We start from the raw sequence: 57,671 nt of genomic DNA on the forward strand, positions 1-57,671 counted from the left end.
ACGGAGCAAAAAGAAAGCCAATGTATGCAGCGTTTCCCTTGTTTTTTTGTTAATCAGATCAGCCGGTAGCCGAAGCAGTATGCTGATCTGGATATACGCTTTATTCCAGTCTACCGCGGGTTGTGCCGAATGACACCATATTCGATAGCCAGCGTAATGGCTGAGCTCAAGTTTGCAGTCTTAAATTTCTCGATCAGATTTTTGCGGTGACTTTCGACGGTGTGGGGGCTGATAAACAGTTTATCGGCGATTTGTGCTGTGGTGAGTCCGCTAGCCGCCTCGGCAAGTATTTCCTTTTCGCGCCTAGTTGACCGCGGTACCGTGTTCAAGCCATCGCGGTCTTTCTGTTCGACAACTTTGCGTAACTGTGCACAAAGGAATGGTTTGCCGGTTAAAACCACATCTATCGCTGCCAAGATTTCGTCAGCAGATGCGTTTTTCTGTATATAACCATTTGCGCCTTCCTGCATGACACCGTTTATTACCGCGTATTCGTTATGAACGCTCAGGATGATGATATGCATGTTTGGGAATGATAACCGTATACTGGGCAACAGCGCTAAGCTATTCGCATCCGGTAGGTTGATATCAAGCAGCAGCATATCGGCCGGCCGCGTTGCCAGTCCTTCCAACATGCTCGACGCCGTAGCATATCCGCCCACCACGTCAATATGTGGCGCTGTAGCGAGCACGTTCTTCAATCCTTCTAACAAAAGAGGATGATCATCCGTAATTGCAATTTTTACCATAGTGTTGTAAGCAGGCGGCAAAGAAACGTCATCCGCAGTGCGCTGTTCGTTTTCCGACTGTGATGTAAAGGTACGGATCAAATCAACAATCGTATATCCCCGAAATCCGCCATTTTTTAGCTTATGGCGATCGCTATCTTCGTAGCATAAAAAAATCCCGGAGTTGAGCGCTCCAGGATTTACCAAACCAATTATTAACCTAAATTATGAAATTATGAAATTTTCTTTTTGCTTTCTATTATAAACGGCGGTCCAAGAGATATCGTATATGCAATTAAGTTTTTAACATTTTTTAACACTTTTTGCGCTAATCTGTTTCGCGCAGATTTTGTCCCAGAAAGATTTCATTTTTCTGATCGGATGATAGCGCAATAAAGCGTTCGTAATGCTTCAGCACATCACTAATCATTTCGTTTTTAGTGAAATATTGAATATCATATCCTGCACGATTATCGCCGAAGTAGGTATGCGGTACGTAGGTCTGTTCATCGGTAATATCGGGAGCATTGCCTTCATTCCGAAGGTAGTCAGAAACCGTTTTGGCTTCATTCCTTACACCATAGATGAAATCTGCCATGTTTTCGTGTTGGATTTTGATTTCCACAAAATGGGGTGATGTGCTGAGCGCACTTTCTACTTTCGCTATGATCCCATTGCTTTCAAATTCCTGTTTTAGCTCTTCGAAAGCAGGTTTCACCGTTTTTACCAAGTATTGGTTTACATCCTTTTTCTCGTGATAGGCCACGATACGTTCTAGCCTTTCTTTCCAAAATGCGCCCGACCAGCTACTTGTTGCATGGGAGAGGGGACGGTCGTAATACTCCGAATCGATCAATAAACCTTTGATCAAGCTGTAGCAAAATAACAGCATAATGATGGCAAACGGTAATGCGGTGATTAGCGTCATGGTTTGCAAGGCTTGGAGTCCGCCCGCATTTAACAATACCAAAGAGACGATGGCTAACATAGCGCCCCAAAATGTCAGTTGCCATTTGGGCGATTGCTCAGCGTTGTTGGATGAGATGTTGTTCATCACATAGATGCCCGAATCCGCCGATGTCACAAAGAATATAAAAATGATGAATAGCGAATATATACTGACGACATGCGACATGGGGAAATATTCAAAAAATTTGAACAGTAAGAGGTCGGCTTGATCAATCATGGCCGAGAGCGATCCTTGGGCTTGGTGCTGATCAAGCCATATGGCGCTATTGCCGAAGAATGACATCCAAAGGAAATTAAACAAGGTTGGTATCAGCAGCACGGCTCCTATAAACTCGCGAATCGTTCTTCCTTTCGAAATCTTTGCAATAAAAAGCCCCACATAGGGCGACCAAGAGATCCACCACGCCCAATACAGAATAGTCCAGTTAAAAAACCATTCTTGGCGCTCTGGTTCATAGGCGTGGGTATTGAAAGTCAGGTTGAAAAAGGCGTTGATGTAGTAGCCAATACCTTCTGACAGACTGCCAAATAAGAAGGTCGTTGGTCCGAAGATAAGGACAAATAGTAAGAGAATTACAGCCGCAACGATATTGAGCTGACTTAAGAATTTTACACCTTTGGCGACGCCCGAGGTGGCAGAAGCTATGGATATGGTCATGATTACGAGCACAATAATCACCTGATAGGTAAAACTCACATGGGGCAATATGCCAATATGAACCAGGCCGGCACTCAACTGCATGACGCCGAATCCCAGTGTCGTGGTAATCCCGAAGAACGTGCTACATAGGGCAAACATATCAACCACATCACCAGCGCGTCCGTTTATCTTGTCCTTTAGCAGTGGGTAAAAGCAGCTCCGAAGCGATAGTGGTAAACGATAGCGGTAGGTAAAGTACGCTAGACTCAGGCCAACAACGCCGTATATCGCCCAGGCATGTATACCCCAATGGAAGAAGGTATACAATTGTGCGTCCTTCGAACGCTCCTCCATCGATAGCCCTTGCAAGGAGCTGTCGGCATAGTGCGATAAGGGTTCGGCAACGCTGAAATACATAAGGCCAATGCCCATTCCAGCTGCGAAGAGCATCGAAATCCATGAGAAAAAGGAAAACTCGGGTTTTGCATCATTCGCACCCAACTTGATATTTCCGTATTTGCTCAAAAACAAAAAAAGAAGAAAGAAAACGAAGAGGGTTACGACCAATACATACAACCAATTCAAGTTCGTGAATAGCGCATTCTTTACGATGGATAAATAATAGTCGGTGGCCGTAGGAAAGAATACCGACAATAAGGATGTGCAAACAATAAAGAGTAAACTCGGAATAATGATCCCGGGTACAAAACTGCTCTTATTGTTTTTTATGAAGTTGTTTAAACGCATGTATGACATTTTTTAAAGAGGTTACCCGCCTTTGCTTATAGCACTACGGTTCATTTCGAAACAGGAAAATGCTAAACACTATACGCAAAAACTAGACCGATTGCTTGCCAGATCATTGTTTTGGAACGGCAGCTCGGGCTTTTGCTAAACGGGTGAATTTTATTCTGTTATTTACGTGTTATTCCTTCGAAATGTTTGCGAATCTACATAAAATTAGTCTAATTGACAATTCGATGCCTTGTGTGGGCTCTTGACAAAAGATCCAGCAGCAACAAAAAGGCCAACGTATCGTGATCGATAGTCGGCCTTTTTTTTCCATGGTTTGTAGGTGGCTACAGGATCTCTGCAATAAAATTCCCTGTTTGATGGATAAGGTGTCGCTTCGCAATAATCTCCTGTAAATTAATTTTTCCAATAACATACTTGAAGTCCTCGCCGTAGAAACGTTCACTAATGGAGTCGAACTGTATCTGCCCCAAGACACTGTCATCAGCATATCGGAAATAGACAGACAATTGGTAGTCGGTATTGTATTCCACCTGACCCGCATCAATATGTTTTTTATATTCGTAGCGGTAACCGTAGCGCAGTGCCGCAATATCGGATAAGACGGCCGATCCCGTAGGATGTCCGCCCGCACCTTTACCATAGAAAAATTGCTCGTCAGCAAATGCAGCTTTTACCAGCACGCCATTGTTTTCATTTTCGACATTGTAGATGATATTATCCGGGCGTACAAACTTAGGCAGAACATAGAGCACCACTTGCTTGCTGTTGATTTCTTTTGCCAACGGCAGCAATTTGATTTTAAATCCTTTCTCCTTCGCGAATCGAATATCTTGATCGCCAAGTTTATCAATGCCGAGATTAAGAATTTTTTCCGGGTCTACGTAAATGCCATAGGCGTGCGACGCTACAATGGCCAGTTTATATTTCGGATCGTAACCACCAACGTCTAAGGTGGGGTCCGTTTCAGCAAAACCCAGCGCCTGCGCTTCCTTTAGCGCTTCGTCGTAGCTCTGCCCCTCATTGAAGACTTTAGATAAAATGTAATTGGAAGAGCCATTGAAAATGCCACTTACAGAGTGCAGCAGTTCATTATCATAATATTCTTCCAGATTTCTAATGATGGGAATGCTACCACAAACAGCGCCTTCATAAAGCAGGGAGGTGCCATGTAACTGTTGCAATTCGGCCAATTCTTCCAAATGTGAGGCAATCATCTTTTTATTGGCAGAGACTACATTTTTCCCTTCGCTAAGCGCACGTTTGACGAAGCTGAATGCAGCATCCGCATCGTCGATAAGCTCTACTACCGTATTAATTGCTGTATCGGCCAAGATGGCTTCGGGATCTGTGCTAAATAATTCGGATGGCAACGATCTCTTTTTACCAGCATTTTTTATGACAAATTTTTTGATTTCTAAATTAAGCTTCTTCGTTCTTATAATATCATATAGACCTTGTCCTACAACGCCAAAGCCAAACATGCCTATTATCAATTTCTCTCTCATTTTTTGTATGTATTGTTTAAAGTTAAAATCTCGTCGCTACGCTGTCGTGCTATTTTTTGACGCAGTTGCCGGCGCCGCCCACTGGCTAATTTCTCTCATGCCTATGGCTATTGCGATGGCAACGCTACGTGGACTACATCATTCCGGTAAATCGCATGGTTCTAGCGTACTTTGTCAAAAGCCGTCTGCAGATCGTCCTTAATATCGTCTACATGCTCGATACCTACGGATAAGCGTAGCTGCCCCGGGAATACGCCGGCGCTACGTTGCTCCTCGTCAGACAGCTGTTGATGCGTGGTTGCCGCCGGATGAATAATCAAGGTTTTTGCATCGCCAACGTTTGCCAGGTGGCTTATGAGCTCCAAGGCATCTATAAATTCATTGGCCTTTTCGGGGCCTCCCTTGATGGTGAATGACAGCACAGATCCATATCCATTCTTGAGATACTTCTGGGCGCTTTCGTGGTAAGGGTGGTTTTTAAGACCGGGATAGCTTACCTTCTCAACGGATGGATGGGCTTCCAACCATTGCGCGATTTCATAAGCGTTATCGACGTGGCGTTGCACGCGCAAAGAAAGTGTTTCCAGGCCTTGAACCAGCAGAAATGAATTAAAGGGAGACAGGGCCGGGCCGAAGTCGCGTAGGCCTTCCACCCGGGCGCGGATAATGAACTGGATATTTCCAAATGGGCCGTTTGGCCCGAAAACATCGGCGAAAACTAAGCCGTGATAGCCTTCCGATGGCTCGGAGAATTGCTTAAATTTACCATTTCCCCAATTGTAGTTACCCCCGTCAATGATCACACCACCGATGCTTGTACCATGCCCACCGATCCATTTTGTGGCCGATTCAACAACGATATGTGCCCCATGTTCTAAGGGCTTGAAGAGGTAGCCGCCGGCGCCGAAGGTGTTGTCCACAATCAAGGGGAGGTCGTACTTCTTCGCCAAGGTCGAAATCTTGTCGAAATCCGGGATAATATAACTCGGGTTACCTATTGTCTCTACATAAATAGCTTTTGTCTTGTCGTCGATAAGCTTTTCAATATTGTCTGCATCCGAGTCTGCGGCAAAGCGGGCTTCTATACCCAGACGTTTAAAAGAAACCTTGAATTGGTTATAGGTGCCACCATACAGATTGGCTCCAGCCACAAAGTTCTCACCGCTTTCCAGAATATTGGTCAATGCAATAAACTGCGCCGCTTGGCCCGATGCTACTGCTAGGGCCGCTACACCACCTTCGAGTGCGGCGATACGTTTTTCGAACGCATCGGTAGTGGGGTTCATGATGCGCGTATAAATGTTTCCGAACTCTTTTAAAGCAAAAAGGTTGGCGCCATGCTCGGCATCGTTAAAAACGTAGGAGCTTGTTTGGTAAATAGGCAGTGCGCGTGCTCCGGTTGTGGGGTCTACTTCTTGGCCGGCGTGCACTTGTAGTGTTTCAAATTTATGGTTTTTACTGACTGACATCGTTTCTGGATTTTTTTAATTATAGAACATGTTGGTTGCACACTCGCTGCGATTGGGGGGGATGTGGCCGTTCGTTATGCTGATGCATGAAGATAGGGGAGTGCGTGCCTATCCGTCATCAAGAACGACTAGCGCATTCGCGTAGTGGCCAATATCAAGCAACAAGCGTATGTTGCGGGATATGCTACGGAATGGAATAGATGTAAATGCTGTTTTGCTGTCATTGTCTTATTTCATTTATATGCTCCAAGATGATATTACCTTGGACAGGAATTGGCACCTTTTCAACAGTTGCTGAAGGTTGCCAGTGGGTCATCGAGCCAGTCTCTCGCCACTTCTTTATAAATCAAGACCTAGTAAGGAAGGTGTTGATTAGTGCACCACGATTGAGGTACGCAGGCAAATATAGCTGTTTTTACAGATAATGCAAATTATATTTTAAAACGCAGGGCTGTTTTATCGCCGCTAAGAAACGAAAAAAGCCTCATCTGCAGATGAGGCTTTGGTGGTGCCAGCTGGATTCGAACCAGCGACACAAGGATTTTCAGTCCTTTGCTCTACCAACTGAGCTATGGCACCTTGAAGAGATGATGTCTATTGTTTAAACACACGCTACGTTTTTGATTATCCTCTGTTACGTTCAGAGTTTGCGGTGGTGCCAGCTGGATTCGAACCAGCGACACAAGGATTTTCAGTCCTTTGCTCTACCAACTGAGCTATGGCACCTTGAAGAGATGATGTGTATTATTTAATACACGCTCTACGTTTTTGATTATCCTCTGTTACGTTCAGAGCTTGTGGTGGTGCCAGCTGGATTCGAACCAGCGACACAAGGATTTTCAGTCCTTTGCTCTACCAACTGAGCTATGGCACCTTTCGCAAGAATTTTCCTTCATTGCGTTGCAAATCTAGGTTCTTTTTTCGAATTCTAAAACTTTTGCCGTAAATATTTTTGCTGCCAGAATCAACTGATTGATTCTGATTGAGATAAAATTACATCAAATAAACACGCTGAGAAGACCAAATACGTTATCTTTGCACTTCACAAAATGAATATGAGTAAAAGAGGAAGAGTTTTGGTCGCAATGAGTGGTGGAGTAGATAGTTCTGTGGCGGCCGTGATGTTGCATGAACAGGGCTATGACGTCATTGGTATTACGATGAAAACTTGGGATTATGCGTCCGCAGGTGGCTCATCGAAGGAGACCGGTTGCTGCAGCTTGGATAGCATCAACGATGCGCGTGCACTGGCCGTTGGTTACGGATTCCCCCACTATATTTTAGATATTCGAGACGAGTTTGGTGATTACGTGATCGATAATTTTGTTGACGAATATATCGCGGGACGCACACCCAACCCATGCGTCTTGTGTAATACACATATCAAATGGTCAGCACTGATGAAGCGTGCCGATAAACTTGATTGTGAGTTTATCGCGACGGGGCATTATGCAAACATCCGTATGCATGATAACGGACGCTACGTGATATCGAAAGGGCGTGATGAGAACAAAGACCAGTCCTATGTGCTCTGGGGAGTATCTCAGGAGAATCTGGCGCGTACACAGTTCCCGCTGGGAAGTTTCACAAAAAAAGAAATCAGGCAAATGGCCTTGGAAATGGGACAGGCGGAGTTAGCGCAGAAATCAGAGAGTTATGAGATTTGTTTTGTGCCGGATAACGACTATCGTGCATTTTTACGCCATAAAAGGCCAACGTTAGATACCGAAATCGGTCCAGGAAATTTCATTTTGGCAGATGGGACCGTAGTCGGTCAACACATCGGGTACCCTTATTTTACCATCGGGCAGCGCAAAGGATTGGGTATTGCCTTGGGTAAACCGATGTTTGTCATCGAGATTTTGCCGGAGAGCAATTCCGTCGTATTGGGCGAAGAGCACGAGCTTGAGAAATCGCAGGCCTTTGTTCGTGATATCAATTTGGTCAAATACGCTTCACTGGAGCAACCTTTGGAAGCGGTTACAAAAATTAGGTATAAAGATGCCGGAGCACAATCCATCTTAACACAGCAAGGTAACATCATGCAAGTAGATTTTGCGCATCAGGTGAAAGGTATTGCGCCTGGACAATCCGCCGTATTTTACGAAGGAAACGACCTTTTAGGTGGTGGATTTCTGATGAAGTAATTTTTAATTATTCAAAATAGATCATAAAAAAGGGGAGGCAATCAAGAATGCCTCCCCTTTTTTATGGATTATCGTTGACGATTAGAGTTTAGCAACTTCTTGCGCCAAGTCGATAATTTTGTTGGAGTATCCCCACTCGTTGTCATACCAAGCAACGACTTTTACAAAGTTATCGTTCAAGGAAATACCTGCTTTTGCATCAAAGATAGATGTGCGCTCATCTCCTAAAAAGTCAGTCGAAACAACCTCGTCTTCTGTGTAACCAAGAATTCCTTTCAAGTCGCCTTCAGCAGCTTCTTTCATAACTTTCTTGATATCGTCATACGATGCGCCTTTTTCCAAACGCACGGTTAAGTCAACAACAGAAACGTCTGCTGTAGGAACGCGAAGTGACATACCGGTTAATTTGCCTTTCAACTCAGGAAGAACCAATCCTACCGCTTTAGCAGCACCTGTAGAAGAGGGGATGATGTTTTGGTAAGCACCACGGCCACCTCTCCAATCTTTAGCCGATGGGCCATCAACCGTTTTTTGTGTCGCTGTAACCGCATGTACGGTTGTCATTAATCCTTCCAAAATACCAAAGTTATCGTTCAATACTTTAGCGATAGGCGCTAGACAGTTTGTTGTACACGATGCGTTAGAAACGATGTTATACTCCGCTTTCAACGATTTGTGGTTTACACCCATTACAAACGTAGGCGTATCATCTTTCGCTGGAGCAGACATAACGACTTTTTTCGCACCTGCATCAATATGTTTTTGCGCGAGTTCTTGCGTTAAGAAGAAGCCTGTAGACTCAATAATAACTTCCGCACCAACTTCGTCCCATTTCAGGTTTGAAGGATCTTTTTCCGCTGTGATACGGATTGTCTGTCCATTTACAATTAGGTTACCATCTTTTACCTCTACCGTGCCATCAAATTTGCCATGTGTAGAATCATATTTAAGCATATAAGCTAAGTAGTCAGGCTCTACCAAATCGTTAATACCTACGATTTCGATATCGCTGCGCTTGATTGCTGCTCTGAATGCTAAGCGGCCGATACGGCCGAATCCGTTAATTCCAATTTTCATTTTATTAATTTTTATTAATGTAATACTTCACTAAGTTTTGAACCGGTTCTTTTATAATGTGACCGATGTTCAGCCCATACTCATTCCCTAATTCCCGCAATATTTCTGCATAGTTGCTGGCCACAGATCCCGTAAAGTTGAATTGGTTATCCGGGTACAGCTCTGAAAGTGGAAGGAGATAGGTCTTGATATAAATCTCCAAGCCTTTCTTTATCTGCTGCGCAAAATAGCTTTCTTCTCTATTTTCGTAAATGAAATCTGCGAAGCTGGTCAGGAAAAGGTTGGGGTTTGGGTTGTAATATATTTTGTCCAATATTAAGCGGCGATCTAGGCTATGTTTGTGCAAGAGTTTTTCCTGGATGCCGGTTGGCATACTGTCGGTCAGGAAATCTTTCAAAAGCTGCCTGCCAAGCCAATTTGTGGAGCCTTCATCAGCCAAAATATAGCCTAGGCCATAATTATTGGGCACCAATTTTTTTCCGTTGTAATAGGCTGCATTAGATCCGCTCCCAATAATACCGATAATACCTTTCTCGTCGCCGAAGGTCGATATCGCAGAGGCCAACACATCATGACTGGCCTTTACTTTGGCATGCTTAAAAAATTGCATAAACACGCGCTCTATTTTTTCCTGACGTTCAGGCGAAGAAGCGCCAGCCCCGAAAAAATAAATCTTTCGTATTTTTTCGGCGTTGTTAATAAGGTGTGTGTTTTTGTTGAGTAGTTGCACAATGTAGCGGTCATCTTGAATGTAGGAATTGATGCCGGATGTCCGAAAACCGTGCAGCACACGATTTTTGTCGGCTATTCGCCAGTCTGCATATCTTGAACCGCTAAAAACAACTACAATCATATCGTTTATTAAATCGCCATAATTTTTGCAATCTCGACAAGGTCTTGGTTTAGCTTCAGCTCTTTCTTGCTCAATGCCTCTTCCAAGGGCGTAGTCACAATCTCCGAACCTCGGATACCTACCGTGGCTCTGGAGTTACCTTTCAGTAATTCATTGACTGCGTGGTAGCCCATGCGGGTCGCTAAAACTCGATCTGCGCTACTTGGAGACCCCCCTCGTTGCAAATGCCCTAAGATACTAACTTTTGTGTCAAAATAATCAAATTTTTCTTTGACACGCTTGGCTACATCCGTGGCGCCACCGTTTTTATCGCCCTCGGCCACGATCACGATCATGGACGATTTATTGCTATCCGCGCCTTGGGATAGCATATCAATCAGCTCTTCAATAGCGGTATCTTTCTCTGGTAGCAAAATGGCTTCAGCGCCACCAGCAACACCGGCGTTTAAGGCGATACAACCAGAGTCACGACCCATTACTTCCACAAAGAATAAACGGTTATGCGATGCCGCCGTATCACGGATCTTGTCGATGGCCTCGATAACGGTGTTGTTTGCCGTGTCATAGCCAATAGTGAGGTCTGTGCCATTTAAATCATTGTCGATCGTTCCTGGAATGCACATCACCGGTATGTCGTATTCGCGGGAAAAAATTTCAGCGCCCGTAAATGTACCATCGCCACCGATTGCGACCAATGCATCAATACCCGCCGCTTTTACGTTTTCGTATGCTTTCGCACGACCTTCCTTCGTCTTAAACTCCATGCAGCGGGCTGTCTTCAACACGGTGCCCCCCATTTGGATAATAGCGCTTACCGAAGGGCTGTCCATCTCAAACATATTGTTATCGATCATGCCCTGGTAACCATGGTAAATGCCTGTTACTTTCTTTCCGTTATATATGGCGGTTCTTACTGCGGCGCGAATTGCTGCATTCATGCCAGGAGAATCTCCTCCCGAAGTAAAAACACCTATTCTTGTTATTTCTTCCACTCGATTAATCATTTTAGGTATTACGAATATAGTGTGTATTTTTTACACTATTAAATTTTTTTTGCTTTTTTTAGATTATTATGATATAATTGGGGAGGATTGTTCATGTCTTTGAATGGCCCCATTGTGAAAAAACGTACTTAAATTTGAGATTATTTTGCAGACTCATTTTACGATTGACTGTGTTATCTACAGTTTTAACGAAGGAAAGTTACAGGTATTGTTGACGGAGCGAAACGAGTATCCTTATAAAGACTGGTGGGCTTTGCCTGGATTTTTCGTCGATAAGAACGAAGAAATGGAAGGCGCTGTCAAACGCATCTTATACGAGCACACGGGTCTGAAGGATATTTTTATGGAACAGCTTGGGGCTTTTGCGGGTGTAAAACGTCATCCCCAAGGCCGGATACTGACAGTAGCCTTCTCCACGATCGTAAAATACGATGATGTTAAATCGAAAATAAAGCCCATGACATCCTATATGCGGCAAGCGAGTTGGTTTCCGGTGACAGCCTTGCCCGAACTGGCGTTTGACCACCACCAGATTATCCAGCAAAGCCTACAAAAACTAAAAAACAACATCCATTATTCCACTGCGGTATATGAATTCCTTCCCGAAAAATTTACATTGACACAGCTGCAGCAGGTGTATGAGGCGATATTGGGCAAAGAATTGGATAAACGCAATTTTCGCAAAAAGATCGCTAACGACGGTTTCTTGAAAGAACTGCAAGAGGTGCAGAAAGGGGTTTCTTATCGCGCCGCAAGACTTTATAAATTCGACAAACGTAAATTCCAAAAACACGTTGGTGTAGAGTAACTTCTACTAAAAAGTCATCGATTTGTTAATTTACTATTAAATTTCAATTCTTCCTACATTGATCCTTTGACCGTATTTGACTTTTTTATATTTTTGAACGTTTTTAGAAAAAAGTCAGAAAGTATAAAGGTAAAAATGGATAACAAAAAGGAACAAATCGTACAGGCAGCTTTAAAGCGCTTCGCTCATTACGGCTTTAACAAGACTACAATGAGCGAGATTGCCGTGGATTTGAGTATCACGAAAGCCAATCTATACTACTACTATCCGGATAAGAACGCGCTAATTAAAGATGTTCTCATTTATATTTCCGAGGATATTTTGCGTAATCAGTACAGCATCATAGACGGGTATCAAATGAACTTGTTAGATGTACTCAATGCGCTACTCGAGACTCGCGCCAGCTTTTTGCGTGACTATTACGTATTACACATTAGCGAAAATCTGGAATGGATAAAGGGACAGGGGGTAGGAACGGTATTGGAAGCGTTGCATGGCAAGGACATAGAAATGATGACCGTGTTATTTAAAAAAGCCATGGATCAAGGCGAAGTGGCACTCGACGATGTGCAACAAGATGCAGCTTGCTATATCGAAGTGATAAAAGGCTTAAGCTTGATTCGGAGTGTATCAGACGTATTGTCTGGCATGCCCAACGCCTATAATGTAGATGAGATCTTGGAAAGTCAAAAACGTGCTACGGCATTCATCTTTGAAAATAAATTAATCAGCAAAAACTAATATATAGATAATTCTTCTTAAAAATGAGATTTAAATTTTTGAGTGTTATAACCGCGAGCCTGCTCTTTTCATGGAGCCAAACCTCAGCGCAGGAAATTTTGACGCTCCAGCAAGCGGTAAAATTTGCTTTGGATAATAAAAAAGAAGCCAAAAATTCAAAGCTTGATCTGGAAAACGCGCAATATCAAATTGACGAGGTACGCTCAGGCGCATTGCCGCAGATAACAGGTGTAGGTAGTGTAACCTACAACCCCTTGATTCAACAAAACGTGATTGTCATGGAGGATCCTGCAACAGGACAGTCCGTTTCTACCGTTATACAGTTTGGACAACCGTGGCAAGCAAACTCCAATTTACAGGTTAGCCAGCAAATCTTTAACCAGGCCTTGTTTACAGGCTTAAAGGCTGCTAGAACGACACGAGAGTTTTATCAAGTGAACAAGGAATTAACCGATGAGCAGCTGATCGAAAAGGTCGCTAATGCCTACTACCAAGTTTTCCAATCGCAACTGCAAGTGGAAACCGTGGAGAGCAATTTAGGCAATACTGAGAAGAACCAGCGCGTCATTCAAGGTTTGGTGGATGCAGGCTTAGCCAAGAAAATCGATTTGGATCGGACCACGGTTCAGGTCAATAACCTGAATGCGCAATTACAACAGGCAAAAAACGCCTTGGAAATCCAAGAGAATGCGTTGAAGTTTGCTATGGGCATGGACATTACAGCCCAAATTGATTTACCCGATGAGACCTTTGCGATTGATGCGCAGGCACTAGAAAATCTGCCCATCGATCTGGATAACCGCACGGAAATTCGCGTATTGGAAAAGCAAACGGAATTACTAGAACTGGATAAAAAGGCGAAAATAGCGGATTACTATCCCACACTATCGTTCTCTGGTAATTTAGGCTACATGTCTTTCGCGCAGCGTTTCCCTATTTTTAATGGCAATGCTACGAAGACGGCTTACTCCGCGTTGGGGTTAAATCTATCCATTCCGATATTTAATGGCGGGAAGACAAAATCACAAATCAGTCAAAAGAATATTGAGATTTTGCGCGCAAAAGTAGAACTCGAAGATACGAAGCTGGCGTTAACCATGGCGAGTGAAAATGCAAGAACGCAAGTTAAGAATAGCTTACTGACGATAAACTCCAATGAAGGAAACGTGAAGCTAGCGAAAGAGGTGTTGGACAATACGGAAAATAACTATAAAAACGGGTTAGCTACGTTGACAGAATTGTTAGATGCTGAAAACGCGTATGCAGATGCGCAGAACAACCTGAATAATTCATTATTGGATTATAAAGTGGCAGAAGTACAACTGATCAAATCAAAAGGGAATTTAAAAACACTAGTAAACGAATAACTAACGTGTATAAGAGCTATCTTGTATTGTGAAATATCGATAAAGCAAGCCGGATAGTATATACAGCCATTAAAAGACAAATAAGATATATATGAAACGTACAATAATTACGATAATCGTCGTAGCTGCAGCTTTAGCAGGGATCATGGTTTTATTGAATAAGAATAAAGCGAAGAACGAGGCCCAGACAGCTGTCGTAGCGCAAAAAAATGCTGCGGTGGCAGTTCGGGCAGATGTGGCAGATATTCGCGAGGTAAACACACAATACATTACGAATGGTTCTTTTTCGCCCAAGCAAGAAGTTATGCTTTCGGCAGAAGCGGCCGGTCGGGTGATACGCGTTTTGGTGGAAGAGGGGGATGCTGTACGTCCTGGTCAGACCCTGGCTATAGTTGACGGTGATAAGCAGAACGTAGATTTAGCGAATATGCAGGCAAATTATGAGAATGCCAAAGCAGATCTTGCTCGTTATGAAAATGCATTCAAGACGGGGGGCGTTACGCAACAACAAGTTGACCAAGCCACGCTAAAGGTAGAAAACGCAAAGAATAGCTTGAAGTCTTCACAGTTGTCTGCTTCTGATGCCAACATCTCCGCGTCGTTTGCCGGTGTTGTGAATGCGCGCAATATCGAGCCAGGAACCTACGTTTCTCCGGGCACGCAAATGTTTGAAATTGTCAACGTGTCCACCTTGAAGTTGTTAGTGAATGTCGACGAGAAGAATATAGGCCAAGTGAAAGTCGGGCAATCAGTCAACGTGCAATCTACTGTATTGCCAGATCAAACTTTTAATGGTGTAGTGAAATTCATTGCCCCTAAAGCGGATGCAAGTTTGAACTTCCCGGTTGAGCTCGAAATAAGAAACAATGCGTCTAACGACTTAAAAGCCGGTATGTATGGTACGGCCTATTTTGGCAGTGAAGCCAAGTCTATGGTACTCACGATTCCACGCAGCGCCTTTGTTGGTAGCGTAAGTTCAAATCAAGTGTTTGTAGTGAAAGACGGCAAAGCGACCTTAACAAAGGTAGTGTCTGGTAGAAGTTTTGGCGATTATATCGAGGTTGTTTCTGGTATCGAGAAGGGTGCACAGGTGGTGACCTCCGGCCAAATTAACCTTCTAGACGGAGCCGCCATTGAAATTATTAAGTAATAAGCGAAATCTATTCAATGAAAATATCAGAAATATCAATAAAAAGGCCAAGTATAATTATAGTACTCTTTATTATACTTACGCTTGGTGGTATCTTCTCTTATTCCCAGATGGGGTACGAGCTGGTGCCAAAGTTTGAGGTAAACGTAATTAACGTACAAACCGTCTATCCAGGGGCTTCACCATCCGAGGTGGAAACATCGGTAACGAAAGTTATTGAGGATGCGGTGGCAAGTTTGGAAAACGTAAAGAAGATAGAGGCCAAATCGATGGAATCTGTATCGATGGTGATGATCCAGCTGAACACGGGAGCCGATGTGAACTTCTTGCTCACGGATGCGCAGCGGAAGATTAATGCGGTAATCAATGAGCTTCCGGATGATGCGGAAACGCCTGCCTTGTCTAAATTCTCGTTGGATGACGTGCCGATTATGAATTTATCGGTCACCTCGAAGTTGACAGAGAAAGAGCTTTACGATGTGTTAGACCAAAAAATACAGCCTGTATTTGCCCGTATTAATGGTGTGGCAAAAGTTGACATGGTGGGTGGTGAAGAGCGCGAAATACAAGTAAGCGTTAACCCCAGCAAATTGGAAGGTTATGGCCTGTCCATTATGCAGGTACAACAAGCGATAGCATCTGCCAACCTTGACTTTCCTACAGGAAATGTTAAAACTCGCGATAACCAAACGACATTGCGTTTATCCGGTAAGTTTACCACACTCGACGAGTTGCGCGAATTGCCCATCACAACACCGCGTGGTGTGATGATTCGCTTAAGCGATGTTGCTGATGTGCAAGACGGCATTAAGGATATCGAGAAGATTGCCCGTATCGATCGTCAGAACACCATTATGCTGCAAGTGTTCAAACAGTCTGATGCCAATGCGGTAGCTGTTTCGGAGCTGGTGCAGGGCATGATCGGAACGGTAGAAAAAGATTTTTCCGATCAAGGCGTGAAAATAGGATTAGCCAACGATACCACGGAATATACCTTAACCGCTGCGGACAACGTGGTGCACGATTTGATGATCGCCATTGCGCTCGTTGCTTTTATCATGTTGTTTTTCTTGCATAGCTTGCGCGATGCGTTTATTGCTGTGGTCGCCATTCCATTGTCGTTGATCGCTACATTCATCTTCTTGAATGCATTGGGCTATACGTTGAACTTAATGTCGCTTCTGGGCTTATCGCTGGTGGTAGGTATCCTGGTGGATGATGCCATCGTGGTTATCGAGAATATACACAGGCACATGCAAATGGGTAAAAATAAAGTGCGTGCAGCCTATGATGGGGCCAAGGAAATCGGATTTACCGTATCGGCGATTACCTTAGTTATCGTCGTGGTGTTCCTACCTATTGCGATGTCATCGGGTCTGGTATCTGATATTTTACGTCAGTTCTGTGTAACGGTGATGGTATCGACGTTGTTATCGTTACTGGTTTCATTTACGGTAGTGCCTTGGTTGTACTCGCGGATGGGACAATTAACCCACTTGGATAATAAAACATTTTTTGGCCGTATACTGACTGGCTTTGAAGCGGGATTAACAAAACTGACGCATTGGATCTCTGGTATTCTGGAATGGGCATTGAAAAGTCGCTTAAATAAAGTGCTGACCCTATTGCTTTCTATCGTGCTGCTTTTTGCTTCCTTTAGTTTAGTGGGCTTAGGCTACATCGGTTCAGATTTCTTCCCGGGCAATGATAAAGGCGAGTTTTATCTGCAAATCGAGATGAACAAAGATGCGTCTTTGGAACAGACAAACTTCATGACACAGAAGGCTGAAAATTACCTATCGCAAAAGCCCGAAATCGAGCGTATGATCACGACGGTGGGGCAGGCATCTGATGGAACAATGAGTACGTCGGGAACCAAATACAAAGCGGAAATCCACCTTATTATGAAGGATGGCTTTAATAAGGAACATCCAACAAAGGTTTACTCTGCTGAGCTTCGCCGCGAAATGGAAAATGTGTTAGTAGGTGCGAAGGTAAAAACAGTGAACATGGGTATTATGGGAGCGGAACAAGCGCCGTTGATGCTGACCTTAATAGGGTCGTCACAAGCTGATGCATTGGATGCTGCTCGTAAATATGAGGCTATCCTGCGCAAGATTCCAGGCGCTTCCGAAGTAAAATTAACGTCGGAAGATGGTAATCCGGAAATCAGTGTGAAGGTTGATCGCGATAAAATGAATTCCTTAGGGCTAGACGTGTCTACGGTTGGTATGACCATGCAAACGGCTTTCTCTGGGAATGATGACACGAAATTTCGTTCTGGCGATACAGAGTATGATATCAACATCCGCTTTGATGAAATTGGCCGTGGTAACATAGCCGATGTCCAAAACCTGAAATTTATCAATAAGGACGGACAGGCCATGCGCTTGGAGCAGTTTGCTGATGTATCGTACACATCGGGTCCAAGTTTGTTGGAGCGTCGTGATAAATCGCCTTCTGTATCCGTGCAGGCACAAGTGGTCGGCCGCCCGTTAGGATCTGTTGCTGCAGACTGGCAAGCTGAATTTGAAAAAGTACAGTTAAAGCCCGGCGTTTCCTACAAGTGGGGGGGTAACATGGAAAACCAGGAAGAAGGTTTCGGTACCCTAGGTGTTGCTTTGTTAGCATCTATTCTATTGGTCTACTTGGTTATGGTGGCCTTGTATGATAGTTTCGTTACACCGTTTGTTGTATTATTCTCGATTCCATTGTCATTTATTGGTGCACTCTTGGCCTTAGCCTTGACCAACCAGACGCTGAATATCTTTACGATCTTAGGTATCATCATGCTTATCGGGTTGGTGGCGAAGAACGCGATCATGCTCGTCGATTTTGCGAACCACAAGAAGGATTCTGGCGCGACAACCTATGACGCGTTGATCGCGGCAAACCATGTGCGTTTCCGGCCGATTCTGATGACCACGATTGCCATGGTTATTGGTATGGTGCCGATTGCTTTAGCGACGGGTGATGGTGCCGATATGAATCGTGGTATAGCCATTGTTATTATCGGCGGCTTATTGTCATCCCTATTTTTGACGTTGGTGGTTGTACCCGTCGTTTATTCAATTTTTGATGGCCTAGGCCGTAGGTTTGGGAAGAAAGAGAAAACCCAATATGCAGAATTGATGACAGCTGAATATGAGCAGAGTGAGGACTATGTAGATGAAATGGAACTTCAGCATTAATTTCTACGCAGTACAACTTTTTTATACACGATAAGGGCGGGCGATGTTTCAAACATCGCCCGCTTTTTTGTTTGTTCGCGATCTGTTAGAGGGGACTTACAACAGATTAAAACAGAATGCCTTTTGGCGTGTTATTGAATCAGCAACCTATATGTTAGTGTTTATGAAAAGTTTCAACGTTTTAAAAGGTACATCCGTACTAGCCGTAATGAGCGTACTTTTTCACGAAGATGGATCTGCGAGTACCTATAGCGATCCGCACAGCTATTTTTTTGAAGCTGACGATACCATTCCTAACAATCGCTTTCCCTTGTTGGTTTATCAAGATGCTTTTCACAGGCGCGGGGAGGAGGGGGCAACCTGGTTAGAAAAGCATTTCAATAGTAACAATTGGAGTAACAGTTGGCGCTCGAATATCTATTCCTTTCAGCATTACCACAGTAATGTACATGAGGTGCTCGGCTGCTATAAAGGAGAAGCTTTACTGTTGATGGGAGGCGCCCACGGTGAAAAGATTGCCGTTCAGGCCGGTGATATTGTGGTCATTCCGGCCGGTGTAGGGCATAGGTGTCTAGAGCAGAGTGCAGACTTCATGGTGGTAGGCGCTTATCCAAATGGGGCATCGGCAGATTTGATGAAGGGAGAAAAAGGAGAACGACCTGCTGCCGACAAGCGTATTGCGGAGGTAGCCATTCCAGATAAAGACCCCTTAACAGGCGAGCGCGATGGCTTGCGAAGCTTATGGATACCTTAAAAGTTTGCAAAAGGCTATCGAGGAAGGCTTTCCGGCCGCCGCATACGATACTTCGTTGCTGTGATGCTGTGCAAAAAAGCAACTATGCTTTGAATCTCGGTCTTGCTCAAGTTTAGCTTCTTCATGAGTGGATCCGTGACCGGATAGTTGGGATCTGCCGCTTTTTGTTCCGGCGTTGCGGAATTCATTTGCATACCACTATTATACATGTTTAGCAAACCAGTCATATCCCAAAACAGCCCGTTGTGCATCCACGGGTCGGTGTTCATCACATCCCGTAGCGACGGTGTTCTGAACTTTCCAATATCTGCCGGATCATTTGTCACCAAGTAACGACCTAAATCTTCATATTTCCGCTTGTAGTACGTGAGGCCGACGTTATGGAAAGCGTCGTCCGTAAAGAATTTACCACTATGGCAGTTCATGCATCGTGCTTTTGTGCGGAATAGATGCAGACCCTGAATTTCTTGATCGCTCAGTGCGTTATAGTTACCTTCGATAAACTCGTCGAACCGGCTTCTGCGGCTCGCTAATGTTCGTTGGAAGGCTGCCAAGGCTTTCATGACCTCCGGCATCGCGTAGTCTTCGTCCCCGAAAGCGGCAATAAACAATTTGTTGTAAGCCGGAATAGCCTTCAATTTCGGAATAAGTTTAGACAGCTCCATGTTCATTTCGTGATGGGCTTCAATAGGGGCGAGCGCTTGCTCTTCCAGATTGTTGGCCCGACCGTCCCAAAACAGCGTTTTGCGAGCGTAAACGTTGAGTAGCGACGGCGTGTTCCGTGTGCCTTCCAGATGGTCGTTGCCGACCGGGACAGTGTTCTTATCGGCCCATGAAGTTTGTGGATTGTGGCAGCTACTACACGATATTTGGTTGGAGCCAGATAAAATTGGGTCGAAAAACAAATATTTACCCAGCACCACCGCCGGCGACTCCATGACCGCAAAGTAATGGCTATCGACCTTCGGTAACGAGCTAAACTCCTCCCAAGGGACACCAGCGTCTATAACCGGTGTCGGCCATTCTTCAATCGGACGCCTATATTGACTAGCCAAGGAGTCAAGCGAACCTTCCCAATACGCCAGCGGCATTTGGTTCATCCATGATACGGAAATAACGAGAAAGAGCACGAAGCCGATTGCTGCAATTTTATTCATTTTATGATGGTAATGCCGCAAAAATACAATTTATTTATAATTGATCTAAATTAATTTGTTTGTTTTACTATATTTGCAGACCTATTTAAAATCATTCAAAATAACAAAGGATGAAAGTAACGCAAAAAAATGCAGGATCGATCGTTTGGTTCGTCTGCATTTTTATATCCTCTTCGGTGTGCTTTTCGCAGTCACAAAATTTCATTGGAAAGGTTGTTGATGAGAATGGTCGGCCGCTTGCAGCGGCATCTGTAAAGATTGATGAGACAAATATCCAGTTGCATACAGACCAGCAGGGAACCTATGCGTTGACCATGTACACACGAGAGTTTGATCGTATCACCGTTCGTTATAGCTACCTCGGTCGAAATACAGTGACCAAGGTATACGACAGATTAACGTCTACCCAACTACCTGTTGTGGTGCTAGAGCTCACGAACTTATCGTTGGAGAATATTGATATTCAGGCAAAAGTGGGCGCCCAGAGTAATTCCTCCTTGGTTATTGACCGGGAGATGATCGAGCGTTATCCCTCCTTAAGTTTGAACGACCTTTTAAATTTCCTACCGAATAGGAAAATAGCGGCGCCGTCTGTACAAGGTATGCAAAACCTGACGCTCCGGGGTGCCTTCGATGCCCGAGCAGGCGCGGCACGAAATGTAGACGAGATGAATAATGCTTTTGGTACGGCTATTATCATTGATGATATGGTGCTGAGTAATAATGCGAATATGCAAAGTCGTAATCCAAATGTTAAAGGTTTGTCTAATGCCAACCTATCTATATCCAATCGGTATGGTGTGCGCGGCGACAATAGTGCGCAAAGTTACAGCGGAGAAAGTAGTTTCGGAGGGATAGATCTGCGGCAGATCCCAACGGAAAACATAGAACGGTTAGAAGTGATTTCGGGCGTAGCGCCCGTGCGCTACGGTGATATTTCGGACGGCGCCGTCATATTGGAGCGACAGGCAGGCCAAACGCCGGCCTTTCTGCGGATCCAAAGCCGCGATAATGCGACGTCATACGGTATTTCAAAAGGCTTTCGATTATCGCCAACGTTGGGCGATCTCAACGTAGATTTTTCGTATTTAAATTCCTATGCCGATAATCGAGATAAACTCAAGCAATATCGTCGGGTAGGTGGCAATGCGATATGGACGCTGCGCTATGGCAACGACGATAAATGGAAGCAAACGTTTTCAGCAACCTATAATAAAGTGTTGGATGGCGTTAATAAAGATCCGGATGACCCCGAATCTGCCGCTATATCGTTTGGAAGCTGGAATTTTAATGCATCCAGTCGCTTAGCTTACCAACCGAACGGCAATTTTCTAAAGCGGGTGGGCCTCAATCTAGGGATCCAAAACGCGCATCAAGTTTCCTATCGGGAGTCGTACTACAACGACCCCTATGTGCTCTATACAGACACATTGGGCACCGGAATCGTCGAGGGCATATATGATCAAGGGCAGTATACCGCGATTGAACATGTCGATGGCCGACCTTTGACGCTGAGTGCCCGCTTGGAAGCCAATGCCACTTCGATCTTTGCCGGTTTGAAGCATAATTTGAATTTCGGCGCGACAGTAGATTATTCAAAAAATAACGGTCTGGGCAGGCTGAGCGACCCTAGCCGACCACAGAAAGACATTAGCGGTTATTCCGAACGATACTATGATTTCTCCCTGTTACATCCAACGGTCAATATTGGTTTTTATTTGGAAGACCGAGTCCATGCTTCGCTGTGGAATCGGCCCTTGCAAGTGACAGCGGGGGTACGCTACGACTTACAGAACGGCCATCCATCATTTTCCCCCCGCACCAACATCAGCTATGTGCTTAGTCCCCACACCACAGTCGGGTTTGCATATGGGATGGCTTTTAAATCGCCCAGCCTGGCGCATCTCTATCCAGGGCCGACATTTCGGGATATCTTACTCCTCAATGCCTACAATGGACGAGTCAACGAGAGCACCAGCCGCATTTTCGTAGAACGTTACGATCCGACGAATGACCAATTAAATGCTCAGTTCTCCCAAACTTTTGAGACTACTTTTCGTTGGCGGAAGAATGGTCATGCTTTATCCATACATGCTTTTTACAAGCAGAACCGACGCGGAATAAATTCCGTGGCAGTCAAAAACATTAGATCGCTACCTCAATATAGTTCGACACCCGTTCCGGGGCAGAAGCCACAGGTGGAGATGACGGGTTTCCGTAAATACATGTATGACTTTTCGACCCTGCAAAATGCCAATGATCGAAATAATTATGGGGTTGAAATGATGTATGCCTCGCCAAAGATCGAATCGATCTTCACCTCTTTCGTGATGGCAGGTGGAATCACGATGGCGCATTCCAATGACTATTACAATACGCAAAAAGGATATAACGATTCGGGGTCTGATCCCAAAGACATCATTGTCGGTATCTTCCGGCCATTCCGGGATCGCAATTACTTAAGCAATGGTCGGGTTGGGTCGGTGACGCACCTGTCACATTTGCGCTTGGTGATTGAGTTGACGGCAGATTTTCAGTTCCTGAATACACGGCGATTAGCAGAGAGTCAATACATACCGATAGGTTATTACACACGTGATTTGGAATACGAGGCGATCACTTTGTACGACCCAGAAAACGTGAACCACCGCTTTCTATATGACATGCGACGGCTAGAAGTGGTTGACGCCAATGCTACTGCCGACCTTATCTTCGGAAACTTCCACTTGAATGTAGCGAAGGAAATTGGGAAAAGCCTTCGCCTTTCATTTAATGTATACAACTTTTTGGATTATCAACCCCGGCGGCGGCCTGCCGCAGGATCGTCGACGACTATCTTAACGCCTAACCCGCCTCCGAGTTACGGAGCACAGATTACATACAAGTTTTAACCCCCTCATCACACACTAAAAACAAATTAATCAGATGAAAAAAATCATGTTACTCTTCCTGGCCGTCTATAGTTTGGCCGCTTGTAAAAAAGATGGCCCAGATGCCGTCACCTCCAATTTAAATGTTGATCTGTCGTTCGCCAATACATCGTATAGAGAAGCCCTAAACAACAGTGAAGTAACGGTCCGGTTGAAGAATCTTCTCAACGGCGCTTTGGTGGAAAGCAAACATAAGCTGGGCGCCGTGCAATTTGCGTCGATCGCTTCTGGTGCTTATGATATTGAAGCAAGCATTTCCTTCACAAAAGATGAGTTTCTGAACCTCACCGGCGAAGATGCCGGTGGCGCAACGATCACGTTCAACGCCTCGGCTAAAAATGTCAGTATCACCAGTGATACGCAATTGCAATTGCAGCTTATCGCCGGAGTGAACGGTGATTTTGTGATTAAGCAAGTCTACTATGCTGGTTCCGACAATAGAGATGGCGCAAGCTTCCGCGATCAATTTTTTGAAATATACAACAATACCGATCGCGTGTTGTATGCAGATAGCCTGTATTTTGGTCGCTTGTGGGGCAAGCAGAGCGCAACCGATGCATCGCATCATTTCCAGGCAAATGGACAGTTGGATTGGAGCAAGTCTATCGACATGACCATAGGCGCAGCCGCCAATAGTGACTACGTCTATGCACGCGACCTTTTCATGATTCCGGGATCTGGTAAAGACCACCCTGTACAGCCGGGAGAAAGCATCGTTATCGCGCAAAATGCCTTGAACCACAAAGTTCCGTTTATCGGAAACAATGGTCGGGAAGTCACCGTACGCGATCCATCCCTTACCATCGATCTTAGCGGTGCAGATTTTGAAACTTATTTCGGTGACCTGCCTGGTGAAACACCTTTTGCTTCGGATATTGACAACCCCAATGTGCCTAATGTGCAGGTTATTGTTTACCAAGGCAACGATTGGTTGCTAGACGCGCTAGGCCGCGATAGTTATTATATTTTTAAAGGCCCAACACGACAAGACGTAACCGCTTTAAAAAAATACTATGCGCCGCTATTGAGAACGCCTTCTGTATCGGCGAGGGAGTATACGCAGATACCTGCCGCCTGGATTATGGATGGTTTGGACGCGCAACCGAATGTAGCGAGCAGCCAGATTCCTAAAAAACTGTTTCCCAGTATCGACGCAGGCTACACCTTTGTCACCGAGGGATCTTATTCCTCGCTTTCTGTCATGCGGAAAGTGGCCCGTGAAGAGGGCGGCCGTAAAATTCTGCAGGACACGAATAACTCGACGAATGATTTTGTGAGTGGGCGAGCTAATCCGAGAGGCTTTGCAAACTAACACAGGTTTAGGCAGGCGCTATATCGCGCCTGCCTGCTTAAGACGATAACGATGAGAATACCTTTTGTTTTATCCATTTTTTTCATAACGCTATGGAGCATGCGTGGCAGCGAGGTTCGAGCGCAAAGTACAGCCATAGATAGTCTCTCTCATGCTGCCTATGCACAATCGTATAGCTGGCAGCAGCTTTACCATTTCGCGGTGCTGAACAAGGTATGGTTAAAGGACGAAGTGAAGAACAACTTTAATCGCCTAGATGCAGATGCTTATTTGGCAAAGGGAAACTGGATCGATGCACAAGGAGCGACGCAGCTGCGTGCGCTCGAACTAAGTACGCAAGGCAAAACAAATGTGGGAGGCTTTTCCGTATGGGGAAAATTTAACTACTATCGCGCGATGGAGGATAGTACCCGGTTAAGACACCAAACGCGTATGCATACAGACGCGCCTGTGTATTTCGGATCCCTCAAAAACAACTACTACGAGCGCAATATATACAGCATGGAGGCTATTGTCCAATACTGTTTTGACCGGCAACGCTTGCCGATGACCGTCGGTGTGGACTATCGTGTAGGGAACCATTTTTCAAACAACGACCCTAGAGGCCGTGTAGCTGATTTTCAGTTTGATTTGTCTGCGGCAGTGGGGCGGGTATTTCCAAATGGAGATATACATGTAAATTTTTTATATGGCTATGGACGTGAGCGCGTAGGCGTTGGCTATAAAAACGATAAATACGCAAATAACACCGCTGATCCACTTTACATCAACTACTACATGAACGGGTTTGGTCGTGCGAAAGATCAGGTTCGCGATATACGCTACAATGATGATTTTATCCGATATGGTACCGACTTCTTGTTCTCGCGTGAAGTCTTTACAGACCACAAGGTATTTGCAAAAGCTGGATGGCGTTACGAGCAGCAGTTTTTTAAATTTTATGACAGTTCGCCCTTAACCTATACGCCACTAAATAAGTACAAGCGAAATGCTTATGACTTGGATGTCTTGTTGAAAACGAGCGCTTCCGATGCAAGTCCGCGCGTGTATCGATTGCATGCGGGTGTTGTTGACGGACGGGACTATAATTACGAAATAGCACAAAATAATTATGTGTACAGAAAGGAGACGTTGTTGCTCGAAGCTTCAGATCGGTTTAAAAATATAAGCATTAAAGCGGCACTTGGATACGAATCCACAGCTTCTGAAGATGGTTCTGTAGCCATTAGCTTAGCCTATAAAAGCCTTAAACCTGCTTTGGAGATCAATCAGCAAATACCATTGGCGGTAAAAGCAGCCATCATTCCTCGCATCTGTCTTTCATATAATCATGTATTGGATTCCGAATTTTCGCTTCCATCGGTGTTTATACCAACGTTTACGCAGACGATCATGCAACATAACCATCTTTATTACACAACATCATCATACCGGGTAGGGGCGGGCCTGGACTATCAGCTAAATAATGTGCAGTTCGGAAATGTGGTGCTCGGCGTGTATGCTGACTATTGGCAGCCCAGTACGAAAGTAAATGGTACCAATTATATTGCTATTCCCGGCGACGATCGCTTCCAGGCTGGCGTTAGGATAACCGCATTTTTTTAGTAAATCCTTTTGCCGCAACGGGAATGTACGCCGGTAATTGTACTCTTCGCGCTGTGGTTGGAAAACGTCCGGCCGCTATACATCTTTTAATTAGAAAGGTAATATAAAACCAATGTCCCTTGCTTATCGTTCCTTATCTATACGATCTATTGATAGTTAAATAATAACAGCATGAGTAAGCAATGGATATTAAAAAACAGGCCCGATGGGCTACCCAAAGACAGTGATTTTGAATTGAAGGAAGTTGAGCTGCCGGGATTGAAGCAAGGGGAGATTAAGGTAAGGAACAGCTATGTATCTGTGGACCCGTATATGCGGCCGAAGATGAGTGCGAACGAAGATAGCTATACCGAGGCTTATGCATTGCATGGTGTCATCGATGGTCTGTCGTTTGGTGAAGTAGTCGAATCGGCATCTGATAGGTTTGAGAAAGGTGATCTTGTGATTAATTTTTCTGGATGGGTTGATGAAGCTGTCGTCAGTGAAGATAAGGTCAAGAAAGTAGATATGCGCGGGCTGCCCGAGGTATATTTCATGGGCATCTTAGGGATGACGGGCGCCACAGCATATTTTGGTTTGTTGCACGTTGCCCGTGCGCGGCCGGGGGAAACCGTATTTGTATCTGCCGCGGCTGGCGCAGTAGGATCTACGGTGGTGCAAATTGCCAAGGCGATGGGCATGCTGGTTATCGGATCTGCCGGCGGCCGGGAAAAGGTGGAATTCGTTAAAAGTCTAGGTGCAGATCATGTGATCGATTATAAAGATGAAACGCCCGTGCACGAGCAGCTGAAAGCTTTTGCGCCTGAAGGAATTGATGTCTACTTTGATAATGTAGGCGGCGATCATCTGGATGCTGCTTTTGGCAATGCCAAAGTGGACGCTTGTTTTGCCATATGTGGCATGATCTCGGGATACAACAAAGCAGAAAGCTTGAGTCTCTATAATTTTTCGCAGGTCATCGCAAAACGAATACGGCTCCGCGGATTTTTGTATAACGACTTCGCGGCCAGCCTGCCCGAATTTGAATCGCAAATGGCGGTTTGGCTGAAAAAAGGGTTGATCAAGGAAAAGCATTCTGAAGTAAAAGGTATTGAAAACGTCGTCGAAGCTTTCAAAGGTCTGTTTGAAGGCAACAACATTGGGAAGATGGTCGTGAAAATCTGATTATTTGATGGCGCTCTGCGCCATATTTATAAAATAAGTTGTCGTCGACAAGCGATCAATTATCGTATCTTTAATGCTTGTATCGTCAAGAATGAAAGAAGCTTTATCATCATCATTTTATGATTTTTCCGCAAAATCTCCGGCTGGCAAAGAAATCGCTATGCGGGATTTCGAAGGGAAAGTCGTCCTTATTGTAAACACGGCCACGAAATGTGGCTTGGCTCCGCAGTTTGAGGGATTGGAAGCATTGTATCAGCAATATAAGGATCAAGGTCTCGTTGTGCTCGGTTTTCCATGTGATCAATTCGCCGGACAAGAACCAGAGACCAATGCAGCTATGGAAGAAACATGTAAAGTAAATCATGGCGTGACCTTTCGGCTTACCGAAAAATGTGCTGTAAATGGTGAGCACACACATCCAGTATTTAACTACCTTAAAGGCAAACTACCAGGCATATTGGGTAACCGAATAAAATGGAATTTTACCAAATTTCTGGTCGATCGACACGGTAAGCCGGTCAAACGGTTTGCGCCGATTACCAAACCGGCGAAGTTAGAGAAGGATATTGTTGATTTACTGAATAAGTGATTGCCCTGCTGTCGGTACAGCAAGGCAATCACTTGTTAAGGGTTCATATCTGTCAAGGAGAATCTCATGCGGTTTTCGTATCAGCCTCCGTGACCTTTTCCAGTTTGTAGACAAACTCGTCAAGCTTGGTTAGGGCATAAGAAGCTCCTTCCTGCAGTTCGAGTTCAGCTGCGGCGACTTTACCCAGATTAAGGACATGTGATCGATCTCCTCGATAGGAGAACCGGCACTCAAATTCATTGACGATAACAACTTTAACCTTTCTGGTCCGGTTTGGAAATAGCGATTTGAAATCTTTCGTAATGCGTATTTGGTTCTTTTTGACGTCGTCCGCCGTAATTTTATTGCCGCGCGATGGGAGCACAGCTTTCGTTGGCGTTTGGGGTTCCGGTTCTGCCGGCGCTGGAGGAGTAGCAGCGGACGATTTAACGATGATGTTTCGGATGTAATAGAGTCTGTTGCGCGATTTTTCATTGGAGCGCTCATCGATTTCAAAGTCATCCTTTCTTGATTTAAACAAATGAGAGATCTTCTCAAACCCGTAATTTCTCGCATCGAAATCTGGCTTTCTTTTCAAGATCAAGCTGCCTATCTCACCGAGAAATGCCCATCCATTTTCGTCGGCCGTGTCATCCACGGCATCCTTGAGCATAAGTAACGTGTCATCATCCAGCTCGCTGATGTCAAGCTCCTCGGGCTGAGCTGCTGGTTCGGCGCTCGCAAGATCGTTTCGCGTCGCAGCGACCAAGCTATCTTCGGGCGATGGGGCTTCCGGTGCCGGCGTTTTAGGCGTTGTATGGTTATTCTTCTTTGGGGTTTTCTTTGCAGGGGCGACTTTCTCCAAAATCTCTACATAGATAAACTTATCGCAGGACGCAATAAACGGCTTTGGCGTTTTGCGCTCACCAATACCGATGACCAATTTGCCCGACTCCCGTAGGCGTGTGGCCAAGCGGGTAAAATCGCTATCGCTAGAAACGATACAAAATCCATCCACCCGATCAGAATGCAAGATATCCATCGCGTCGATAATTAATGCCGAGTCGGTGGAGTTTTTCCCTTGTGTATAACTGTATTGCTGGATGGGGGTTATGGCGTGTATAAGTAGGCTGTTTTTCCAGTTCTCCACGTATGGTCTTGTCCAATCGCCATAGATCCTTTTGATGGTCGGAATTCCGTAGCGGTTTACCTCATTCAATATTTCCTCGATCTTCTTTGATGATACATTATCTGCATCGATCAGTATTGCTATTTTTAAATCTTTTTGATTTGCCATTATGCTCTTGTATGTAATACAATCTTTCCAGATTTCAATCCGGAATAGGACAAAATACGATATTCCCGACGTGTTTGCAAGTGCTACTATTCGGGCTTGGTAATCTGCATCAGCTCATCCTGACTGACGCTGACTACGCCCTGAACCTTTTTAAAATGAGCTATTGCTTTTTCGATCGATTTTGCTGTAGAAATTTGTATAGCCAGACCATGCAAGTTCTCGTAATCAAAAAGAAGTTTTGCATCATAGGCTTCCATAGCTTCGAGAAGCCTTTCTTTTCCTACCACAGGGTCGTAGTAGATAATTATATTGCTAATCGTTGTACTATACGGTAGCTAGCAGTCAAAAAACCTGCCAACACGTTTAGTCATCCTATCTTAACGGGCTTGTTTAAGACAGTTTTGCTAATCACCCAGCGTCTCTGGGATTCCTTACTAGGGGAGTTCGATGCGATACGAAACAATTGTGCGCGTACGGTTGTTATTTGGGAGACCAAAATTCTATAGCAGATGAAGGAAAGCATTAAAAAACTTACGGTATTAGGTAGTTTCAATCAGGTATTGATCTTTTTAGTGCTTTTATTTACCATATTACATTTTGCAAAATCTTTTCTAGTGCCCATCGTAACCAGCGGATTATTTGCTATGCTACTGGTTCCTGTATGCCACCGACTGGAGCATTGGGGCATGAAGCGCGGCTGGGCAGCGGTGTTGGTCGTGCTTGTCACGATGTTGATGATCGTCGGCGTGCTCTACGTTTTAGTGAAGGAACTTGTTGGTCTGGGCGGGGATTTAGTCATTATTGGCGATCGTGTCAGCGAGATGCTCGACCAGGGGCATGATTTTGTTTCGGATCGGTTTCATGTATCGAAGCTAAAGCAGAAGGAATACCTCAACAAACATATTGCGCAGTGGTCCAGCTCGGCGGGAAAAATGGTGGGTGGAGCCATTTTTTCCACCGTTTCCGTGTTAGGGAATATGCTGATCATTACCATCTACACCATTTTAATGTTGATCTACCGTATTCGTATCAAACGCTTCGTGTTTCAGCTGGTCAGTCAACACGCCGGATTTAATGAGGTGAGCCATGCCCGCAGCATCGTAGAAAAAATTACGAAGGTATCCAGTCTTTATGTAGGCGGCATATTTTTAGTTGTGCTTATCCTGTCCATCATTTACTTTGTTGGGCTTACCATTATTGGTGTAAATAACGCCCTATTTTTTGCTATTCTAGCGGCGTTGATTAACGTTATACCTTATATAGGCTCGGTGGCGGGCGGTGCTATTGTGGTGTTGTATACCTTGGTGACGGGGGATACGCTTACGTTGCCGATTGTGGTTGCCATCTTCTTTACTGCTGTGCAACAGCTGGATAGTTATGTGTTGACGCCGAAAATAACGGGCGGACAAGTGAAGTTGGGGCCCTTGTTTACGATTATGGTATTATTGTTAGGAGGGATGCTCTGGGGCGCGGCAGGTATGATTCTGTTTATTCCGCTGCTCGGAATTTTTAAAGTAATCTTTGATAATGTAGACCCGCTGAAACCTTACGGACATCTGATCGGTGATTAATTAGGACTCGCTTTCTTCCCCTTTTTTGGCTGTCAGCTTTCTGTAGTATAGAATACATTTTATGACAAAGTAGCTCAGCGCCGTAAGCATAGCGATCAGGCCGATAGCGATGGAGATGTAATTGATCGAGACGGATGTAAATTTGTGCGCCAAGCCCATAAACGTAAGGTGTAGCCCACCGTAAAAAAACGCCGTGAACATCAAAACCCGCTGTATGACTTTCCTCTTCAACCCTAAATAGCTTTGCGTGATAATAAAATATGCCTGAGATCCTTGCCCTTTGTTGTGATGGATTTCCGGTTTATAAACACCTGATTGAACCAAAGATATTACATTCGACATCGCTTTGCAAGAAATGTCGATGATTATCTGCATGAAAAAACCGTAATAAATTGATGAACAACGGATCTTTCCCCCAAAAAATAATAAAGGGAGATGTGATACGTTGTCTATGGCAATCGTTGCGATGTTTGTGTTGATGCGGTCGTTAAACGGAGATAGGTGATAACGCACTTGATCACGCAGTATGCGGTTGCGGTAAATATGAATAAGACCCCAAATATCAAGGATGAAAAATTAAACATATCTTCATCAAATTTCGACTCCAGACCTAGCCCTACTAAATTGATCCCAACATAAAAAAGGACGAATAATTTAATGAGTTTTTGTATTACTTTTCTTTCCATCGTATTCAGTTTATCATGTGAAAAAAACGATTAGCAATTTTGATAGAGCGAAACTATACGTTTTTTTTATTGGCTACAAATCAAGCTTTTAAAATGTAGTTTTTCATTTACACTCGATTTTGCTAGTTGAACAATTACGCGCCGAAATCGTTTGTTGTAAAAGATAATCAGTCACTTAATACAACACATATGTGGTCGCAAGAAGGAGATAAATGGCTATACGCCAGCTTTCGGTTTTCAGATTTTTCAGAAGCTTTTGCATTCGTAACGCGCGTCGCGATGCTGGCAGAAAGACATCAGCATCATCCTACCATTAAAAACACGTATAACAACGTCGAACTTTGGTTAAGCACGCACGATGCAGGGCATATCGTTACAGCGAAGGATACATTGCTTGCAGAAGCCATTACAAAATTAATCAACTAGTGTAGCCCTGGAAATGTTTTTTTTGGAATTGCTGGATCGGCAGTAGCGGTATTTTTGCGAAGACATTATGCAAAAAAAAAGGTTTTCAAACGGGGAGAATGAAAACCTTTAGCTAACCAATTATAAACCTAAATTATGATGAGACAAATATAGTGTATTTTATACACTAAGTGCAAATTTATTTTCATTTTTTTTCTAGGCCTCCCTTATCCAATACAAAAATCCCGGAATTTATGGTTCCGGGATTTTCAAGCTTTATTGTTAACCTAATTTATAAATAATGAATCTTACATCGTACACGTCGAAGCGACACTAAAGGTCCTGTTACCCAAAAGTTGGTGCTGCGGACAAAAATCTTGATCCATTTTATTATACGATTTTTTGATGCGTATCCGTTACGGATTTAAGGTCGCATTCAGCGTAATTTCAAAACTAAAAGCGCCACTTACCGGGCAATTTTCCTTTGCGCCTTTCGCAATTTGCTGAAATTGATCGTCCGTAATGTTAGGGACAGTTGCGGATAGCGTTAGCTCCGATTTTACAATTTTTCCGTTATCTAAGGAAATAACAGATTCCGTTTGCAGCTCTTCAGGAGTGAAGCCTGCTTCCGTCAAATCCAAGCTTAACTTCATGGTGAAACATCCGGCATGCGCAGCAGCCAGAAGCTCTTCCGGGTTGGTGCCAATACCATCGGCAAATCGACTATTGAAAGAATATTGTGTCTCGTTTAGGACTGTACTTTGTGTGGTAAGGTGTCCCTGTCCTTCTTTTACGGTTCCGTTCCAAACGGCGGTTGCTTTACGTTTCATAGAAATATAAATTTTGATTTGCCTGTAGAACAATCCAAATGAAAAATGGTGTGCGTGTTGTGCATAAAAAAATACCGTTGGCCTGTGCCATCCAACCTAAAATGGCTGTTGCGAATTGCCTTTTGCGTGTTGACATCGTGCTTTGCCATATTTATTATTATTTTTAAAGTAATTACTAACGACAGACGTCTTACTGAACATGGACGTTTCACAGCATTTAGAGATGGCAGACAGAAATTCCAAATCCGTAGCAGATTTGATTAAGACCTATAGCGGTCAGCTCTTACGTTTTGTGAAAGGCAGGGTAAAGAAAGATGAGGATGCGGAAGATATTCTGCAAGAGGTTTGGGTTCAGTTCAGTCGATTGACCAACATCGACGACTTGGAAAATGTCGGCGCATGGTTATACCGGGTAACGCGAAATAAGATTACCGATAACTACCGTAAAAAGAAGGTCGAAACGTTAGACGATATGCTCGAGGGAAACGACGAGGAAAGCTTTCCCATTCGCCAGCTTTTGATCGCAGATGATTCCCAAAATCCGGAACTTAAAATGTTCAAAGATATTTTCTGGGATGAGTTAATGAAAGCATTGGCTGAGCTTCCCGAAAAACAGCGGACTGTTTTTATCATGAACGAAATAGACGACATGACGCTGCAAGAAATTGCAGATCAGGAAAACGAGAAGCTGAAAACCATTATCAGCAGAAAAGGATACGCCGTAAAACATTTGCGTTTGCGTTTGCGGAGTTTGTACGACGAATTACACGATTAACATATACACCACATGGGATTTACAACTAAAGGAAAAAAGAAGGGCAAATTTGTATTTGTTTTCTTTGCAATAATTCTTGGTGCCGGCCTACTGTTAGCCTTGCTACAGTTTTTATGGAATGCCTTAATGACCGATATTTTTGGATTACGGGCAATCAGCTATTGGGAGGCCTTGGGACTGTTTGTCTTATCGCGCATGTTGTTCGGACGTGGCTTTAGCAAACAAAAAAAGGGTATAAGGCAGCGCGTCGAGCACGAAGATGCAATCAGCGAAGAGGATAAAGAAAAGTTAAAAAGCGAATGGCGCCGCCGATTTGAGGATCGTTTTAATTGCTAATGATACGTGCTGTGAAGGGACGAAGCATTTTCGGCCCCTGACCTTAGGCGCCGCTGATAACGCGCATAAATAAATACCGTTAAAGTTAGGCGCATTTAAAGTAAACAAGCAGCACAGGCGTCTACTTCCATAAAGGCCTTTAATAGTTTAAAATAAGAACCCGAGCATATCCAAATACGTCACTGCAGGACTCAACAAGATAGCTTCGCTGTTCACCATGATTTATTAAAATTAAAAAAATGAAAAACAGATTCAAACACGCACTACCCCGGTTATTGGGGGGAATGATACTCATCGGCTTGGTTGGTTTTCTACTTATAGCCATCGTCAAAATTATGCTGCTTATCGCATGCGCAGGCGCATTGGTCGCCTTGGCCATGGCCTATTTTTATAAAAAGCGATCAGTAGGTCAAAACCGTAAGTTTGCGGCCGACCATGCAGAGGCGAAGCATGTTTACGGCACGTTACATGCTATCATACCGGTGCCAGTATCTGGGCGCGCGGCTAAGCCAGCAATAATCCCTATCCGATAACCCTTTTATTTTTTTAGCCACTATGTTTAAAAGAGATCAACATATTCCCATGGATCAGCATCGGTCCAGCGTATGCAACGGAGGATTCCGTGAGCGATTGGAAAGAATACAGAAGCATTTATTTGATATGCACGCTACAGCAGGAGATCGGACACCGCCGATGGCGAAATCTGAAGTACCTGTTAATATTCTCGAGCACCCGGAATATTTCGAAGTCCAGTTATTTGCTGCGGGCCGAAAAAAGGAACTTTTCACGGTAGCTATCGAGAATGCTACCTTGTATTTGTCGTACGATGAGCCTACCGACAGCGATCCACTCCATTTCAGTTACCAGGAATATGCAGCATCTTCCTTCCGCCGCGCCTTTAAGCTGGACGAACACATGCTGACCGACAACGTTCAGGCAAGTTTCGAGGAAGGTGTATTGACTGTCATCTTACCTAAAAACCCCGAAGCGATAAAGCCTGCGAGGGTAGTGACGATAGATTAGACGGTATTCCCTTTGTATTCATTGAGCAACCTTCGGGTTGCTTTTTTTTATTTGTGCGCTGGGCAGGTTCCGCTTATCCTGCTCACAAATCGGGGAACTACCTTTGATGAAACTTTTTATGTAATTTAATTATACTAATTCTAAATAACAAAAGTTTGTTTATATTTGCCCAAACAAACCGCAGATTGTTGCCCTTTGGTACGGGGGACGATCCGGGAGTTAAGCGCATTTTAATACGTTAAATTACATACAATGAAATCATTACCTTATTTATTTCTTGCTTTTATTGCACTCGTGTTAGGCACACAACAGGCTTCAGCCCATGCTATTTGGTTGGAAAGCTCCGCAAAAGCTACGAAAGGACAGGCCCAAGAAGTCCGTGTGTATTACGGCGAGTATGCCACGGGCGAATTGGAAAAGATAGCTGCCTGGTATTCCGATCTAAAAGCATTGGAAGTCATAGTCGTGAAACCTGATCAATCCGAAGAAAAATTAACCTTGCAGGATAAAGGTGACCATTTCGTATCCAGCTTTACGCCAACGGAAGATGGTGTTTATCTTATCTACACCTCGCATCCTACCAAAGATCTGGGCGGAAAAACGCGCTATGAGTTTACTTCGCAAATTGCCGTTCAAGCGGGCAAGTCGAGCGCGGTAGCAAAAAGTAAGCTGCCCTACCAACTTACTGTAGGTACCGATGCGCCAAAAAAAGGCGGTAAAGTAGCACTCCATGTTACACATAATGGTCAGCCGGTGAAGGATCAGGATGTATTATTGATGTCCGAAGCAGGTTGGTCAAAAACTTTTAAAACAAATGCCGAAGGCATTGCGCTGGTTGATGTACTTTGGTCAGGAAAGTATGTGGCAGAATTTGGTCACAGCGAGGAGGTGAAAGGTACTTGGCATGGACAGGAATATACCGCGACTTGGCAAGGACTTACAACAAGTTTTTTAGTCAAGTAAGCAAGAGAACTATGGGTATGTTGTGCCGGAACCGCACGTTACGGCACAACATACGCTAGCACCTATTTATCTACATCCGTTACAGCGAACCCTGATAGCTCCACGTTATGTTTACCTTTATCATCCTTATTTTTTTCGCAGGCTTCCTTTGCCTGATGAACACGTCCAAGCGGATCAGCTGGCCGGAGAAGCATCCTTACCTGCTACGCATGAGTACGCAACTAGGCGCCTGTCGGCTTGTTACAGGAATCCTGTTTGCACTGGCTACGTTGCTAAGTATATTGTTATTAGGCATTGGGAGCGGAATTTTTAGTGCAATCGTTATGCTGATGGCCGTTGGCTGCGTTTGCGTGCTTTTTTTTCCGTTTCGGTATATCAGCCGTATCGGAATTGCTTCCCTATTCTTTATCAGTCTATTGTTCGAACTGCTGTTTTAAGCCATGCCAGCAAATAAAAAATACTTAACGAAGTCGCCTTTTCTACGCCTCAGTAAAATACTGGCAGGCACATGTGGTGGATACACCGTCATGATTAGCTTTCATCTCGCTATGTCCACATTTTTACCCAAAGATGCTGTAGTCGTAACATCGTTCATTCTCGGTTATGTCATGTGGGCATTTTTGTTGCTATGGGCGTTTGTGGCTAAAAACGTATGGCGTGTATGGCTCACCTACATCGTCCTTACGCTGCTCTTTTTAATACCTTATTTGTGCACCACAAATTTTAATTATGGATCCTAGAAAATATAATATCTATTTCCATACGCATACCATCAGCGGCATCATCATCGCTGCACTTCTCTATGTTATTTTTTTTGCCGGTTCCTTCTCTTTCTTCAAAGATAATATTACCGCTTGGCAAAAAGGGAAATCGACCAAGGCGGAACCGATATCGGCTGATTACAATTATCTGTTAGACTCACTCGGCAAGCAGTATGATCTGCGCGGTCGCAATATTGATTTCTTTTACCTCAAGCAAGCGCAAGGTGCTTACGTAAGTATGAGCACTTCGCAAGATACCATCATCAGCAAACCGAAAGCTACCGCGAAAAAAGAAGGTAGAAGAGGGCGAGGTGCTGCGAATGAGGATGCTGCGTATTTCTTGTATTACTTTGCTGATAAAACGCCGACGTCCTATGCGGAAGGGTACGACATGGGTGAGTTTCTGTATCGTTTGCACTTCCTCGCGCAATTAAACCAGTTGCCCATTCATATCGGTACACCATTTGGCTATTTGCTGGCTGGTATTGTATCATTCCTATTTCTGTTTGCGCTGATTACCGGCCTATTTCTTCATTGGGAGAAAATCAAGACGAATTTCTTCCTCTTCCGACCATTTAGTAAGTGGAAAACCGTCTGGACAGATATGCACACCGCCCTCGGGGTTATTGGCTTTCCGTTTCAATTCGTATTCGCGGTTACAGGCATCGTTCTTATCGTCAATTTTGTGCTTATTGCTCCGTTCAGCAAATTGTTGTATGAAGGAAATGAGGAACAGATCTATGAAGATATGTTGTTCAATAAAAATATCAAGGTTGACTACACCTACACTCCACTGGATAGTCCATTCGATCTGAATACTTTTGTGGCGAAATGGGAGTCTACCTGGCCGAACGCGACGATCTCGCGTATGTACATCCGCAATTTTCTGGATAAAAGCATGCAGATAGGGGTTGAATTCAAACCGAAATCATCCGCTGCCTTCTCTGGCTCGGGCTACGCCTTGCAGGACATTGCTTCAGGGAAGGTCCTTTCTTATAAATCTCCTACTGACGATGGTACGTATGTCGACGGTGTAAAAAGTCTAATCTACCATTTGCACTTTGGTGATTTCGGGGGCAAGCCTTTGCAAATTGTATTCTTTATATTGGGGCTAATGGGCTGTATGGTCATCATATCAGGCATCGTCATTTGGTTGGTTGCGCGGGATAAAACCAATGTGCCTCTTTACAAACGTAGATTTAATTTCTGGGCGTCGAATTTCTTTTTGGCCGGATGTCTCAGTATGCTGCCCGTCACAGCATTTACCTTCGTGATGCTCAAGGTGGTGCCCGTGATCAATCAATCGGTTATTTACCAGCTGTATTTCTATAGCTGGCTTCTGTTGGGCATTTATCTGATGGCGTTGCGCAACCTCGCGCGTATGAATCGGCATGTACTCGTGCTTTCCATCATCACCTGTTTCGCCGTGCCGATCGCAAATGGGATGCGTACAGGCCTTTGGTTGTGGAATACCTGGCGGATGGGTGCAACAGACATCTTTTTTATTGACATCTTATTCATCGTATTGTCGATCTGTTGCCTCTACGCCTTTCTCAAAATGAAAAAGCAGGCTAAGCCATTTCAGGTGTTGGCAAAGAAATAATGGTCTCGCCTTTTAGCGCGCCTATCGCATCTGCAAAAACCATAGCAGATGCGTTTTTTTTATGGGTGCGATGAATGGGTATGGGTAACGATAAAGGGCAGCCCGCACCTTGGTGAACTAAACGTTTTACTGCGTTTGCTTGTTCATCAAGAAAATAAGTACATATTATGGAACAAGTCACAGTAACGACAGAGAGAGGTATAGAAAAAACCACGAAGTTGAAGAACGGCGATGAGCTGCTGGAGATAGCGGCTTTGGAAAGTATAGATCAGTTGGAAAACCAAAGTATAGCCTACTACATCAACCACGAAGCTGTTGATCAACAGGCATACAGAGCGCGCTTGCGAGAGGGGTAGACTTACCTTGTTCAAAGGGTTTTTCATCCGCCTCCTGTTCGGTGTCTACAAATCGATTAAGCTATTGTTTGGTCGATGGGAATTCGATAATATTTTATATTTTTAGCGCGTAAATAACTATACATGGCATCAGGGATTTTTGCAATTTTCGACGATATTGCAGCTTTAATGGACGATGTTGCGGTAGCCAGTAAGGTGGCTACGCAAAAAACAGCAGGAATTCTTGGCGACGACTTGGCGGTTAACGCCGAAAAAGCGACAGGATTTCTCTCTTCGAGGGAGCTTCCCGTTCTCTGGGCGATCACAAAAGGATCCCTTTTAAATAAGGTCATTATTGTACCCATTGCGCTTTTGCTCAACGTTTTCTTTCCTATTGCCATTACGGTTATCCTGATTTTAGGGGGATTCTATTTGGCGTATGAAGGCGTTGAAAAAATAATCGAATATATCTTTCATCGGTCCAAGACCGGCGAAGAAGTGATCGAGGAGCGCAAGGAGAATGGTACAGACCTCGAAAATGCCAAGATCAAGTCAGCCGTCATGACTGATTTTATTCTGTCCGTAGAAATTGTGATTATCGCATTAGGTACGGTGCTGGATCGCACGCTTACTGTGCAAATTTTGACGGTATCTGTGGTTGCACTTGTTGCTACGGTAGGCGTTTATGGGATAGTTGCTTTGATTGTGCGGATGGATGATGCCGGGTATGCGCTGATCAAAAAATCCGACGATAAGGGCTTTTGGTCAAAATTAGGTCACCTGCTGGTGAAGTCGCTTCCCATCATTATCAAATCATTGGCTGTCATTGGTACGGTGGCTTTGATATTGGTATCTGGTGGTATTTTCGTACATAATATTGCCTTTTTCCATGATCTGATGCCCGGCCTCCCGTCTATTGTAAAAGAAATAGGCATAGGTCTGCTCGCAGGGCTAGCGGTTGTCGCGGTAGTCAGCATCTTTAAAAAGCTATTTAATGGTCGTCCTACAAGGTAGGGCATAAAATGCTTCTGCATGTAAAAAGCATGGGCGGTTAAACGGGAGAAGTGATCGTGCATGGTGAATCGGTTGAACGGCAGGCTGCTCATTGCTTATGGAGTTGCTGATGCGGTGTCGATGATCTCCTGCGTCTTTCTTGCGAAAAAAAACATCGAAATAAGCTGAGGCCCTAGCCTTACGGTTTTAACCTGTTCTTACTATTGCTTGCTTATATTTGAATGATGAAAGAAAACAGAGTAAAAAGTGCGGTGGTTTTGAAAGAGGTTGTAGACGATTCCCATAAATTCAAGCCGCTTCCATCGCCTACCGGCCCATACCCGTATAGGCTGGGTCTGGAAGCCGTAATAGCGGATGCGGCGGATACGTTTAAGGATAAAATTTCGTTCCATATGCTTGGCGATACAGGAAGCCCAAGATACTCTTCATTTCAAGCTGTGGTTGCTCATATTTTAAACGGACAGAGTAACCGGGAGGTACATGCCGAGAACACGCCAGCTTTTCTATATCACCTTGGCGATATTGTATACAACCATGGCGAAGCATCGGCTTACCCTAAACAATTTTTAGAGCCATATGAACGCTACGAGGCGCCTATCTTTGCGATTGCCGGCAATCATGACGGCGATATCAATCCCGAGAGTGAACAACCTTACGAGAGTTTAGCGGCATTTATGGATGTCTTTTGCGATACGGAACGTAGGCTCATCGCCTTTGGGAATGGAAGTGTCCGTGAAAGCATGATCCAACCGCATGTGTATTGGACATTGGAAACGCCGACTGCTCGTTTTATTGGTCTTTATCCCAACACGCCAAAGCACGGCGTAATCGATGCCGAACAACGGGCTTGGTTTATCGACGAGCTCAAACATGCCCGCAACTACCGTGACGAGCAAGCGATCATCGTTTGTATACATCACGCTCCATTTTCCGCCGATACGAATCACGGCTCCAGTGTGAAGATGATAGACTTTTTGGAAAGTGCATTTAAGGAAGCTGATACTCGGCCCGACATCGTGTTCAGCGGACATGTGCACAACTATCAGCGCTTTTCCCGCACCTATAACGATGGGCAAACCGTACCCTTTATTGTAGCAGGTGCGGGCGGCTATGTAGATCTGCATCGTGTGGCAACGACCGATGACCAATTCGTCGAAGACATTCAGGTCAAAGAGGGGACGATTTCGCTAACATCTTTTTGCGAAGATCGGTATGGGTTCCTGAAAGTAAGTGTCGAGCGCTCGGCGGATGGATTACTTATACACGGCGAGTACTACATACTGCCCGAAGCAGTAAAAGATTTGCAAAGCGTAGCGCCATCCCTATTTGATCGGTTTTCTGTGGTAATCAATCGGGATGCGCAAACATCGGACGTCGTTTCTGAATATAGAGCATAGCTTGAGTTACCTTATTTAAATTAGTATATTTTAAGGCTGTAATAAGGGTTGGATGGTTTTCCAAACATTTTCCGCCACTTTAACCTGCCCTTCTTTGGTTGGATGAATACCGTCAGACTGATTGAGATTTCGTACACCGGCTACATCCTGCAAAAGAAAAGGGATCAAGTGCATATTTTGATCCTTGGCTAAGGCAGGGTATATGGCTTGAAATTCGTCGTAGTATTGTTTTCCTACATTGGGCGGTACCAGCATACCGGCCAAAACAAGTTTGCATGATGGATATTTCTCGGTCACTTTTTTCACAATGCTGCGTAAGTTTTGATAGGTGTTCGCAGGTTCTACGCCCCGAAGACCATCATTAGCACCCAGCTCTAAGACAAAGATATCGACTGGGTTTTTTAAAAGCCAGTCGATGCGTTCATTACCGCCAGCGCTGGTTTCTCCGCTCAATCCGGCGTTCACGACTTTATAAGGCAGGTTCAACGCATCTATTTTTGTTTGGATCAGTGCCGGAAAGGCTTCTTGTGGATCGTCGAGACCATATCCGGCCGTAAGGCTATTTCCAAAAAACAAAATGGTCTTATTGCTTTCCTTTTTGGCTGGAGATGCTACGGTGGTATCTTGTGTCGGTTCATCGCGCGTGCCTTGACCACTATGGGTACAAGCAATTGAAAAAATGACAACGAAAAGAAACAGGCAGTGTTTATAAAGTGAAATCATATCACTAATTTACTGACAAAGTAATTAAACGACAAATATGTCATCAACTATATTAGCGTTAAACAACGTATCAAAATCTTATGGCCGCGGCAGTGCGGCTGTTCATGTATTAAGCGATATTGATTTGACCATGGAGGCAGGTACCTCCTTGGCGATTGTTGGTCCTTCAGGGAGTGGTAAGACTACGCTTCTGGGACTTTGTGCTGGTCTAGATCAATCTACCGCTGGCGAAATCATTTTGAATGGTGTGCGCTTAACTGGACTTAATGAAGATCAATTAGCTGCTGTGCGAAATGAACATGTTGGATTTGTTTTTCAAAACTTCCAATTGTTGCCCACGCTAACTGCTTTAGAAAACGTGATGGTGCCGCTGGAACTACGAGGCATGAAAAATAGGAAGGCGCGCGCGCTGGATCTTTTAGACAAAGTGGGGCTTGCCGGGCGTGCTACACATTATCCCTCGCAGCTTTCCGGCGGCGAGCAGCAACGCGTTTCGCTAGCGCGGGCTTTTGCGAATAGCCCCAAAATCTTATTTGCTGATGAGCCGACAGGAAACCTCGACGCCGAAACCGGAGCGCTTGTCGAAAACCTGCTGTTCGATTTAAATAGTTCGTCCGGCACAACCTTAGTGCTTGTCACCCATGATTTGGATCTTGCTGCAAAGACAGATCGCATTGTACCGATAAAGGGGGGGAGGATACGATGAGTTGGCGGTGGATACTGCTTATGGCTTGGCGCGATAGCCGTCGAAGCCGATCGCGTTTGTTTTTATATATAGCATCCATCATTCTCGGTATCTCAGCCTTCGTGGCCATGGATTCCTTCAAGTCGGATCTACGACGAAATATTGATAGCCAAGCCGCCGAATTGCTGGGTGCCGACCTAGAGCTCTCTGCGCGAACTGCGCCGAGCAAGGCTGCTACAGTCCTTATGGATAGTATAACAATGTTAAGCGAGCAAGCCGCGAAAGAGGAGCGCTTCGTCTCCATGCTTCGCTTTTCTCGGCGAGACGAATCGCGGTTGATACAAGTACGTGGCCTCTCATCCGGCTATCCATTCTATGGGGAGGTAGAGACCCAACCTAAAGACGCTTTCCAGCTTTTGGCCGATCCCTCGGTGCTGCTGCTGGAAAATGAGCTGATGCTGCAATTTGATGCCCAAGTGGGTGATTCCGTGCAGATCGGCGAGAAAATATTTACCATTGGTGGCAGCATCTTGAAAATGGCAGGGCGTACATCCTTTGCCAGTAGCATGGCCCCTTCAGCCGTGATGTCGTTGGAAGCAATGGCGCAAACCGCGTTAAAGCAGACTGGGAGTAGGGTAGAATACTTTTACTATTTTAAAATGCCGACATCCTTTCCCACAGAAACCTTCATCGATGAACAGGAGGAACGGTTCGAGGAGACCCAGCTGCGCGTCGCTACTGTGGCCTCTACGAAAGAAAATACCGGTCGTTCTTTCGCCGATGTTACCCGTTTTATGCAGCTGGTGGGCTTTGCCGCGCTGCTTTTGGGTGCTATCGGGGTGTCTAGCGCTGTGCACGTTTACGTGCAGGAGAAAATGGTAACCGTGGCTACGTTACGCTGTCTCGGCGCGACGGCGAAAAAGACTTTTGCCATATTCTTTGTGCAATTTGCTTGTATAGGGTTGATAGCAGGGCTCTGCGGTGCGGTGCTGGGTATACTCATTCAGTATCTTCTGCCATTTGTTATGCAAGAGTTTTTGCCGGTTGCATTATCGGCTTCTATATCTTGGGGAGCAGTGCTACAGGGGATCTTCCTGGGCTTTAGTATTTCAGTTTTGTTCGCCCTACTGCCCTTGGCGAATGTGCGGAGGGTTTCGCCATTGAATACGCTACGCGTTGTTCCTGATGTGCCCGGCAGGCGTTTTGACGGCCTGCAACTTTCCATTTACCTCCTCATTATTCTATTTTTAGTCGTCTTTTCACGCCTGCAACTCGAAGACTGGATCCAAACGTTGTTCTTTGTGCTGGGCATTGTCATCACGTTTGCGCTATTGTACGGAACGGCTTCGCTTTTGATGTTTCTTGTCAGACGTTTCTTTCCCCGCAAATGGCCATACGTATGGCGGCAGGGGTTGTCCAATCTGTTCCGTCCGCGCAACCAAACAACGATTATTATGTTATCGGTAGGCTTCGGCACCGCCTTGATTGCTATCTTGTTTTTTGTGCAGGATATGTTGCTTACCCGCGTTAACTTGGGCAATAGCGCCGATCAGGCAAATGTCGTTCTCTTTGATATACAACCCGCGCAACGACCGGCATTAAAAACGCTCATCGAAAAACAGGGACTGCCGGTTATGGAGGAGGTGCCCATCGTTACGTTGCAATTAAGTGAAATTAACGGGCATGCCTTGCATGATGTCGTTGCGGATTCTACGCTGGGGTATTCCGCCAATGCGTTTAAAGGCGAAGTCCGGGCTACGTACCGCGACTCCTTGGCCGACTCCGAGACGTTAGTGGCTGGCAAATGGGTCAGCGAGGTTACACCGCTAGATACTGCGCAGGTATCCTTGGAAGAAGGCTATGCAAAGCGTTTAGGTGTTAAGGTAGGAGATACGCTCTTGCTTAATGTGCAGGGACTGTTGATGCCAGCCAAGGTGGCTAGTTTTCGGCGGGTAGACTGGAACAGATTTCAGACCAACTTCAGGATGGTATTTGCGAAAGGCTCGCTGGAAGCGGCACCACAGTTTTATGTCTTCATGACCCGAACGGCGGACGAATCGCAATCTGCCGGATTGCAACGCGATGTAGTTCGCACCTTTCCCAACGTCTCGATCGTTGATTTGCACAGTTTAATAGCTGTCTTGAACGAGCTGCTGGACAAAATAGGTTTCGTCATCGCCTTCATCGGCTCCTTCAGCATTTTTACGGGTATAGTCGTTCTACTGTCATCACTGCTCATTAGTAAATTTCAGCGTTTAAAAGAAAATGTCCTGTTACGGACACTGGGTGCAACGAAAAAGCAGATCGGGTACATTTTGCTTTCCGAATACCTTTTCTTAGGCCTGTTCGCCGCCTTAACCGGTATACTGATCGCGGTCATAGCGACGAACGTGCTTGCCGCATTTGTTTTCGAAGCCGTTTTTGTGCCATCCCTATTGTTTATTGTCTTGTTGCTATTTGGCGTCACGCTGATCACCGTGTTAATTGGCGTATTCAATAGCCTTGGTCTTTTAAACAAGCCTACGTTAACGGTACTTCGGGCCGATTAAGAAAGAGGGGAGGCAGACGTTAGGTAACGCGATCGACGAGCCAGCGCAAAGAGCGTATGCTGCCAAACAAAACGGCTCGCCATTCCATATTGGAATCAGCGAGCCGTTTTACCTGACGGTATGGTGGGATTAGATAACGCGTACGCGTACAGCGTTTACACCTTTTTTACCGTTTTCAACTTCGTAGCTTACGTTGTCGTCTTCTCTAACTTCGTCGATCAATCCTGATACGTGTACGAATATGTCTTGACCTCCATTTGATGGAGTAATGAATCCGAAACCTTTAGTTGTGTTGAAAAATTTGATTTTTCCTTCTTGCATGATAATTGTTATTAAATTTATTTTTTATTTTATTGTTTAAGCCATGGCGGCATATTTATTCTTGTTTTTAACAACTTGAATAACATTGCCGGTAAGTTTTTGTATACCATCTAGGTTCTTTCGCTCTTCGCTGCTGCACAACGATACGGCAGTACCCGTTTTTCCCGCTCTTCCGGTACGGCCTATTCTATGGACGTACGTTTCCGGAACTTCCGGCAGCTCGTAGTTGATCACATGGGGTAGTTCTTCAATATCTATCCCACGCGCCGCAATGTCCGTAGCGACCAAGATTTGCACCTTGCCGTTTTTAAACTCGCTAAGCGCCTTTTGACGGGCATTCTGTGATTTATTTCCGTGGATAGCAAGCGCATCAAAGCCCTTTTTGTTCAGCATCTTGCTGACGCGGTCTGCGCCATGTTTTGTCCGGGTGAATATTAAAGTCTGCTGGGCACCATCCGTTTTTAACAAGGACACAAGAAAGGCGGGCTTATCCGTTTTCTCGACGTGGTACACGGATTGCTCGATCAGTGGAGCGGCAGACGATACTGGATTGACATTGATCTCTACCGTTTCCCGCAATATGGACGTTGCAAATTTACGGATCGGAGGAGGCATTGTCGCGGAGAAGAACAGCGTTTGGCGCTTCGTAGGAAGATAGGTTAAAATCTTCTTAATATCATTCACGAAGCCCATGTCAAGCATGGTATCCGCCTCATCCAGCACCAAAATCTCGATAGCAGAAAGTTTGATCTGGTTTTGACGCGCCAAATCCAGCAGACGGCCAGGCGTCGCGATAATAATATCTGTTCCCTTTTTTAAGTTGGCGATTTGGTTATTGGCTGAAACACCACCAAATATTAGCGTTTGTCTGCTCTGTACATATTTTCCGTAGAAACGAAAATTTTCTTCAATTTGAACAGCTAGCTCACGTGTAGGTGTTAAAACCAACACGCGCGGTGCACCGGCTACTTTAGCTTTTGACTGCGTGATTTTTTGAATAGCAGGTATAGCGAAGGCTGCCGTCTTTCCAGTGCCCGTTTGTGCGCAGCCGATAAGGTCGTTATTCCCTAAAATGACAGGAATTGCTTTTTCTTGAATCGGAGACGGACTGCTATAGCCCATTTCACTAATCGCTTTTAATATGGGTGGGAGAATGTTTAAATCTTGAAATGTCATGATGGATGCTCCATCTTATTGTTCTCTATACGAGTGTGATAAGTACCGAGCGAATGGGGGATTAAATTAAATATTTTTGTAAACTAAATCAACTGTAGTCATCTCTTAAAACTAGATTTCCTAAATAGGGCAGCTGATAAAGCGACGACTGAACGAGAGGAGAACACGCTACACTCGATCAGAAATAGCAGAGGCAGTAGCCTTAATACGGTACAAAAGTAAGTTAAATTTTTTGTAAACCACTTATTTATTTTTTTTGCTGTGTTGAAGTGCTCTTGGCTGAGTGCAAGCATGACCGTTGGAAAGCCATTACCGCTCGAAAAAACGATTTTAATAGCCTGCTTCGAGGAATACTTTATATTTTGAATTTCGTTTTTAACGAACTGATAAACAATCTATTTTATGCGCCTTGGCTACCGTAAAACCGTATTCACTCGTATAGACACGATGGTGCCTGCGTTAAATAGTTATTTTATTTTGTACATTTACAAAAATCGACATACTATACATTTCGTCGGTTAACCATATGAAAGAAAATTATCAAGTGTTTTTAGATCGCTTTGAGAAAAGATTACACAGTCTTTTCCACAGTGAGTCTAATATTAATGAGTTGAGTGTAAATCGTGGTCTTCCGAGTGAGATATGGGACGGAATTATGGAGCATAAGCCCTTATCGGTGGCTATTCCGGAGGCTTATGGTGGTCGTGGAAGTCAGGTAAAAGAATGTCTTGGAATTCTTTCAGCAGCCTCTTACGAATCGCTACCCCTGTCCCTGACCTTCGGAATTAATATTGCTTTGTTTTTGGAGCCCTTATCCAAATATGGTGCAGACAGCATTAAGCCTTATATTTTCAGTAGATTTTTAGAAAGTCAAGCGATGGGCGGATTGATGATCACCGAGCCGGATTTCGGCAGTGATGCTCTCAATATGCGGACTTACTACACCCAAGAACAAGATTCCTACCGCCTAAGCGGCCAAAAACATTGGCAAGGGCTTACGGGCATGGCTGAGTTTTGGCTTGTTGCGGCGCGCAAGCAAGTCGCAGGAGGGGAGCTTGCCCGGGATATCGATTTCTTTGTTACAGACAACAACAAGGATGGGCAGCGCATCCACGTCGAGCACTACTTCAATAATCTGGGCTTGTATATGATTCCATACGGTTTAAATACTATTGATATCACCGTCCCTGCCGATCAAAAGTTGCAGCAGCATAGCACAGGCATAAAGATGATGCTAGACATCTTGCACCGCAGCAGACTACAATTCCCAGGCATGGGTATGGGTTTTATAAAGCGTATGCTAGACGAAGCCTTGGAACACTGTATTAACCGAAAAGTGGGTGCACAGAAGTTGTTGGAGCTAGACTCCGTGCAATACCAGTTATCGCGGATACAGTCTTCCTATTCACTATGTTCGGGAATGTGTGCTCGAAGTGCTTCCATCAGCGGTATTGAGCATGATCTTGCCACCAAAGGTTTAGAAGCAAATTCCATGAAAGCCTTGGTAACGGATTTGATGCAGGAAGCAGCACAGATTTGCGTGCAACTTTCTGGTTCAAGCGGATATAAAATTGATCACGTTGCCGGACGCGGCATTGTCGATAGCCGTCCATTTCAAATCTTTGAGGGGTCGAACGAAATGCTCTACACGCAGATTGCGGAGATTATTGTGAAGCAAATGAAAAAGGAAAAGCAGACAAATCTCGGTCAGTTTATCCAGTCCTTAGAGCAAACCAAATTGATTGGCGACAGGTTTACCAAATTACTTGACTTTACGTTGCCTGACGGCTTGGTACAGCGGCAGCTTATCGTTTTGGGCAAGGTGATCGCACGCTTGATCACCCTGCAGTATGTGTATGATATGACTGGCAAAGGGTTCCGTAGTGACCTGTTCGAGAACAGCTTCAAACATATGCAAACGGATATTCGTAAGCTATTGTCTGATTTCTCCAATGTTAACAGTGCCTCGCCGATTGTGGAGTATCAAGATGCTTCCAACTGGATGGATTTCATTTAAAATAACACGCGAAGGGGGGATATTAATCATCTTTTTGCGTATAGTTAAGCGCATAAAAAACGAGGAACAAAATAAGTTCCTCGTTTTAGTTTATTATGCACTGGTTTTCCAATTGACATGTCGATTTATACGCTTTACTTACTGCGGGCATAGTCAAAATGCGTGTCTTCCGGTTCCAGGTAAATAATGCTCTGGGGTTTGTTAAGTAAGGCGGCTACTTCACGAACGGATCCTTTCACATCGAAGTATAGCTCGCCCGAAAGTTTGATGCGCGTAAACCTTTTCTCGTCTAAATCTTCTTCTTCATCAAGGTTTGTTATGCTGGACACGCCAAAGACTTGTGTTATGTCGTCTTCTGACGCCTGTAAGGTGAAAAATAATGCCATAGTTTATTGTTATTTTTAATGCAATAACCGGGCTTAGCCCGTAACAACTTTAGTAAGAACGCGTGCTGGCGGATATAGTTTGTTCGCATAACGCACTAGCCATTTGCGCACTCCGCGATCAGGTCGACAACAACAGACCCGATGCTGGAGCTAAATGGATCGTTCCATCGATGATGCTAGGCGTATGATTTTTTCCGCCCCATTCCTGATGGTCGCTGTCCAATAGCGTTGTCCAGTTTCCCTTTTTATTCCATGTAAAGCTTTGCCGGTCATTAGAAAAATTTAGAATAGCCACAAGTTGCTGGTCCTCAGACCCTATGTTCAAAATAAGGCTGCCCTTTTCTTTATGGAGCTCCACATGAAGCTGCTCGCGACTAAGCAGGCCTAGCGCGCGCTGCTCGCGGCGCAGCTTTATTAATGCGGTGTAGTAGCTAAGCATGCGTTGGTGCCCATCTATTGTGGTGTCATTCCAATCCAATACCGAGGCTTCGAACGTTGCGATAGCTTGCGGATCAGGCGGCGTACCCTCCGTATGAAAATCTGCAAATTCTGCTTTGCGACCTTCCTGCACCGCCTTGATGAGTTCCTCATCGCTATGGCTCACGAAGTATTGGAAAGGGGTTTTGCTGCCCCATTCTTCGCCCATAAACAGCATAGGTGTGTAGGGAGAAAGCATAACGGCCATGGCCATCAAACGTTGCATACTTTCGGAATAGAGCACAGCACTTCGCTCGCCGAGCATCCTGTTGCCTACCTGATCGTGATTTTGAGAAAAGACAATAAATCGTTCGCCAGTCAGTCCTGCAGCAGATGTGCCAAAAAATTTCTCCCGATGCGTAGAGTAGTTGCCATCAAAAACGTAGGCTTTTTCGTAGGCCTTTGCCAAATCTTTTAAGCCTTCAAAATCTTTGTAATAGCCTTTCCGCTCTTCGCCGGCAGCCACACGCAAGGCATGGTGAAACTCATCTATCCACTGCGCGTCCATGGCAAACGCATGATCTTGCAGCGGATCTAAATACCGTCTATCATTGAGATCGCATTCCACGATCAGGTAATGCGGTTTGTTTCGCTCCGCTATGATACTGTCCGTTAGTTGACGCACTTCTTGCAACATATGTTTCGGGCTAAAGTCCTTGATAGCATGCACAGCATCCAGCCGGAGCCCGTCCACATGAAAGTCTTCAAACCACATGCGGATATTGGCCAATACAAAATCTCGGATGCCATGGTTAAAGGCATCGTCATAATTAATTGCCTTACCCCAAGGGGTGCTGTACTTTTCTGTGAAGTAAGGACCGAAGTTAGGCAGATAATTCCCTTCCGGGCCGAAGTGGTTGTATACCACATCCAATATCACTGCTATTCCCGCGGCGTGGCAGGCATCAACCAGTTGTTGGAAGGCCTTTGCGCCACCGTAGCTATGTTGCACCGCGAAAAGGAAAACGCCGTCGTAACCCCAGTTTCGCTCGCCCGGAAACTGGCCTACCGGCATAATTTCGATAGCATTGATGCCGAGCGCTAGCAGATGCGGAATACGCTCGACCAGTCCGGCGAAATCGTGACTTGCCGTAAACGTTCCGACATGCAGCTCATAGATAATAAGATCGTCCAAGGCTGGCGGGTGATAGTGCTCATCCCGCCAGGGATACTTCAGATCGACAACTTTCGATGCGCCATGCACGCCATCTGGCTGCGCCAACGAAGCGGGATCAGGATAAGCCTCTCCGTCGATGTGAAAGCGATAGGAGTGTCCTTCCTGCAGAGCGTCGCTACCAGCGTGCCAATACCCATACCTGCCGGCTGTTAATGGTATATCGATGTCGAGTTCCTCGACCCGACAGGTGACCGTGCTTGCCTTCGGCGCCCACACACAGATGTCTGCTGATCCATTTTTAAGGGATACGCCAATACTTTTTACGCCTGTTTCAAACATATAGGGAAATTCTTATAAAAGCTATTTCGTTAATTTTTCAATATCCTTGGACATCAGCAGCACAATGGAACGCGACTGTACAGCGATCTTGCTCTCGGCGTCATACGCTTCATGCGCTTCAATAACATCCAGGCTCGTGTCTAGCATTTTAATCCACTTTTTCCCATATTGCTCAGCAGGTAATTTATAATCAATGGTCTCCCAATATGCATTAAACATCAGATAAAAACTATGATCCAAAATCTTCGTACCATCTTCATTCAACGAGCGGATGCCATGTCCATTTAAGAAAACAGCTAGGGAACGTGCGAAATCGTGCTGCCAATGCGATTCTTCCATCTCTTGGCCTTCTGGTAAAAACCATGCAATATCTTCAAGCCCTACACCTTTGATGGGCATCCCCTGAAACCACTTCCTACGCGAGAACGTTGGGTGCTCTTTCCGGAAGGCAATCAACTGCTTTGTAAAGTTCAGCAGGCTTTCATCTTTTCCGGCCCAGTCTAACCAGGAAATCTCATTGTCCTGGCAATATGCATTGTTGTTACCGCCCTGCGTACGGCTAAACTCATCGCCAGCTACGATCATCGGAACACCTTGTGAGAGGAAAAGGGTAGTCAGTAGATTCCGCTTCTGCTTAGCGCGGAGTGCGTTGATAGCTTCGTCTTCCGTTTCGCCTTCCGCTCCGCAATTCCAAGAACGGTTGTGGCTTTCTCCATCATTATTGTCTTCGCCATTCGCTTCGTTGTGTTTCTCATTATACGATACCAGATCATGCAGGGTAAAGCCATCATGCGCGGTAATAAAGTTGATACTGGCGGTAGGCTTTCTGTAGTCGTCTTGATACAGGTCTGAAGATCCGGTCAAGCGATCGGCAAACTCGCCCAGCATACTATCAGCGCCTATCCAATAATCGCGGATGCAATCCCGATATTTTCCGTTCCATTCGGCCCATCCCGGAGGGAATTTTCCAACTTGATAACCACCCTCGCCAATATCCCATGGCTCCGCAATAAGCTTTACCTGCGAGATAATTGGATCCTGATGGATTACATCGAAGAAAGAGCTTAGCTTGTCGACCTCATGCAGTTCCCTGGCCAGAGCCGATGCCAAGTCAAAGCGAAAACCATCCACATGCATTTCTTGAATCCAGTAACGGAGACTATCCATAATCAAGCGCAATACACTGGGATAGCGTGCGTTGAGCGTGTTCCCTGTTCCGGTAAAGTCCGTATAGTAGCGGGCATCATCCTCCAACCGGTAATAGGCGGCGTTATCTATTCCGCGAAACGACAAGGTAGGCCCCATCTGGTTACCTTCGCCCGTATGGTTATACACCACATCCAAGATCACTTCGATACCAGCCTTATGCAATGCTTTCACCATTTCCTTAAACTCATTAACCTGCTCTCCCTGCATACCGTTTCCAGCGAAGCGTACATCAGGAGCGAAAAAGCCTATGGTGTTGTAACCCCAATAATTAGTAAGACCATTGTCTTTTAAATGCCGGTCAGTAATAAAGTGATGGACAGGCATCAATTCTATAGCCGTAATCCCTAATTCTTTGAGGTAATTGATAGTGGCAGGATGTGCGAGGGCCGTGTAGGTTCCGCGTATTTCTTCCGGGATATCCGGATGTTGCTGGGTGAAGCCTTTTACATGGGTTTCATAAATGATACTTTTGTGCAAGGGTATACGCATCGGCTTATCGCCTTCCCAGTCAAAATTATTGTCGACGACTACGCACTTGGGTATAAAGGGGGCACTGTCCACCTCGCTGAAACTTAAGTCTTGATCGGGGTGTCCAACGTCGTAACCAAAAAGTGCATCATCCCATTGCAGGGTGCCTGCAATTGCTTTTGCGTACGGATCAATAAGCAGTTTGTGTGGATTAAAGCGATGTCCGTTTTGCGGATCATATGGGCCGTAAACGCGGTATCCATACAATTGCCCCGGATGCACATCGGGAATATAGACGTGCCAAATTTGATGGGTACGCTCCTTGATACGGATTTTTAATGATTCGGTCGGGTCATCGTTTTGGTTGAAAAGACAAAGGTCTACGCCTTCGGCATTTTCGGCATAAATGGAGAAGTTAACACCCGCCCCATCATACGTTGCCCCTAAAGGGTAGGGCGACCCTGGAAATACTTTCGTGTCCATGTTTTGAATAATTTCTAGTAAGGTCTTTTCGTAACGGGCTTGATTCATATATCGTTCCAACATCGCGTTGCTGATGACAACGCCATGTTTTGTGGTATTCCAGCATTCCGTACTTTCTATGTTTGTCATAGGATAACAAATGAGCGAGGCGCTAAGTTTTACATTTTTTGCTATATTATTTCGGGTACTAAACTCTTGTTCAATCGATTTAGTCAACCGCCGCGAACGGATGTAGTTCGGGAACCGCCGATGCCATTGGCACAGCACGAACCCGTTTAGAGACGCCATGTCCGTCTCTTACCTCAACAACTTTTCTGTCCTTTATTGGTTATACATGAAAACTTGATCCTGCTATGCTAGAAATAGAAAAGTTGTTTGTAGGTGGCGCCAATGTTGATTTTTTGACCGAAATTATTTGGCGAACAGTCATTATGTTTATTTTGATATTGATCATCTTACGGCTGTCGGGGCGGCGCGGGGTTAGGCAGCTGACACTTTTCGAAGTAGCGATCATCATCAGTCTAGGTTCCGCGGCGGGCGATCCGATGTTTCAGGAAGACGTTCCCGTGGTTTATTCGATTGTTGTTTTCGGCTGTGTGATGGGCGTTTATAAGCTTGTTACGTGGCTGGCGTCACGATTTAAATGGATGGCTGTCATGATGGAAGGTAAAGCGATGACCATCGTCAAGGATGGCATGTTTGACGTGCGCCACGAAAATGAGCATGATTTTTCGAAAATGGAATTTTTTGCCGAGCTGCGCAACTTGTCTATCGAGCACCTCGGCCAAGTACGTGAAGGCATTCTGGAAGTTGACGGCACGATGAGTGTATTGTACTACAGCGATGAGGAGACGAAGCCAGGTTTGCCTTTGTTTCCTTCGCATTATATCGCCGTAAATCCGGTTGAACAGGCGGGGCCATTCGCCTGTATGTATTGCGGTGGTGTCCAGCACGAAGTTAGCGCACAAGCGATGAAATGCCATCGTTGCGGACGAGATCAATGGACGTTGGCTTTAGCCAGCAAGCGCGCATAATCCCGTCCGCTGTTTTACAATCGATCGTATCGTAAGGCGTAGGCTTGCAGTCTTTGCACCGCGCGCAGTTTGAAGGCATTAGGCAGCATGCGCCAAGACCAATTGCTTGCCGTACTGGATGGTGTATTCATGCGGTGCTTTTTGCCTAGGGACAGTACGTCCTGCATGGGAATGATGACTGTGTTTGCTACCGATGCATAGGCCACTTTGATCAACAGATCAGCAATGTTTTTGGCGTAAACGGTTGATGTTAGGTAGGCCTGAAGCCGGCTGCGGGAATCTTGGTCCAGATCGGCTTTGAACCAACCCACGGTAGTGTTGTTGTCATGCGTGCCGGTATAGACCACAAAGTTTTCTGTGTAGTGGTGCGGGATGTGTGGCGACCGTGGCATGTCGTCTCCAAAAGCAAACTGCAGTACCTTCATTCCGGCCAGACCATAGTTGTCGCGTAGCGCGTAAACTTCATCATCAATATCACCCAAATCTTCAGCAATAAAGGGCATTTCTGGGAATTCGTTTTTCAGTTTGTTGAACAGTGCTCGACTAGGCCCGGTTTTCCAATTGCCTTCGGCAGCAGTTTCTGCTGAAGCGGGGATACTCCAGTAGGCCGCAAAGGCACGGAAGTGGTCTAAACGAACTTGATCGAATAGCGCCAGATTTTGCTTCAGCCGAGCCAACCACCAGCGGTAGTTTTCCTTCTTGTGGTTAGACCAGTTGAATACAGGCATGCCCCACTGCTGTCCATCTGCATTGAAGTAGTCGGGAGGGACGCCAGCCATCTCCTTTATCTGCCCATTTTCTGCTAGTGCAAATAGTGTCGGGTTAGCCCATACATCGGCAGAATCATGACCTACATAGATCGGGATATCGCCCAAAATAGCAATGTCCAGCCCATTACAGAAAGCTTTCAATTTCGCCCACTGCTTAAAAAATAGATATTGCAGCCATTTTTCCCGCGTAAGGAGCCTCTCGTTTCCTCGTATGAAAAGCTCCAATGCTTTCGATTCTCGTTCCTTGTATTCCTTAGCCCATTCGTACCATGGTGCGTCGTCGTGCTGCTGCCTAAGGCTCATAAATAAGGCATAATCGTCCAGCCAAAACGCCTGTTCCGAACAGAACTGAGAAAATGCGGCATCAGCTTCGTAATCTGCCCGTTCAAACGCTTGGTATAAGCAGGGCATTTTTGATGATACAACGGCATCGTAGTCGATTTGGTTTGATGGAGGAGATAAGAGTTTCTGCAGATCCTCCTCGTGCAAAATATTTTCCCGCACTAAGGCCGTCATATCGATAAACAGCGGATTGCCCGCTATAGCACTTAATGTGCTGTATGGCGAGTGGTGTTGTTGTTTGGAAAGCGGGTTAAGGGGGAGTACTTGCCAATAGCGCTGACCGGCAGCGTGCAAGTTCCGTGCGAAGGAAAACGCGCTTTCGCCAAGATCGCCTATGCCGTAGCTGGAAGGCAGCGAGCTGATATGCATCAAAATGCCTGCCCGGCGCGGGTTTGGCGTTTGCTCGTACTGCAGCAGCGCCATCGGAAGCTCTTGAAATAGCTCGTTTAGCTCCACATGCTTGCCCGATCCATCCTGTGTTGTCCATATATTTGTCCATTTCACATGTGCTGGCGTGGGTAGAATGACACGCGTATCTTCCCAATCAAAATCTTGTATTTCATTTCGCCGCAGCTTCTCCATGGCAGCAAGGTGAAGGGGCAGAATAACGACAATCCATTTGTTACGGTATTGCCGGGCAAAGGCAACCACATGTTTTTCGTATTTTCCCTCCACAGCTAAGGGCTGATAGCTTCCTTTCTCAAAAATTTCTTTTGATGATTTCCTAAGCTGTGCCAGACTGTGCAGCAACCAAAGTTTAATTTTTCCGTTTTGCCGCTCTGACCAAAGCCTGTGCTGGCGCTCTTGATGCGGTATATCTTCAATTTCCTCGAGGTATGCGCTCCGACGACGGTAATCAATAGGCCGGCGGTTGTCGGGGTCAACAAAACTGAAGTCCCACAGCTCTGTCCCCTGATAAACGTCGGGGATACCTGGTGCCGTGAATTTCAGTGTAAGTTGTGCTAAAGAATTGACGATAGCGAAATCATTGAAATGGCGAAGCAGTTTTTGGAAGGACTTCATAAACTTGCCCGCTGGTTGAAGTAAGAAACGGGCAAACTGGTGTACGGTGTCTTCATATTCTTCATGGGGTGTGGCCCAGCCCGACCGCTCTTTGCCTTCGCGCAGATATTTCGTTAAAAAGGCTAAGAAACGCTCTTCAAAGGTTGGATCTTCCTGGCCCGGCATGGGGTAAGCACCATAAAGTGCCTGGTAGATTGTGTACTCATCATTTGGGTGGGGGAATTTTCCCGTATATGTCTTTTCTACCCCTGCATGCCACTTTTTTACGGCAGCTATCCAGCGTGATGGCCAGGCCGTGATCACTTGCAGGCGACTTCGTGTGTCTTCCGCGCGCTTTGTATCGTGTGTGGCGCTCGCGTTTAACGCTAGTGGCCAATGCTGTTGCCTCTCCCGCATGATCTTATGGAACGCAGCTACCGATAGTCCGAAGTTTCCCGGATGGTCACCGACTTCGTTGTTGCCGATGTACCGATTGTACGTATACATTAACGTATCCTCAACACCTTTCGCCATAACGGGGCCGGCGAACTGCATGCAGCGTGTAAAGAACGTAGCCACGCGACTTCGGTAATTTTCATCCTCGGAAAACTGTGCCCGTTTAAATGCGCTGATGAAGTAATTAATTGCTGCATGGCTATCCGCATTGCTCTTTTTTACCTTTTTGAATATTTTTTCCAGTTCGGTGTAGTGTTCGGAGGGCAGGGGAAAGGTCGTGGCGTAAAAACGGTATACTGGAAATTCGACCAATAGCGAGGCAATCACCTTCGTTATCTTTTCAGAGCTGCTGTTTTCAAGATCGCTAGCGAGATCAAGATCTAAAAACAGCTTGTATAGGTTTTTTACTTCCCCTTGCATGTGCTCCTGCAAGATCGCCGCTTTCTTTTCGCGTTGCTGCTGTTTTATTGAGGCTTGCTTTCCAGCAAAGATTTCATAAAACTTGTCCAGCTTTTTCTTGCCCGTTTTGTCTACCTGCAAGTTGTTGCTCGCAGCCAGAAACTCGTAGCCCGTTGTGCCTTGAATAGGCCATTCCGCCGGCAGATCTTCGCCGTGCTCCAGAATTTTTTCGGCAACGATGTACGTCTCCGGCCCGCATAACTGGCGAAGGTCGTTAAGATAACCTGTGGGATCGTAAATCCCATCAATGTGGTCAATGCGTAAGCCCTCGATCGTGCCTTCTTCTAGGAGCTGGGCAATGAAGCTATGCACGTTGTTGAAAACCTCAGGTCTATTGATGTTCAGACATAGCAGTCCGTTTACGGTAAAAAACCGGCGGAAATTAATTTGGCTATCCGTCTCCTGCCAGTGGCACAAGCGGTAATGTTGTTTCTCCAGCAAACGTTTGCGCTCGCTGTCCGATGCATTGATTTTTGCAAGGTAGCGCTCCAATTTGCTTTCGCTGGAACCAGCATCGCTATGGAGCGAATGTTTCGAAAGGATTTCCTCCGCACTTTTCGCCGATAGTGGCCAGCGTTGATCAAAGTACTGCACAAATAACTTTTCGCTAGCGCTAACGATGGTAATTTCCTGATCAGCGATGGCCTCTTCAAGTGTTTTGCCCAGGGTGGGGATCATCAACTTTTCCTTCGCAAACCAATTGCCGCTATAGGTGGTGTCGAAATAATCTTTATAAGTCGATTCGGGACCATATTCAAGCAGGTCCA

The 57,671-nt window shown here is 45.2% G+C and carries 48 protein-coding genes, 3 tRNA genes and 1 riboswitch (1 of these 52 cut by a window edge); of the genes, 29 read left to right on the plus strand and 22 right to left on the minus strand.

All coding sequences use genetic code 11. The features are described 5' to 3' along the window. Positions 1-110: 110 nt before the first annotated feature. The 7 genes from B0I21_RS02140 to B0I21_RS02170 form a co-directional block, all read right to left on the minus strand. Positions 111-935, minus strand: a complete 825-nt coding sequence (locus B0I21_RS02140; RefSeq protein ID WP_243835919.1) for a response regulator transcription factor — start codon at positions 933-935, stop codon at positions 111-113. 121 nt (positions 936-1,056) lie between these two features. Then, positions 1,057-3,084: a BCCT family transporter gene (locus tag B0I21_RS02145; RefSeq protein WP_243835920.1), complete on the minus strand. Its 2,028-nt coding sequence runs from the start codon at positions 3,082-3,084 to the stop codon at positions 1,057-1,059. A gap of 332 nt (positions 3,085-3,416) precedes the next feature. Continuing rightward, a complete protein-coding gene (locus B0I21_RS02150; protein WP_133638685.1) occupies positions 3,417-4,598 on the minus strand; it encodes a homoserine dehydrogenase in 1,182 nt (393 codons plus the stop codon). 161 nt (positions 4,599-4,759) lie between these two features. Further along, positions 4,760-6,067, minus strand: coding sequence for an O-acetylhomoserine aminocarboxypropyltransferase/cysteine synthase family protein (locus B0I21_RS02155; RefSeq protein WP_133638686.1), 1,308 nt, complete (start codon positions 6,065-6,067; stop codon positions 4,760-4,762). A 234-nt stretch (positions 6,068-6,301) separates the two neighbouring features. Then, positions 6,302-6,415, minus strand: a riboswitch (SAM riboswitch). A 155-nt stretch (positions 6,416-6,570) separates the two neighbouring features. Further along, positions 6,571-6,646: transfer RNA gene (locus B0I21_RS02160), tRNA-Phe, on the minus strand. 74 nt (positions 6,647-6,720) lie between these two features. Beyond that, positions 6,721-6,793 (minus strand) — tRNA-Phe (locus tag B0I21_RS02165). A 72-nt stretch (positions 6,794-6,865) separates the two neighbouring features. After that, a tRNA-Phe gene (locus tag B0I21_RS02170) sits at positions 6,866-6,941 on the minus strand. A 181-nt stretch (positions 6,942-7,122) separates the two neighbouring features. Here B0I21_RS02170 and mnmA point away from each other — a divergent pair. Further along, positions 7,123-8,214, plus strand: coding sequence for a tRNA 2-thiouridine(34) synthase MnmA (gene mnmA / locus B0I21_RS02175; protein ID WP_133638687.1), 1,092 nt, complete (start codon positions 7,123-7,125; stop codon positions 8,212-8,214). A gap of 81 nt (positions 8,215-8,295) precedes the next feature. Here the strand turns inward: mnmA and gap are convergent, their stop codons facing one another. The 3 genes from gap to pfkA are packed head-to-tail and all read right to left on the minus strand — an operon-like array spanning position 8,296 to position 11,136. Then, positions 8,296-9,291: a type I glyceraldehyde-3-phosphate dehydrogenase gene (gene gap / locus B0I21_RS02180; RefSeq protein WP_133638688.1), complete on the minus strand. Its 996-nt coding sequence runs from the start codon at positions 9,289-9,291 to the stop codon at positions 8,296-8,298. Between the two features lie 4 nt (positions 9,292-9,295). Then, a complete protein-coding gene (locus B0I21_RS02185; protein WP_133638689.1) occupies positions 9,296-10,144 on the minus strand; it encodes a hypothetical protein in 849 nt (282 codons plus the stop codon). 8 nt (positions 10,145-10,152) lie between these two features. Next, on the minus strand, positions 10,153-11,136 hold the full coding sequence (gene pfkA, locus B0I21_RS02190) for a 6-phosphofructokinase (RefSeq protein WP_133638690.1): 984 nt from the start codon (positions 11,134-11,136) through the stop codon (positions 10,153-10,155). A gap of 157 nt (positions 11,137-11,293) precedes the next feature. Between pfkA and B0I21_RS02195 the strand changes: the two genes are divergently transcribed. The 6 genes from B0I21_RS02195 to B0I21_RS02220 all read left to right on the plus strand — a co-directional run bounded on the left by B0I21_RS02195 (position 11,294) and on the right by B0I21_RS02220 (position 19,159). Then, positions 11,294-11,956, plus strand: a complete 663-nt coding sequence (locus B0I21_RS02195) for an NUDIX hydrolase (protein ID WP_133638691.1) — start codon at positions 11,294-11,296, stop codon at positions 11,954-11,956. A 135-nt stretch (positions 11,957-12,091) separates the two neighbouring features. After that, the gene (locus B0I21_RS02200) at positions 12,092-12,697 is read left to right on the plus strand and encodes a TetR/AcrR family transcriptional regulator (protein ID WP_133638692.1); all 606 of its coding nucleotides are present in this window, start codon (positions 12,092-12,094) and stop codon (positions 12,695-12,697) included. Between the two features lie 23 nt (positions 12,698-12,720). After that, positions 12,721-14,064, plus strand: coding sequence for a TolC family protein (locus B0I21_RS02205; protein ID WP_133638693.1), 1,344 nt, complete (start codon positions 12,721-12,723; stop codon positions 14,062-14,064). 91 nt (positions 14,065-14,155) lie between these two features. Continuing rightward, entirely contained in the window at positions 14,156-15,214 is a 1,059-nt protein-coding gene (locus tag B0I21_RS02210; protein WP_133638694.1) for an efflux RND transporter periplasmic adaptor subunit, read from the plus strand. Between the two features lie 17 nt (positions 15,215-15,231). Continuing rightward, the gene (locus B0I21_RS02215) at positions 15,232-18,405 is read left to right on the plus strand and encodes an efflux RND transporter permease subunit (RefSeq protein ID WP_133638695.1); all 3,174 of its coding nucleotides are present in this window, start codon (positions 15,232-15,234) and stop codon (positions 18,403-18,405) included. Between the two features lie 163 nt (positions 18,406-18,568). Then, on the plus strand, positions 18,569-19,159 hold the full coding sequence (locus B0I21_RS02220) for a cupin domain-containing protein (RefSeq protein ID WP_166637753.1): 591 nt from the start codon (positions 18,569-18,571) through the stop codon (positions 19,157-19,159). A gap of 14 nt (positions 19,160-19,173) precedes the next feature. Here B0I21_RS02220 and B0I21_RS02225 read toward each other — a convergent pair whose 3' ends face one another. Beyond that, entirely contained in the window at positions 19,174-20,316 is a 1,143-nt protein-coding gene (locus B0I21_RS02225) for a cytochrome-c peroxidase (RefSeq protein WP_133638697.1), read from the minus strand. Positions 20,317-20,426: 110 nt separating this feature from the next. On the opposite strand from B0I21_RS02225, the gene B0I21_RS02230 reads away from it, so the two are divergent. The 5 genes from B0I21_RS02230 (at position 20,427) to B0I21_RS02250 (ending at position 27,916) form a co-directional block, all read left to right on the plus strand. Next, positions 20,427-23,207 (plus strand): TonB-dependent receptor domain-containing protein, encoded by a 2,781-nt coding sequence (locus tag B0I21_RS02230; protein ID WP_133638698.1) that lies wholly within the window; start codon positions 20,427-20,429, stop codon positions 23,205-23,207. 34 nt (positions 23,208-23,241) lie between these two features. Next, a complete protein-coding gene (locus tag B0I21_RS02235) occupies positions 23,242-24,558 on the plus strand; it encodes a DUF4876 domain-containing protein (RefSeq protein ID WP_133638699.1) in 1,317 nt (438 codons plus the stop codon). A gap of 51 nt (positions 24,559-24,609) precedes the next feature. Then, the gene (locus tag B0I21_RS02240) at positions 24,610-26,163 is read left to right on the plus strand and encodes a DUF6850 family outer membrane beta-barrel protein (RefSeq protein WP_133638700.1); all 1,554 of its coding nucleotides are present in this window, start codon (positions 24,610-24,612) and stop codon (positions 26,161-26,163) included. Between the two features lie 171 nt (positions 26,164-26,334). Then, positions 26,335-27,327: an NADP-dependent oxidoreductase gene (locus tag B0I21_RS02245; protein ID WP_133638701.1), complete on the plus strand. Its 993-nt coding sequence runs from the start codon at positions 26,335-26,337 to the stop codon at positions 27,325-27,327. Between the two features lie 91 nt (positions 27,328-27,418). Next, positions 27,419-27,916 carry a glutathione peroxidase gene (locus tag B0I21_RS02250; protein WP_208292245.1) on the plus strand — a complete coding sequence of 166 codons (498 nt, stop codon included), beginning with the start codon at positions 27,419-27,421 and terminating at the stop codon, positions 27,914-27,916. A 64-nt stretch (positions 27,917-27,980) separates the two neighbouring features. Here B0I21_RS02250 and B0I21_RS02255 read toward each other — a convergent pair whose 3' ends face one another. Both B0I21_RS02255 and B0I21_RS02260 read right to left on the minus strand, forming a co-directional pair. Then, on the minus strand, positions 27,981-29,192 hold the full coding sequence (locus B0I21_RS02255; protein ID WP_133638703.1) for an NYN domain-containing protein: 1,212 nt from the start codon (positions 29,190-29,192) through the stop codon (positions 27,981-27,983). 86 nt (positions 29,193-29,278) lie between these two features. Beyond that, complete coding sequence (locus B0I21_RS02260; RefSeq protein WP_133638704.1) at positions 29,279-29,479, minus strand: hypothetical protein; 201 nt, start codon at positions 29,477-29,479, stop codon at positions 29,279-29,281. A 222-nt stretch (positions 29,480-29,701) separates the two neighbouring features. Here B0I21_RS02260 and B0I21_RS02265 point away from each other — a divergent pair, with 222 nt between their 5' ends. Beyond that, a complete protein-coding gene (locus B0I21_RS02265; RefSeq protein ID WP_133638705.1) occupies positions 29,702-30,763 on the plus strand; it encodes an AI-2E family transporter in 1,062 nt (353 codons plus the stop codon). Here the strand turns inward: B0I21_RS02265 and B0I21_RS02270 are convergent, their stop codons facing one another. After that, complete coding sequence (locus tag B0I21_RS02270; RefSeq protein WP_133638706.1) at positions 30,764-31,105, minus strand: hypothetical protein; 342 nt, start codon at positions 31,103-31,105, stop codon at positions 30,764-30,766. Positions 31,106-31,575: 470 nt separating this feature from the next. Here B0I21_RS02270 and B0I21_RS02280 point away from each other — a divergent pair, with 470 nt between their 5' ends. Beyond that, positions 31,576-31,875: a 4a-hydroxytetrahydrobiopterin dehydratase gene (locus B0I21_RS02280; protein WP_262708451.1), complete on the plus strand. Its 300-nt coding sequence runs from the start codon at positions 31,576-31,578 to the stop codon at positions 31,873-31,875. 395 nt (positions 31,876-32,270) lie between these two features. Here B0I21_RS02280 and B0I21_RS02285 read toward each other — a convergent pair whose 3' ends face one another. After that, on the minus strand, positions 32,271-32,684 hold the full coding sequence (locus B0I21_RS02285) for an OsmC family protein (RefSeq protein WP_133638709.1): 414 nt from the start codon (positions 32,682-32,684) through the stop codon (positions 32,271-32,273). Between the two features lie 223 nt (positions 32,685-32,907). Here B0I21_RS02285 and B0I21_RS02290 point away from each other — a divergent pair, with 223 nt between their 5' ends. From B0I21_RS02290 to B0I21_RS02340, 11 genes are all read left to right on the plus strand, one after another. Next, positions 32,908-33,459 carry an RNA polymerase sigma factor gene (locus tag B0I21_RS02290; protein ID WP_243835921.1) on the plus strand — a complete coding sequence of 184 codons (552 nt, stop codon included), beginning with the start codon at positions 32,908-32,910 and terminating at the stop codon, positions 33,457-33,459. 12 nt (positions 33,460-33,471) lie between these two features. Beyond that, positions 33,472-33,795, plus strand: a complete 324-nt coding sequence (locus B0I21_RS02295; protein ID WP_133638711.1) for a hypothetical protein — start codon at positions 33,472-33,474, stop codon at positions 33,793-33,795. 239 nt (positions 33,796-34,034) lie between these two features. Then, positions 34,035-34,328, plus strand: a complete 294-nt coding sequence (locus tag B0I21_RS02300) for a hypothetical protein (RefSeq protein WP_133638712.1) — start codon at positions 34,035-34,037, stop codon at positions 34,326-34,328. A gap of 22 nt (positions 34,329-34,350) precedes the next feature. Next, positions 34,351-34,818: an Hsp20/alpha crystallin family protein gene (locus B0I21_RS02305; protein WP_133638713.1), complete on the plus strand. Its 468-nt coding sequence runs from the start codon at positions 34,351-34,353 to the stop codon at positions 34,816-34,818. Between the two features lie 252 nt (positions 34,819-35,070). Next, entirely contained in the window at positions 35,071-35,781 is a 711-nt protein-coding gene (locus tag B0I21_RS02310) for a DUF4198 domain-containing protein (protein ID WP_133638714.1), read from the plus strand. A gap of 107 nt (positions 35,782-35,888) precedes the next feature. After that, entirely contained in the window at positions 35,889-36,218 is a 330-nt protein-coding gene (locus tag B0I21_RS02315; protein WP_133638715.1) for a hypothetical protein, read from the plus strand. Between the two features lie 3 nt (positions 36,219-36,221). Next, a complete protein-coding gene (locus B0I21_RS02320) occupies positions 36,222-36,521 on the plus strand; it encodes a hypothetical protein (RefSeq protein WP_133638716.1) in 300 nt (99 codons plus the stop codon). Next, on the plus strand, positions 36,511-38,145 hold the full coding sequence (locus tag B0I21_RS02325) for a PepSY-associated TM helix domain-containing protein (RefSeq protein WP_133638717.1): 1,635 nt from the start codon (positions 36,511-36,513) through the stop codon (positions 38,143-38,145). The genes B0I21_RS02320 and B0I21_RS02325 overlap by 11 nt, the downstream gene beginning before the upstream one ends. A gap of 167 nt (positions 38,146-38,312) precedes the next feature. Next, positions 38,313-38,501: a hypothetical protein gene (locus B0I21_RS02330; RefSeq protein ID WP_133638718.1), complete on the plus strand. Its 189-nt coding sequence runs from the start codon at positions 38,313-38,315 to the stop codon at positions 38,499-38,501. A gap of 123 nt (positions 38,502-38,624) precedes the next feature. Beyond that, positions 38,625-39,494 carry a DUF808 domain-containing protein gene (locus B0I21_RS02335; RefSeq protein ID WP_133638719.1) on the plus strand — a complete coding sequence of 290 codons (870 nt, stop codon included), beginning with the start codon at positions 38,625-38,627 and terminating at the stop codon, positions 39,492-39,494. Between the two features lie 224 nt (positions 39,495-39,718). Further along, on the plus strand, positions 39,719-40,891 hold the full coding sequence (locus B0I21_RS02340; protein ID WP_133638720.1) for a metallophosphoesterase family protein: 1,173 nt from the start codon (positions 39,719-39,721) through the stop codon (positions 40,889-40,891). 30 nt (positions 40,892-40,921) lie between these two features. On the opposite strand, the gene B0I21_RS02345 is transcribed toward B0I21_RS02340, so the two are convergent. Next, complete coding sequence (locus B0I21_RS02345; protein ID WP_133638721.1) at positions 40,922-41,614, minus strand: arylesterase; 693 nt, start codon at positions 41,612-41,614, stop codon at positions 40,922-40,924. Positions 41,615-41,651: 37 nt separating this feature from the next. On the opposite strand from B0I21_RS02345, the gene B0I21_RS02350 reads away from it, so the two are divergent. Beyond that, entirely contained in the window at positions 41,652-42,320 is a 669-nt protein-coding gene (locus B0I21_RS02350; RefSeq protein ID WP_133638722.1) for an ABC transporter ATP-binding protein, read from the plus strand. Continuing rightward, a complete protein-coding gene (locus B0I21_RS02355; protein WP_133638723.1) occupies positions 42,317-44,848 on the plus strand; it encodes an ABC transporter permease in 2,532 nt (843 codons plus the stop codon). The genes B0I21_RS02350 and B0I21_RS02355 overlap by 4 nt, the downstream gene beginning before the upstream one ends. Positions 44,849-44,977: 129 nt before the next feature. Here the strand turns inward: B0I21_RS02355 and B0I21_RS02360 are convergent, their stop codons facing one another. Both B0I21_RS02360 and B0I21_RS02365 read right to left on the minus strand, forming a co-directional pair. Next, on the minus strand, positions 44,978-45,169 hold the full coding sequence (locus B0I21_RS02360; protein ID WP_037501947.1) for a cold-shock protein: 192 nt from the start codon (positions 45,167-45,169) through the stop codon (positions 44,978-44,980). Positions 45,170-45,205: 36 nt separating this feature from the next. Then, positions 45,206-46,345 carry a DEAD/DEAH box helicase gene (locus tag B0I21_RS02365; RefSeq protein ID WP_133638724.1) on the minus strand — a complete coding sequence of 380 codons (1,140 nt, stop codon included), beginning with the start codon at positions 46,343-46,345 and terminating at the stop codon, positions 45,206-45,208. A gap of 526 nt (positions 46,346-46,871) precedes the next feature. On the opposite strand from B0I21_RS02365, the gene B0I21_RS02370 reads away from it, so the two are divergent. Continuing rightward, a complete protein-coding gene (locus B0I21_RS02370) occupies positions 46,872-48,362 on the plus strand; it encodes an acyl-CoA dehydrogenase family protein (RefSeq protein WP_133638725.1) in 1,491 nt (496 codons plus the stop codon). 134 nt (positions 48,363-48,496) lie between these two features. Here the strand turns inward: B0I21_RS02370 and B0I21_RS02375 are convergent, their stop codons facing one another. From B0I21_RS02375 to glgX, 3 genes are all read right to left on the minus strand, one after another. Beyond that, the gene (locus tag B0I21_RS02375; protein ID WP_133638726.1) at positions 48,497-48,748 is read right to left on the minus strand and encodes a hypothetical protein; all 252 of its coding nucleotides are present in this window, start codon (positions 48,746-48,748) and stop codon (positions 48,497-48,499) included. A 118-nt stretch (positions 48,749-48,866) separates the two neighbouring features. Next, positions 48,867-50,681 (minus strand): malto-oligosyltrehalose trehalohydrolase, encoded by a 1,815-nt coding sequence (gene treZ / locus B0I21_RS02380; protein ID WP_133638727.1) that lies wholly within the window; start codon positions 50,679-50,681, stop codon positions 48,867-48,869. Between the two features lie 21 nt (positions 50,682-50,702). Next, positions 50,703-52,970, minus strand: coding sequence for a glycogen debranching protein GlgX (gene glgX, locus B0I21_RS02385; protein ID WP_243835922.1), 2,268 nt, complete (start codon positions 52,968-52,970; stop codon positions 50,703-50,705). A 224-nt stretch (positions 52,971-53,194) separates the two neighbouring features. Between glgX and B0I21_RS02390 the strand changes: the two genes are divergently transcribed. Next, a complete protein-coding gene (locus B0I21_RS02390; RefSeq protein WP_133638728.1) occupies positions 53,195-53,875 on the plus strand; it encodes a DUF421 domain-containing protein in 681 nt (226 codons plus the stop codon). Between the two features lie 14 nt (positions 53,876-53,889). On the opposite strand, the gene treY is transcribed toward B0I21_RS02390, so the two are convergent. Further along, a protein-coding gene (gene treY, locus B0I21_RS02395; RefSeq protein ID WP_133638729.1) for a malto-oligosyltrehalose synthase crosses the window boundary here: on the minus strand, positions 53,890-57,671 show its 3' portion. The gene runs 307 nt beyond the window's last position; the window shows 3,782 of its 4,089 coding nt (coding positions 308-4,089); its start codon lies beyond the right edge, outside the window; it ends in the stop codon at positions 53,890-53,892.

The organism is Sphingobacterium paludis (assembly GCF_004364125.1).
GTDB classification, from domain to species: domain Bacteria; phylum Bacteroidota; class Bacteroidia; order Sphingobacteriales; family Sphingobacteriaceae; genus Sphingobacterium; species Sphingobacterium paludis.

Excerpts from the sequence above, each read along its gene's own strand:
- B0I21_RS02185 (WP_133638689.1), bottom strand. The coding sequence starts at position 10,144 with ATGATTGTAGTTGTTTTTAGCGGTTCAAGATATGCAGACTGGCGAATA.
- B0I21_RS02215 (WP_133638695.1), top strand. The coding sequence starts at position 15,232 with ATGAAAATATCAGAAATATCAATAAAAAGGCCAAGTATAATTATAGTA.
- treZ (WP_133638727.1), bottom strand. The coding sequence starts at position 50,681 with ATGTTTGAAACAGGCGTAAAAAGTATTGGCGTATCCCTTAAAAATGGA.
- B0I21_RS02155 (WP_133638686.1), bottom strand. The coding sequence starts at position 6,067 with ATGTCAGTCAGTAAAAACCATAAATTTGAAACACTACAAGTGCACGCC.
- B0I21_RS02235 (WP_133638699.1), top strand. The coding sequence starts at position 23,242 with ATGAAAAAAATCATGTTACTCTTCCTGGCCGTCTATAGTTTGGCCGCT.
- B0I21_RS02320 (WP_133638716.1), top strand. The coding sequence starts at position 36,222 with ATGCCAGCAAATAAAAAATACTTAACGAAGTCGCCTTTTCTACGCCTC.
- B0I21_RS02145 (WP_243835920.1), bottom strand. The coding sequence starts at position 3,084 with ATGCGTTTAAACAACTTCATAAAAAACAATAAGAGCAGTTTTGTACCC.
- B0I21_RS02255 (WP_133638703.1), bottom strand. The coding sequence starts at position 29,192 with ATGGCAAATCAAAAAGATTTAAAAATAGCAATACTGATCGATGCAGAT.
- B0I21_RS02290 (WP_243835921.1), top strand. The coding sequence starts at position 32,908 with ATGGCAGACAGAAATTCCAAATCCGTAGCAGATTTGATTAAGACCTAT.
- B0I21_RS02220 (WP_166637753.1), top strand. The coding sequence starts at position 18,569 with ATGAAAAGTTTCAACGTTTTAAAAGGTACATCCGTACTAGCCGTAATG.
- B0I21_RS02295 (WP_133638711.1), top strand. The coding sequence starts at position 33,472 with ATGGGATTTACAACTAAAGGAAAAAAGAAGGGCAAATTTGTATTTGTT.
- B0I21_RS02375 (WP_133638726.1), bottom strand. The coding sequence starts at position 48,748 with ATGGCATTATTTTTCACCTTACAGGCGTCAGAAGACGACATAACACAA.
- glgX (WP_243835922.1), bottom strand. The coding sequence starts at position 52,970 with ATGACAAACATAGAAAGTACGGAATGCTGGAATACCACAAAACATGGC.
- B0I21_RS02300 (WP_133638712.1), top strand. The coding sequence starts at position 34,035 with ATGAAAAACAGATTCAAACACGCACTACCCCGGTTATTGGGGGGAATG.
- B0I21_RS02335 (WP_133638719.1), top strand. The coding sequence starts at position 38,625 with ATGGCATCAGGGATTTTTGCAATTTTCGACGATATTGCAGCTTTAATG.
- gap (WP_133638688.1), bottom strand. The coding sequence starts at position 9,291 with ATGAAAATTGGAATTAACGGATTCGGCCGTATCGGCCGCTTAGCATTC.
- B0I21_RS02270 (WP_133638706.1), bottom strand. The coding sequence starts at position 31,105 with ATGTCGAATGTAATATCTTTGGTTCAATCAGGTGTTTATAAACCGGAA.
- B0I21_RS02350 (WP_133638722.1), top strand. The coding sequence starts at position 41,652 with ATGTCATCAACTATATTAGCGTTAAACAACGTATCAAAATCTTATGGC.
- B0I21_RS02330 (WP_133638718.1), top strand. The coding sequence starts at position 38,313 with ATGGAACAAGTCACAGTAACGACAGAGAGAGGTATAGAAAAAACCACG.
- B0I21_RS02285 (WP_133638709.1), bottom strand. The coding sequence starts at position 32,684 with ATGAAACGTAAAGCAACCGCCGTTTGGAACGGAACCGTAAAAGAAGGA.
- B0I21_RS02150 (WP_133638685.1), bottom strand. The coding sequence starts at position 4,598 with ATGAGAGAGAAATTGATAATAGGCATGTTTGGCTTTGGCGTTGTAGGA.
- B0I21_RS02205 (WP_133638693.1), top strand. The coding sequence starts at position 12,721 with ATGAGATTTAAATTTTTGAGTGTTATAACCGCGAGCCTGCTCTTTTCA.
- B0I21_RS02245 (WP_133638701.1), top strand. The coding sequence starts at position 26,335 with ATGAGTAAGCAATGGATATTAAAAAACAGGCCCGATGGGCTACCCAAA.
- B0I21_RS02370 (WP_133638725.1), top strand. The coding sequence starts at position 46,872 with ATGAAAGAAAATTATCAAGTGTTTTTAGATCGCTTTGAGAAAAGATTA.
- B0I21_RS02225 (WP_133638697.1), bottom strand. The coding sequence starts at position 20,316 with ATGAATAAAATTGCAGCAATCGGCTTCGTGCTCTTTCTCGTTATTTCC.
- B0I21_RS02355 (WP_133638723.1), top strand. The coding sequence starts at position 42,317 with ATGAGTTGGCGGTGGATACTGCTTATGGCTTGGCGCGATAGCCGTCGA.
- B0I21_RS02390 (WP_133638728.1), top strand. The coding sequence starts at position 53,195 with ATGCTAGAAATAGAAAAGTTGTTTGTAGGTGGCGCCAATGTTGATTTT.
- B0I21_RS02240 (WP_133638700.1), top strand. The coding sequence starts at position 24,610 with ATGAGAATACCTTTTGTTTTATCCATTTTTTTCATAACGCTATGGAGC.
- B0I21_RS02340 (WP_133638720.1), top strand. The coding sequence starts at position 39,719 with ATGAAAGAAAACAGAGTAAAAAGTGCGGTGGTTTTGAAAGAGGTTGTA.
- B0I21_RS02210 (WP_133638694.1), top strand. The coding sequence starts at position 14,156 with ATGAAACGTACAATAATTACGATAATCGTCGTAGCTGCAGCTTTAGCA.
- B0I21_RS02360 (WP_037501947.1), bottom strand. The coding sequence starts at position 45,169 with ATGCAAGAAGGAAAAATCAAATTTTTCAACACAACTAAAGGTTTCGGA.
- B0I21_RS02310 (WP_133638714.1), top strand. The coding sequence starts at position 35,071 with ATGAAATCATTACCTTATTTATTTCTTGCTTTTATTGCACTCGTGTTA.
- B0I21_RS02230 (WP_133638698.1), top strand. The coding sequence starts at position 20,427 with ATGAAAGTAACGCAAAAAAATGCAGGATCGATCGTTTGGTTCGTCTGC.
- B0I21_RS02305 (WP_133638713.1), top strand. The coding sequence starts at position 34,351 with ATGTTTAAAAGAGATCAACATATTCCCATGGATCAGCATCGGTCCAGC.
- B0I21_RS02265 (WP_133638705.1), top strand. The coding sequence starts at position 29,702 with ATGAAGGAAAGCATTAAAAAACTTACGGTATTAGGTAGTTTCAATCAG.
- B0I21_RS02200 (WP_133638692.1), top strand. The coding sequence starts at position 12,092 with ATGGATAACAAAAAGGAACAAATCGTACAGGCAGCTTTAAAGCGCTTC.
- B0I21_RS02325 (WP_133638717.1), top strand. The coding sequence starts at position 36,511 with ATGGATCCTAGAAAATATAATATCTATTTCCATACGCATACCATCAGC.
- mnmA (WP_133638687.1), top strand. The coding sequence starts at position 7,123 with ATGAGTAAAAGAGGAAGAGTTTTGGTCGCAATGAGTGGTGGAGTAGAT.
- B0I21_RS02365 (WP_133638724.1), bottom strand. The coding sequence starts at position 46,345 with ATGACATTTCAAGATTTAAACATTCTCCCACCCATATTAAAAGCGATT.
- B0I21_RS02250 (WP_208292245.1), top strand. The coding sequence starts at position 27,419 with ATGAAAGAAGCTTTATCATCATCATTTTATGATTTTTCCGCAAAATCT.
- B0I21_RS02315 (WP_133638715.1), top strand. The coding sequence starts at position 35,889 with ATGTTTACCTTTATCATCCTTATTTTTTTCGCAGGCTTCCTTTGCCTG.
- B0I21_RS02345 (WP_133638721.1), bottom strand. The coding sequence starts at position 41,614 with ATGATTTCACTTTATAAACACTGCCTGTTTCTTTTCGTTGTCATTTTT.